The organism is Kitasatospora sp. MAP12-44, assembly GCF_029892095.1.
In the GTDB taxonomy this organism is placed as follows: domain Bacteria; phylum Actinomycetota; class Actinomycetes; order Streptomycetales; family Streptomycetaceae; genus Kitasatospora.
Genome location: NZ_JARZAE010000004.1, coordinates 2,233,810 through 2,291,236, shown reverse-complemented (window position 1 = coordinate 2,291,236; position 57,427 = coordinate 2,233,810). Strand labels below are relative to the sequence as shown.

Below are 57,427 nucleotides of genomic sequence, written 5' to 3'. Positions count from 1 at the left end.
ATCAGCGTGCTCACCGAGCAGCGCCGCTTCGGCGGCTCGCTGGCCGACCTGGACGCCGTCCGGGCGGCGGTGGACACCCCGCTGCTGCGCAAGGACTTCATCGTCACCGCCTACCAGCTCTGGGAGGCCCGCGCGCACGGCGCCGACCTGGCCCTGCTGATCGTCGCGGCGCTCGACCAGCCGGCTCTCGTCTCGCTGATCGAGCGGGCCGAGTCGATCGGGCTCACCCCGCTGGTCGAGGTGCACGACGAGGAGGAGATCGCCCGGGCGGTCGACGCCGGGGCGCGGATCATCGGCGTCAACGCGCGCAACCTGAAGACCCTCGAGGTGGACCGCAACACCTTCGGCAACGTGGTGGACGCCATCCCGGCGCACATCGTCAAGGTCGCCGAGTCCGGCGTGCGCGGCCCGCACGACCTGATCGCGTACGCCAACCTGGGCGCGGACGCCGTCCTGGTCGGCGAGTCGCTGGTGACCGGCAAGGACCCGAAGGCCGCCGTCGCCGACCTGGTCGCGGCCGGCGCCCACCCGGCGCTGCGCAACAACGGGCGGGGCTGACCTCCGCCATGAGTGCCCGCCTCGCCCCCGGCTGCCGCCCGCGCGGCTGCCGCGCGCCCGCACGCCGGGTGCTGGGGCGGCGGGTGCGGTATGTGATCGGCTGCGAGCCGGGTCAGGTGCCGGGCCGTCGATGGCGCAGGACGCACGGCTGAGACCAGCCGTTCCGTCGCTGTTCACCGTTCGCCCGTCATCGATCAAGGATTCCGCATGTCTACCCACGGACAGCCCCAAGTCCCCGACGCCCGGGGTTACTTCGGCGCGTACGGCGGCCGCTTCATCCCGGAGGCGCTGGTCGCCGCCGTCGAGCAGGTCGCCGACGAGTACGAGAAGGCCAAGAACGACCCGGCCTTCACCGCCGAGCTGGACCTGCTGCTCAAGGACTACACCGGCCGCCCCAGCGCGCTCACCGACGTCGAGCGCTTCTCCGCGCAGGCCGGCGGCGCGCGGGTGCTGCTCAAGCGCGAGGACCTCAACCACACCGGCTCGCACAAGATCAACAACGTTCTCGGCCAGGCGCTGCTGACCCGCCGGATGGGCAAGACCCGGATCATCGCGGAGACCGGCGCCGGCCAGCACGGCGTGGCCACCGCCACCGCCTGCGCGCTCTTCGGCTTCGACTGCACGATCTACATGGGCGAGGTCGACACCGAGCGCCAGGCGCTCAACGTGGCCCGGATGCGGATGCTCGGCGCCGAGGTGATCGCCGTCAAGTCCGGCAGCCGCACGCTCAAGGACGCCATCAACGAGGCGTTCCGCGACTGGGTCGCCAACGTCGACAGCACCCACTACCTGTTCGGCACGGTCGCCGGCCCGCACCCCTTCCCGGCGATGGTCCGCGACTTCCACCGGGTGATCGGCATCGAGGCCCGCCGCCAGGTGCTGGAGCGCACCGGCCGGCTGCCGGACGCCGTGGTCGCCTGCGTGGGCGGCGGCTCCAACGCGATCGGCATCTTCCACGAGTTCATCCCGGACGCGGGGGTGCGCCTGATCGGCTGCGAGGCGGCCGGCGAGGGCGTCGAGACCCCGCGCCACGCGGCCACCCTGACCAAGGGCGAGCCCGGCGTCCTGCACGGCGCGCGCAGCTACGTGCTGCAGGACGAGGACGGCCAGACCATCGAGAGCCACTCGATCTCGGCCGGCCTCGACTACCCCGGCATCGGCCCCGAGCACGCCTGGCTGAAGGACACCGGCCGGGCCGAGTACCGCCCGGTCACCGACGACGAGGCGATGCAGGCGCTGCGCCTGCTCTCGCGCACCGAGGGCATCATCCCGGCCATCGAGAGCGCCCACGCGCTGGCCGGCGCGCTGGTGCTGGGCCGCGAGCTCGGCCCGGAGGCGATCCTGCTGGTCAACCTCTCCGGCCGCGGCGACAAGGACATGCACACCGCCGCGCAGTACTTCGGCCTCTACGACAGCGAGGGCAAGTGACCGTGAGCGAGCGAAGCGAGCGAACAATTCAGAAGGCGCGTATGAGCGAAGCGCCTGCCGAGCGAAGCGAGGCGGCCGCATGAGCTCCAACATGAGCTCCAACATGAGCTCCAACATGAGCTCCAAGCTGAGCACCGTGCTGGCCGCCGCCAAGGCCGAGGACCGCGCCGCGCTGATCGGCTACCTGCCGGCCGGCTTCCCGAGCGTCGAGGGCGGGATCAAGGCGGTCCGCGCGTTGATCGAGGGCGGCTGCGACATCGTCGAGGTCGGCCTGCCGCACTCCGACCCGGTGCTTGACGGCCCGACCATCCAGACCGCGGACGACATCGCGCTGCGCGGCGGTGTCCGGATCAAGGACGTGCTGCGCACCGTCCACGAGGTGGCCGCCGACACCGAGGCCGCCGTGCTGGTCATGACGTACTGGAACCCGGTGGACCGCTACGGCGTCGCCCGGTTCGCCGCCGACCTGGCCGCCGCCGGGGGAGCGGGCGTGATCCTGCCGGACCTCCCGGTCGAGGAGTCCGAGGAGTGGCGCAAGGCGGCCGGCGAGCACGGGCTCGACACCGTCTTCGTGGTCGCACCCAGCAGCAAGGACAAGCGGCTGGCCGAGGTCACCGCGGCCGGCAGCGGTTTCGTCTACGCCGCCGCCGTGATGGGCGTGACCGGCAGCCGGGCCCAGGTCGGCAGCATGGCCGAGGACCTGGTGGCCCGCACCCGGGCCACCACGGACCTGCCGGTCTGCGTGGGCCTCGGCGTCTCGACCGCCGCGCAGGCCACCGAGGTGGCCGGCTTCGCGGACGGGGTGATCGTCGGGTCGGCCTTCGTCCAGCGGATCCTGGACGCGGACGGGGACGAGCCGGCCGCGCTGGCCGCGGTCCGCGCGCTCGCGGGCGAGCTCGCCGAGGGCGTCCGCCGCCGCTGAACCCGCACCACGACGGCCCGCCGCCCCCGCGATCTGGGGGTGGCGGGCCGTCGTCGTGCGCCCGCACTCCCCGTACGAGTGAATTCCGGCGCGTGGACGTGTCATCGGCACCAGCGGGGCGTTGGACAGCGCGCGAGTTGGGGATCCCTCCCTGGTGTCACTGTTCGTGCACTTCTCAACAGACTGCTCGGAAGGGATCGCCGTGGCCTGTCTGCAGCGCGCCGTACTTCTACGGGCGGCCGCCGCCGCACTGGTACTGGGTGCGGCGTTCGGGGGTGAGCACGCGGTGGGGCACGCGCTGGCCAGGCGGGGTGCCGAGCAGGCGGCCCGGCAGGCCACCGCGCCGCCCGGCGGCGATCAGGCACGGGTAGCCCACTCCGGCAGTCGGGGCCACCGGACGCAGCTGCCCACCGCCGGTCCGCAGGCGGTCCCCGCCGAGATCGTCAATCCGAGCCGCTAGCGCGACCGCACCCATTCGGGTGAATGGGGCAATGTAGCGGGAATCGGCTGATATCCCCTACGGTTCGTCAGGTAGCTCCGGCGGCAGGCCTGCCCGGGCAGACGGCGTTCCCGAGGGGGTCTTTGTGATGGCCAGTCAGCAGCACAGCCCGCCGAGCCGGGCGGGTGAGCCGCCCGGCTCCGCGAGCGCCGGCCACTCACCGCTGCGCCGGGTTACGGACGGGCCCGCCGCCGAGTGGATCAGCACCGCGGCCCGGCTGGGCCTGGCGGTCGTCTGGGCCTGGGCCGGGTTGGCGAAGGTCTCCGATCCGGCGGTGGCGGCGCAGGCCGTCCGGGCCTACCGGCTGCTGCCGGAGGGGCTGGTCAAGCCGGTCGGCTACGGGCTGCCGTTCGTGGAGATCGCACTGGCCGTGCTGCTGCTGATCGGCCTGGGCGTGCGGATCGCCGCGGTGATCTCCGCGCTGCTGCTGCTGACCTTCATCGCCGGGATCAGCTCGGCGTGGGCCCGCGGGATCTCGATCGACTGCGGCTGCTTCGGCGGCGGCGGCGCCGTGGCCGCCTCGCAGACCGAGTACCTGCAGGAGATCCTGCGCGACATCGGGTTCCTGCTGCTGGCGCTCTGGCTGGTGTTCCGGCCCCGCACCAAGCTGTCCGCCGACCGCTGGCTGTCCGCGTAGCGGCGGGTCCGGCTCCCATCGAGGTCCGACATCGACGTCGGACTGTCCGTCCAGTCTGCTGAGAGCAAATCCCATGAGTGAGAAGAACCGAGATGGCAAGCGTACGGCCCGCGAGCGGATGCTGGAGGATCGGGCCGCGCAGGAGGCCAGGGACAGCCGCAAGAAGAAGATGATCGTCCTGGGCTCGGTGCTCGCGGTGCTGGCGATCGCGGCGGGCATCGGCGTCGTGGTGCAGAACAACCGCTCCAAGCCGGACGTCCCGACCGTCTCGCCGGCCGGCGCGATCGGCAACAAGAACCTGGTGATCCCGGACGGCCCGGCCAACGCACCGGCCACTCTCACCGTCTACGAGGACCCGCGCTGCCCGGCCTGCGGCCAGTTCGAGCGGGAGTTCGCCCCCACCGTCGACCAGTTGCAGGACCAGGGCAAGATCTACGGCAACTACCACCTCGTCTCGTTCATCGACCGGCACGACAGCGGCAAGGGCTCCAAGAACGGCGCCAACGCGCTCGCCTGCGCCCAGGACGCCGGATACTTCCGGGCCTACCACGACGTGCTCTACCGCAACCAGCCGGACGAGACCACCGACGCCTGGGCCGACAAGAGCAAGCTGATCGCGCTCGCCAAGCAGGTCCCGGGCCTGGACTCGCCCACCTTCGAGAGCTGCGTCAACAGCAACAAGTTCGGCGGCTGGGTCTCCTCCGTCGAGCAGGACTTCGACAAGTCCGGCTACACCTCCACGCCGACCATCCTGCTCAACGGCAAGCCGATCTATCCGACCATGGACGGCGAGCAGATCACCCCGGACAACCTGGTGAAGTGGGTGAACGCGGCGATCGCGGGCAAGCCGCTGGGCACCACCGGCTCGGCCTCGGCCAGCCCGGCGCCGAGCAGTACGGCCGCCGAGACCGACCCCAACCAGCCCGCTCCGGCCACCACCGGTTGAGCGCGGAAGGTTAAGACCGACCGGCACGATGGCGCCGCCGCGAGGCCGATCGGCGGCGCTGTATCCGAACCGGTACACCGACCGGTGCCGGATCCAAGGTCACGACACGGTAGCGTCGACCTTGCTATGGAACTCGCTTACATCCCGAGCCCGTCGCGGGGCGTCCTGTATCTGGGACCGATCCCGCTGCGCGCGTACGCCTTCTGCATCATCATCGGTGTCGCCGTGGCCGTCTGGCTCGGCACCAAGCGCTGGCTCGCCCGTGGCGGCGCCAAGCACACGGTGGGTGACATCGCGGTCTGGGCCGTGCCGTTCGGCCTGGTCGGCGGCCGGCTGTACCACGTGATCACCGATCACCAGCTCTACTTCGACCCGGGCATGGACCCCTGGAACGCGCTGCGGATCTGGGAGGGCGGCCTGGGCATCTGGGGCGCCATCGCGCTCGGCGCGGTCGGTGCCTGGATCGGCTGCCGCCGCCGGGGCGTGCCGCTGCCCGCGTACGCGGACGCCATCGCGCCGGGCATCGCGCTCGCGCAGGCGTGCGGTCGCTGGGGCAACTGGTTCAACCAGGAGCTCTACGGCAAGGCGACCACGATGCCCTGGGGCCTGGAGATCCACAAGGTCAACCCCGACGGCACGGTCACCAGCGGCATCTTCCAGCCGACCTTCCTGTACGAGTCGATCTGGTGCGTCGGCGTCGCGATCCTGGTGATCTGGGCCGACCGCCGCTTCACGCTGGGCCACGGCCGGGTCTTCGCGCTGTACGTCGCGGCCTACACGGTGGGCCGGGCCTGGATCGAGTACCTGCGGATCGATGAGGCCCACCACATCCTCGGGCTGCGGCTCAACGACTGGACGTGCATCGTCGTCTTCATCGGCGCCGTCACCTACCTGGTGATCGTCGGTCGCAAGCGCCCCGGCCGGGAGGATCCCAACTCCATCGACCCGGACTCGCGCGTCGACGAGCCGAGCGGCGCCTCCGCCGACACCGACGACGCTGGCGCTGAGGCGATCGCCATCGCCACCGCCACCGCCACCGCCACCGCCACCGCCACCGCCACCGCCGAGTCCACCGACAAGGCAGACGGCAAGGCCAAGGTCAAGGTCAAGGCCAAGGGCGAGGCCATCGAGAAGGCCGCGGAGCCGGCCGTCTCCAAGGACACCGCCACCTCCTGACCCCGTTCACCGCTCACCCCGGACCCCCGCAGCCGCCCCGGCTGCGGGGGTCCGTCGCATCCGCGCGGACCGCCCCGGAGGTAAAACCGCAGGTCAGCGAGGTTAGCCAGGGCTTCCTTGCTGGAAAGTGTCACTCGATCGGGCTAGCTTCATGGCATGAGAGCCCATCGGGCAGCCCGCTTTCTCACGGCGTTTCGCCGTGCCCGGCTGCGCTGAGGGGGGACGCCCGAGGAGGACGCAGCGCCGTGACCGTGACCATCGCAGAACCGCTCATCAGTGGACAGACCCCGGAGCCGCCCGCAGCGGAGGCCCATGAGCACAGCCACCGCGACGTCAACGGCGGCTGGCTGCGCCCCGCCGTCTTCGGCGCGATGGACGGCCTGGTCTCCAACTTCGCCCTGATGACCGGCGTGGTCGGCGGCGCCGCCAGCAGCAGCGTCGTGATCATCACCGGCCTGGCCGGGCTCGCCGCCGGAGCCTGCTCGATGGCGGCCGGCGAGTACACCTCGGTCGCCTCGCAGCGCGAGCTGGTCCAGGCCGAGCTGGAGATCGAGCGGCTGGAGCTGATCCGCAACCCGAACGCCGAGCTCGCCGAGCTGACCAACCTCTACATCGGCCGCGGCGTCGAGCCGGCGCTGGCCCGCGAGGTGGCCAAGCAGCTCTCCGCCGATCCGGTGCAGGCGCTGGAGATCCACGCGCGGGAGGAGCTGGGGATCGACCCGTACGACCTCCCCTCGCCGCTGGTCGCCGCCGTCTCCTCGTTCGGCTGCTTCGCGCTCGGCGCGCTGCTCCCGCTGCTGCCCTACCTGCTGGGCGCCACGACCCTGCTGCCCGCGCTGGTCCTGGCCGTCCTCGGGCTCTTCCTCTGCGGCGCGGTGGTGGCCCGGGTGACGGCGCGCAGCTGGTGGTTCAGCGGGCTGCGCCAGCTGGTGCTGGGCGGCGCCGCGGCCGGGGTGACGTACCTGCTGGGCTCGCTGATCGGCGGCCACCTCGGCTGACGCCCAAAACGACTGCGCCACCCGTACGCACTTGTCCGAAACCACAGCAGCGTGCATGTTTATACCATCCCATGCGTGACGTTCCGCACATAGGGCGAGGTGGTCCGGCCCCTCTACCATCGCCGAGAGGTGCGCCGGACCCGCAGGTCCAGCGCCTTCGGCCGCCCCTGGAGGGCGGAATCGCAGGTGCTCTCGAGAGCCCCGATCGCTTTCGCGTTTCAGCCCTGTTTCGGGCCGCGAACCACCGGGCACACTGGAGGGAGCGTGCGGATGAGGAGTCAACTCTCCGCGATGCCATTACCGGCCGGTAACAGCCTCTGACCTGGGGTTGTGTCCGCCATGTGGACGACAGATTCCACTTTCCGGGATGTGCGGCATCATGTAACCTGCACGAAATCGCAGAGGGCCAACGTCGTCCCTGTTGCACTTATGCACTTTGCCGAAGACGACGACGGGAGAGCCGATGCTGTCTGCATCCATGCACTCCGCCAACGAGCCCGAGCAGGACGGCGCCGCGCGCCGACCGTACGCGCTCGTTCCGGATGCGCGACCTGCTGCTCAGGGCCTTTACGACCCGCGCAACGAACATGACGCCTGCGGCGTCGGCTTCGTCGCCACACTGACCGGTGTCGCCGATCACAAGATCGTCGAGCAGGCACTGACCGTCCTGCGCAACCTGGAGCACCGCGGCGCCACCGGCGCCGAGCCGGACTCCGGTGACGGCGCGGGCATCCTGACGCAGGTCCCGGACGCCTTCCTGCGCGCCCAGGTCGACTTCGAGCTCCCCGACGCCGGCGCCTACGCGGTCGGCATCGCCTTCCTCCCCGACGACAACGCGGCCGACGCCGCCGCGGTCGCGCAGATCGAGGCCATCGCCGCCGACGAGGGCGCGACCGTCCTCGGCTGGCGCGACGTCCCGATCGCCCCCGACCTGCTCGGCGCCACCGCCCGCTCGGTGATGCCGCGCTTCCGCCAGCTCTTCCTCACGCACACCGACCGCACCGGCATCGAGCTGGACCGGATCGGCTTCGTCGTGCGCAAGCGCGCCGAGCGCGAGGCCGGCGTGTACTTCCCGTCGCTCTCCGCCCGGACCATCGTCTACAAGGGCATGCTCACCACCGGGCAGCTGGAGCCCTTCTTCCCCGACCTCTCGGACCGGCTCTACGCCTCCGCGATCGGCCTGATCCACTCCCGCTTCTCCACCAACACCTTCCCGAGCTGGCCGCTGGCCCACCCGTACCGGTTCGTCGCGCACAACGGCGAGATCAACACCGTCAAGGGCAACCGCAACTGGATGACCGCCCGGGAATCCCAGCTCGCCACCGACCTGATCCCCGGCGACCTGTCCCGGATCTTCCCGGTCTGCACCCCGGACCACTCCGACTCGGCCTCCTTCGACGAGGTCCTGGAGCTGCTCCACCTGGGTGGCCGCTCGCTGCCGCACTCGGTGCTGATGATGATCCCGGAGGCCTGGGAGAACCACGCCACCATGGACTCGGCCCGGCGCGCCTTCTACCAATACCACTCCAACCTGATGGAGCCCTGGGACGGCCCGGCCTGCGTCACCTTCACCGACGGCACCCAGATCGGCGCGGTCCTGGACCGCAACGGCCTGCGCCCGGCCCGCTACTGGGTCACCGAGGACGGCCTGGTGGTGCTCTCCTCCGAGGTCGGCGTGCTCGACATCGAGCAGGAGAAGGTCGTCAAGAAGGGCCGCCTGCAGCCCGGCAAGATGTTCCTGATCGACACCGAGCAGCGGCGGATCGTCGAGGACGAGGAGATCAAGTCCGAGCTGGCCGCCGAGTACCCGTACGCGGAGTGGGTGGCCGCCGGTCAGATCCAGCTCTCCAAGCTGCCCGAGCGCGAGCACATCGCGCACACCCACGCCTCGGTGACGCGCCGTCAGCAGACCTTCGGCTACACCGAGGAGGAGCTGCGCGTCATCCTGGCGCCGATGGCCAAGACCGGTGGTGAGGCGCTCGGTTCGATGGGCACCGACTCGCCGATCGCCGCGCTCTCCGAGAAGCCCCGGCTGCTCTTCGACTACTTCATCCAGCTGTTCGCGCAGGTCACCAACCCGCCGCTGGACGCCATCCGCGAGGAGCTCGTCACCTCGCTGCTGAGCAACCTCGGCCCCGAGGGCAACCTGCTGGCCGCCGAGTCGGCCGCCTGCCGCTCGGTGGGCATGCCGTTCCCGGTGATCGACAACGACGAGCTCGCCAAGCTCATCCACATCAACGCCGACGGCGACCAGCCCGGCCTGAAGGCCGTCACGCTCTCCGGCCTCTACCGGGTCTCCGGCGGCGGCGACGCGCTGGCCGCCCGGCTGAAGGCCATAGCGGACGAGGCGGACGCCGCGATCGCCGACGGCGCGCGGATCATCGTCCTGTCCGACCGCCACTCGGACGCCGAGCACGCGCCGATCCCCTCGCTGCTGCTCACCTCCGCCGTGCACCACCACCTGATCCGCACCAAGCAGCGCACCAAGGTCTCGCTGCTGGTCGAGGCCGGTGACGTCCGCGAGGTCCACCACGTGGCCCTGCTGGTCGGCTACGGCGCCAGCGCGATCAACCCGTACCTGGCGATGGAGACGGTCGAGGACCTGGTCGCCCAGGGCACCTTCCTGACCGGCATCGACGCGCAGAAGGCGATCCGCAACCTGATCAAGGCGCTCGGCAAGGGCGTCCTGAAGGTGATGTCCAAGATGGGCATCTCCACCGTCGCCTCCTACCGCGGCGCCCAGGTCTTCGAGGTCATCGGCCTCTCCCAGGAGACCGTGGACAGCTACTTCGCCGGCACCACCACCAAGCTCGGCGGCATCGGCCTGGCGGAGATCGCCAAGGAGGTCGCCGCCCGGCACGCCAAGGCCTACCCGGCCTCCGGCATCTCCGCCGCGCACCGCGCGCTGGACATCGGCGGCGAGTACCAGTGGCGCCGTGAGGGCGAGCCGCACCTGTTCGACCCGGACACCGTCTTCCGTCTCCAGCACTCCACCCGCACCCGGCGCTACGACATCTTCAAGCAGTACACCGAGCGGGTGAACGAGCAGTCCGAGCGGCTGATGACGCTGCGCGGCCTGTTCAAGCTGGACGCCGGCGCCCGCCCCCCGATCTCCGTCGACGAGGTCGAGCCGGTCTCCGAGATCGTCAAGCGCTTCTCCACTGGCGCGATGTCCTACGGCTCCATCTCGATGGAGGCGCACGAGACGCTGGCCATCGCGATGAACCGCCTGGGCGGCAAGTCCAACACCGGTGAGGGCGGCGAGGACCCGGAGCGCCTGTACGACCCCGAGCGCCGCTCGGCGATCAAGCAGGTCGCCTCCGGCCGCTTCGGCGTCACCTCCGAGTACCTGGTCAATGCGGACGACATCCAGATCAAGATGGCGCAGGGCGCCAAGCCCGGCGAGGGCGGCCAGCTGCCCGGCCACAAGGTCTACCCGTGGGTCGCCAAGACCCGGCACTCCACCCCGGGCGTCGGCCTGATCTCCCCGCCGCCGCACCACGACATCTACTCCATCGAGGACCTGGCTCAGCTGATCCACGACCTCAAGAACGCCAACCCGGCGGCCCGCATCCACGTGAAGCTGGTCTCCGAGGTCGGCGTGGGCACGGTCGCGGCCGGCGTCTCCAAGGCGCACGCGGACGTGGTGCTGGTCTCCGGCCACGACGGCGGCACCGGCGCCTCGCCGCTGACCTCGCTCAAGCACGCGGGCGGCCCCTGGGAGCTCGGTCTCGCCGAGACCCAGCAGACCCTGCTGCTCAACGGCCTGCGCGACCGGATCGTGGTGCAGACCGACGGCCAGCTCAAGACCGGCCGCGACGTGGTGATCGCAGCCCTGCTGGGCGCCGAGGAGTTCGGTTTCGCCACCGCGCCGCTGGTGGTCTCCGGCTGCATCATGATGCGGGTCTGCCACCTGGACACCTGCCCGGTCGGCGTCGCCACCCAGAACCCGGTGCTGCGCGAGCGCTTCTCCGGCAAGCCCGAATTCGTGGTGAACTTCTTCGAGTTCATCGCCGAGGAGGTCCGCGAGATCCTCGCCGAGCTGGGCTTCCGCTCCATCGAGGAGGCCGTCGGGCACGCCGAGCACATCGACGCGGCCGCCGCCATCTCGCACTGGAAGGCCGCCGGTCTCGACCTGGCCCCGCTGCTGCACGTCCCGGCGCTGCCCGAGGGCGCCGCCCTGCACAACACCACCGTCCAGGACCACTCGCTGGACAAGGCGCTCGACAACCAGCTGATCGAGCTGGCCGAGGACGCCCTGGAGCGCGGCGACGCGGTCCGCATCCAGCTGCCGATCCGCAACGTCAACCGCACGGTCGGCACCATGCTCGGCCACCAGGTGACCAAGCGCTACCGCGGCGAGGGCCTGCCCGAGGGCACCATCGACGTCACCTTCACCGGCTCGGCGGGCCAGTCCTTCGGCGCCTTCGTGCCCAGCGGCATCACGCTGCGCCTGGAGGGCGACGCCAACGACTATGTGGGCAAGGGCCTTTCGGGCGGCGTGATCGTGGTCCGCCCGGCCCGGGACGCGGCCGCCATCGGCGCCGACGCGCAAGCCCACGTGATCGCCGGCAACACCATCGGCTACGGCGCCACCAGCGGCCGGATCCACCTGCGCGGCAAGGCCGGTGAGCGCTTCGCCGTCCGCAACTCCGGGGCGACCCTGGTCGTCGAGGGCGTGGGCGACCACGGCCTGGAGTACATGACCGGCGGACGAGTCGTGGTGCTCGGCGAGACCGGCCGCAACCTGGCCGCGGGCATGTCCGGCGGTATCGCGTACGTGCTGGACCTGCGTCCGGCCAACGTCAACGACGGCATGGTGGGCATCGAGGCCCCGACCGCCGCCGATCGCGACTGGCTGCGCGAGACCGTCCAGCAGCACTACGAGGAGACCGGCTCCACCGTCGCCGCCGAGCTCCTGGCCGACTGGGGCAGCGGGGTCTCCCGCTTCTCCAAGATCATGCCGACCGACTACAAGGCCGTGCTCGCCGCCAAGGACGCCGCTGAGCGAGACGGACTCTCCGAGTCCGAGACCACCCGCAAGATGATGGAGGCGGCACATGGCTGACCCCAAGGGCTTCCTGACGACCCCCAAGCAGCTGGCCGAGCGCCGGCCCGTCGACGTCCGACTGCGGGACTGGAACGAGGTCTACGTCGAGCGCAGCCTGCTGCCGATCATCACCAAGCAGGCCGGCCGCTGCATGGACTGCGGCATCCCGTTCTGCCACAACGGCTGCCCGCTGGGGAACCTGATCCCCGAGTGGAACGACCTCTCCTACCGGGAGGACTGGACCGGGGCGATCGAGCGGCTGCACGCGACCAACAACTTCCCGGAGTTCACCGGCCGCCTGTGCCCGGCTCCCTGCGAGTCGGCCTGCGTGCTGGGGATCAACCAGGACGCGGTGACCATCAAGAACGTCGAGGTCACCATCATCGACAAGGCCTGGGACAACGGCGGGGTCACCCCGCAGGTCCCGGAGCGGCTGTCGGGCAAGACGGTCGCCGTGGTCGGCTCCGGGCCGGCCGGGCTCGCGGTCGCCCAGCAGCTCACCCGGGCCGGGCACACCGTGGTGGTGTACGAGCGCGCCGACCGGATCGGCGGGCTGCTGCGCTACGGCATCCCCGAGTTCAAGATGGAGAAGCGCCACATCAACCGCCGCATCGAGCAGATGCGCGCGGAGGGCACCCGGTTCCGCACCGGGGTCAGCGTCGGCGAGGACATCACCGGCCAGCAGTTGCGCGAGCGCTTCGACGCCGTGGTGGTCGCCGCCGGTGCCACCACCGCCCGCGACCTGCCCGTCCCCGGACGGGAGTTGAAGGGCATCCACCAGGCGATGGAGTACCTCCCGCTGGCCAACAAGGTGCAGGAGGGCGACTTCGTCGAGCCGCCGATCAGCGCCAAGGGCAAGCACGTCATCGTGATCGGCGGCGGCGACACCGGCGCGGACTGCCTGGGCACCGCCCTGCGGCAGGGCGCGGCCTCGGTCACCCAGCTGGAGATCATGCCCCGCCCGGCCGACGACCGCCCGACCGGCCAGCCCTGGCCGACCATGCCGATGGTCTACAAGGTCACCTCCGCCCACGAGGAGGGCGGTGACCGCGTGTACAGCGTGAACACCACCCACTTCAGCGGCGACGCCGACGGCAACGTCGCCGAGCTCCACCTGGTGGAGGTCGAGTTCAAGGACGGCCGGTTCCAGCCGATCGAAGGCACCGAGCGTTCGATCCCGGCGCAGCTGGTCACCCTGGCGATGGGCTTCACCGGCACCGACACCGCCAACGGCCTGGTGGAGCAGCTCGGCGTCGAGCTCGACGCCCGCGGCAACATCAACCGCGACGGCGTTTTCGCGACCAACGTGCCGGGAGTGTACGTTTGTGGTGACGCCGGACGCGGCCAGTCCCTGATTGTCTGGGCCATCGCGGAAGGCCGTTCGGCCGCCGCGGCGGTCGATACCTACCTGGGCGGCAAGACCGCGCTGCCCTCCCCGATCCGTCCGACCGACCGCCCCCTGGTGGTCTGAAAAAACCCTCCCGCACACCGCTCGGCTCCGGCCGGGCTGCACCACCGCCGTCCGTCAGAGCCGCCGGACGACGTTTATACGGCGCCTGCCCCCTCCCCGACCAAGCTGGGGGCAGGTGCCGTTCCTTTTTGTTCGAAGGTTGGTCAGCAGTGGCTCGTTGCTCAGGCTGACGTGACAGACTTCCGCCCGGGGGAGAGCGCCGGCGGAGGAGCGCGCGATGAGTGTGGTGCAGACGGGGAGCGGTGCAACGGTGCGTCGGCTGCTGGGGTCCCAGCTGCGTCGGCTGCGCGAGGCGGTGGGGGTCTCCCGGGAGGACGCGGGGTACGAGATCCGGGCCTCGGAGTCGAAGATCGGGCGGATGGAGGCGGGCCGGGTCAGCTTCAAGGACCGTGACGTGGCCGACCTGCTGACCCTGTACGGCGTGCGGGACGAGGCCGAGCGGGCGGCGGTGCTGGGGCTGGTGCGGGAGGCCAACGCCACCCCCTGGTGGCATGGTTACGGCGATGTGGTGCCGGGCTGGTTCCAGACCTACCTGGGTTTCGAGGAAGCCGCCTGCACGCTCGGCTCCTACGAGGTGCAGCACGTCCCGGGCCTGCTGCAGACCGAGGACTACGCGCGCGCCGTGGTCCGGCTCGGCTTCAACTCCGCACCGCAGCAGGAGATCGAGCGCCGGGTCGAGGTGCGGATGCGCCGCCAGCGGCGGCTGCTCGAGGGCGGCGGGCTGCAACTGCTGGCCATCGTGGACGAGGTGGCGCTGCGCCGGCCGTGCGGCGGACCGCAGGTGATGCACGGCCAGTTGACCCGGCTCCTCGAGCTGGCGCAGCAGTCCAATGTGGTGCTGCAGGTGATGCCGCTGGGCTTCGACGGGCTGTCGGCCGAGAGTGGTGCCTTCTCGGTGCTGAGCTTCCCCGAGCCGGGCCTGGCGGACGTCGTCTACCTGGAGCAGTTCACCACGGCGCTCTACCTGGACCGGCCCCGCGAGGTCGCCGAGTACGTCGCCACGTTGGAGCGGCTGCGGGTCGACAGCCTGTCCCCGGAGGAAAGCTGGGAGCTTCTCGATGGTTTGCTCCAAGAAGCCTGACAAGTCAGTACGATGATATTTAGTCAGATTCGTGCGAAGGGGTGTCAGGTGTCCTATTTTTCAGAACTCGCGCTGCAGTACATCGACGGCCAGTGGCGTCCGGGCAGCGGTTCCTGGGACGTAGTCGACATCAACCCCTACAACGGTGAGAAGCTCGCGGCGATCACCGTCGCGACCGTCGCCGAGGTCGACCAGGCCTACCGGGCGGCCGAGCGCGCGCAGAAGCCCTGGGCGCAGCTCAACCCGTACACCCGCCGGCTGGTCTTCGAGCGCGCGCTGCGGGTGATCGAGGAGCGCGAGCAGGAGATCACCGAGCTCATCGTCGCCGAACTGGGCGGCACCCACCTCAAGGCCGGCTTCGAACTCTCGCTCTCCAAGGACATGCTGCGCGAGTGCCTGCAGCTGTCGCTGCGCGCCGAGGGCCGGATCCTGCCCTCGCCGGTGGACGGCAAGGAGAACCGCCTCTACCGCCTGCCGGTCGGCGTGGTCGGCGTGATCAGCCCCTTCAACTTCCCGCTCTTCCTGTCACTGAAGGCGGTCGCACCCGCCCTGGCGCTGGGCAACGCCGTGGTCCTCAAGCCGCACCAGGACGCCCCGATCGCCGGCGGCACGCTGATCGCCAAGATCTTCGAGGAGGCCGGCCTGCCGCCGGGCCTGCTCAATGTGCTGGTCACCGACATCGCCGAGATCGGCGACGCGCTGATCGAGCACCCCGTCCCCAAGGTGATCGCCTTCACCGGTTCGGACAAGGTCGGCCGGCACGTGGCGACCGTGGCCGCCTCGCACTTCAAGCGCTCGATCCTCGAACTGGGCGGCAACAGCGCGCTGATCGTGCTGGACGACGCCGACCTCGACTACGCGGTCGACGCCGCGGTCTTCAGCCGCTTCGCCCACCAGGGCCAGGTCTGCATGGCCGCCAACCGGGTCCTGGTGGACCGCAGCGTGCTCGCGGACTTCACCGAGCGCTTCGTCCGCAAGATCAGCTCGCTCAAGGTCGGCGACCCCAGCGACCCGCGGACCCAGATCGGCCCGCTGATCAACACCACCCAGGCCGACTCGATCACCGCCCAGGTCGACCAGGCCGTCGCGGACGGCGCGACCGTGCTGCTGCGCGGGACCACCGTGGGCACCCTGATGGAGCCCGTGGTGCTGACCGACGTACGCAGCGACGCGCCGATCCTGCAGCGCGAACTCTTCGGCCCGGTCGTCCTGGTGGTCCCCTTCGACGGGGAGGAGGAGGCGGTGGCGCTCGCCAACGACACCCCGTTCGGCCTCAGCGGCGCCGTGCACACCGCCGACGTCGAGCGTGGCGTGCGGATCGCGCAGCGGATCGAGACCGGCATGATCCACGTCAACGACGGGACCATCCACGACGAGGCGATCGTGCCCTTCGGTGGCGAGAAGAACTCCGGGCTCGGCCGACTCAACGGCGAGTCCACGGTGGACGCCTTCACCACGCTGAAGTGGATCTCCATCCAGCACGGGCGCAGCCGCTTCCCGTTCTGAGGACGTGAGGGCTGAGCACGTGAACTGCTGCGAATCTGGACATACCATCGCTTAAGGACGTCGATGGGAGGCCAGGAATGACCAAGCGACCGACGGCAAAGATGACCAAGCTCCGCCGCGGCACCCATGAGCTGCTGGAGCGCCGCGGCATGATGGCCGCGCCAAGGGGAGGCAAAGCAGGCCAGTTCGGGCCGATGCTGCACGGCGGCCCGCAGGCCACCGGCAACGGCGCGACCTACGGCGGCTACGCGGCGCTGGCCCCCGGGGGCGCCTTCAGCCACGGCGGCCGGCGGCTGCCCGCCGAACCCGCCCTGACGGGCGCGCTGCCCGCCCACGCCGAGCTCAAGGGCCACCGCCACCGCGGCGCCGAGCACCACTCCGCGCACTGAGAGAGCGCACGGCCCGGACCGCCTTTCGGCGGTCCGGGCCGCTGCCCGCTGCCCGCTGCCCGCTGCCGTCAGGGCAGCTTCTCCAGTACCAGGCGGACCCGCTCGGCGAACTCCGCACCCGGCGGGGCATCGCTGGGCTCCAGGCGCTGCCACGAGCTGCCGCGCTCGTAGCGGTCCAGCTCCGCCGGGACCACCGAGCCCACCACCGCCCGCAGCCGCACCGCGCTCGCAGGGGAGATCCGGTCGGCCACCCCGTGCACCAGCCGGCGGGCCGTCCGCGCGTCCGGCTCCGGCCAGCCGGCCTGCGCCACCCGGTCGTGCTGCTCCGCCAGCTCCTCATGCAGCTGCGCCACCAGGTCGAGCTCCGGCTCCGGCTCGCTCTCCGCCCTGGTCTCCGTCTCGGGCCCGGGTGGCAGCGGCGGCGGTGGCGGCGGGAACGCCAGCCCCAGTACCGCGCCCGCCCCGTACAGCGCCGTGACCACCGCCGGACCCCAGCCACCGGTGTGCGCGAACAGCGCCACCACCAGACCCACGCCGCCGCCCCCGCTGCCCAGCAGATGCGCCCGCGAGCCGAAGTACGCCGGCCAGCGCGATCTACTGGTAGCCACGGATCTCCTCGAACACACTGCTCAGGTCACCCGTCGCCCCGTCGAAGAGCTGGCCCCCCGTGGTGTCCGCGATGCCCTGCAACTGCTGCTTGGCGCCCTCGCCGAAGAGGATCGGGAAGACCGGCACCGCCTGCCCCGAGGCCGGCAGCGCCTTGTAGAACGCCGCGAAGTCCGCCGCCGAGGCCCCCTCGTTGCTCTCCCCGTCCGTCATCAGCACGATCGACGTGAAGCGGTCGTCCTGCGCGGCGGCCTGCTGCTGCGCCACCACCTTGTACGCCTCCTCCAGGGTGCTGTAGATCGCGGTGCCACCCCCGGCGCTCAGACTCTGCACATCCGAGCGGATCGCCGCCAGCGCCGCGTCCGGTGCCTGATCCGGCACCGCGTGCGTATGCTCCCACTTCACCGAGTCCGCGAACGAGATCAGCGTGACCTCCTCCCGGTCGCGGAAGCGCACCACCGACCCCGAGTCGTCCGACCCGGTCAGCCGGATCAGCGCCGCCTGCAGCGAACTCAGCCGCTGACCGGCCATCGACCCCGAGGTGTCCAGCACGTAGACCGTCCGCGACGGGCGCCGCAGCTGGTTCTGGTACGCCGACAGCAACGCGTCGGCCACCACCCGGCTGCCCGGGAACGGCAGCTCCGGGCGGACGTCACTCGGCAGCCCCGCACCCAGCGGGACCCCCGCCACCACCGGGCGCCGCGCGGTCACGTCCGAGATCTTGCGCTGCACCTCGGGACGGAGCAGATACGCGGCCAACCGCTGGAAACCGTCCTGCGCCGGGCCCTTGGCCGAACTCAGCAGCGTCAGCGGGTAGTCGGCCGACACCACGCCGTCCAGCGGCCTGATCACCGTCAACTGGGCGGCCGCCGGCAGCGTCCGGTTCAGCGACAGCAGCACCGACTCGTAGTTCACCAGCGCGCCCACCTGCACCCCCGAACCGCCCTGCGCCGAACGCTGGTAGGCCTGCGCCAGAAAACCCGAGGAACTCGACGTCAGCTTCTGGCCGGTGAAGAACTGCCGCAGCGCCGGCGAGGCCTTCGCCACGTCGTCCTGGGTCAGCGCCGACTGCGCCCCCGAGAACGCCGACGCCACCCCCACCAGCGCCGACAGGCCCGAGTTGGAGCGCGACGGATCCGACATCCCGAACGTCAACTTCTGCGCCGCCACCGCCTGGCCGATCTGCGACCAGGTCACCTTGGCGGGATCCCAGCCCAGCGCGGCCAGTTGCGAGGAGCGCACCCCGATCGCCACCGGCGAGACCATCACCGGCGTCTCCGAGAGCAACTTGCCCGCCCCCGCCGGATCCAGGCGCAGATAGCGGTTGGAGGGGAACCAGAGCGCGTCGTACGCGCCGTCCGCCTTGCCCGAGGTGACCGTGTCGGCGCCGTCCAGCGTGCCGGTGTAGGTGAACTGCACACTCACCCCGGTCGCCTTGCGCGCATCGTCCAGGATCGGCGCCATGTCCTGCAGCTCGCTGCCCGCCAGCACCCGCAGCGTCACTGGCGCGCCACTGGCAGGCGGCGCGGTGGAAACGCCGTTCGAGCCCCCGTTCGAGGCCCCGCCCGACGGACCCGGCGAGGGCTTCGGCCCTGTCGAGGAACACCCCGCCACCGCGGCCAGCAGCACCGCCAGCGCGCCGATCAGCCCCCGCCGCCACGGCCCGCCGTGCCCTGCCGCTCCCCGCATCGCCACTCCTTGTGTCACCGTGCCCGCTCCCATCAGCCCGACCCCTCGGCCGCCGCCACCAACTGCCGCATCACCGGCGTCGCGGGGATCGCCACCTGGGCCACCCCGGCCGCCGACAAGTCCGGAGCGAAGCCCTTGGTCTTCGCCGACGCCATCGCCTGGGCGAACGCCTGCGGATTGCCGGCCGGCCGGAACCCCAACCTGGCCTCCAGGCCCTGCAACTTCGGGTCGTCCCGCAGCGCGACCGCCAGCGCCGACGCCCCGGGCGTCAACTCGACCACCGTGTGGTCACTCAGGAAGGTGGTGTCCGGATACAGCAGCACGGTGTCCGCCGGCAGCGTCCCCTTCAACGCCTCCGAGGCCACCTGCGACTCGTACACCCACACCAGCGGATTGCCGACACCCGACACGAAGTTACGGAACGGCCCGTCACTGCTCGGCAGTTGAGCACCCTGCAACTCGGTGACGGAGCGCATCAGCGCACTGCTGCGGGTCACCCCGGCCTGATCCGACACCACCGTGCCGCCGTTCTGCAGATACGACATCACCGCCAGGTAGATCGCCCCCGAGGAGGACGAAGCCGGATCGGTGGTGGTGATGTACAACCGCCCGGTCAGCGCCGGGTCGCTCGAAGCACCCTGCAGGCTCTGCCAGGTCGTCTGCCTGGCCAGCGCCGCCAGATAACCGCTCATCTTGAACGTCCAGACACCCGAAGGCGATTCGGCGGCCAGACCGTTCTGCAGCAGCAGCTGCGCCGTCGAGCTGTGCGCCACGATCACCAGCGGCGAGTAGAACGGCCGCACCGGCACCGGGTTGAGCCCCTTGATGTCGTTGGCCACCACCGAACTCGACGGAAACGCGAAGTCATTGCCCCGCACACTCTGGTCACTCATCTCCAACGACCCGGCCGAGGTCACGTCCACCTTCAACCCCTTGGCGGCCAGGGCCTGCTGAACACCCGGATCGCGGAAGAACTCCGCCTTCTCGGACCCGATCACCCCGTGCAGGGTACTCACCACCGGCGCCGGCCCCCCACCGCCACCCCCGCAGCAACTGCGCCACACCACCACCGCCACGCCGGCGACCAGCACCAGCGCGACGACCACCCCCACCACACGCTTCATGGCACTCTCTTCCACCATCCGGGCCACTGGTCGCAGGCCTGCCGACCGGGCCCCGGAGCCTCCCGGGCGAAGAGCCTCCCGCCATGCCCCGAGCACCGGCTGGCGTAGACATGAACCAGGGGTGAACAAGCCTTCACGGAATCGCATCGGGCGTCGGAACTAATGATCCAACTGGGCCTGACCACAAGAGATGTCACCAGCCGTCAGGAAGTTCAGCCAAGCTTCCGGCAACAGTCATCCCGCCGACCCTGCGGAGGTCGTTGTTACGCGCCGGTAATGCTTACGCTCAGTCCCATGCGCCGAGCAAAAATCGTCTGTACTCTCGGGCCAGCCACCGACTCGTACGACCAGATCAAGGCCCTGGTCGACGCCGGCATGGACATCGCCCGCTTCAATCTCAGCCACGGCTCCCACATCGAGCACGAGGAGCGCTACCGCCGCGTCCGCAAGGCCGCGGACGAGACCGGCCGCAGCGTCGGCATCCTGGTCGACCTCCAAGGCCCGAAGATCCGCCTCGACAAATTCGCCGAGGGGCCCGTACTCCTTGAACGCGGCGACGAGTTCACCATCACGGTGGAGGACGTCCCCGGCGACCGGGAGATCTGCGGCACCACCTACAAGGGGCTCGCCGCCGACGTCTCGCGCGGCGAGCGGATCCTCGTCGACGACGGCCGGGTCTGCCTGGAGGTCACCCACGTCGACGGACCCCGGGTGCACTGCATCGTCATCGAAGGCGGCCTGGTCTCCGACCACAAGGGCCTCAACCTGCCCGGAGTCGCCGTCTCGGTGCCCGCGCTCAGCGACAAAGACGTCGCCGACCTGCGCTGGGCCCTGCGGATCGGCGCCGACCTGATCGCCCTCTCCTTCGTCCGCAGCGGCAAGGACATCGAGGACGTGCACACCGTGATGCGCGAGGAGGAGCGCTTCCTCCCCGTCATCGCCAAGGTGGAGAAGCCGCAGGCGGTCGAGAACCTCGACTCGATCGTCGACGCCTTCGACGGCATCATGGTCGCCCGCGGCGACCTCGGTGTCGAGATGCCGCTGGAGCAGGTCCCGCTGGTCCAGAAGCGCGCCGTGAAGCTGGCCAAGCGCAACGCCAAGCCCGTCATCGTCGCCACCCAGATGCTCGACTCGATGATCAACGCCTCGCGGCCCACCCGCGCCGAGGCCTCCGACGTCGCCAACGCCGTACTGGACGGCACCGACGCGGTGATGCTCTCCGGCGAGACCTCGGTCGGCAAGTACCCCGTCGAGACGGTCAAGACCATGGGCCGGATCATCGAGGCCGCCGAGGAGGACGTCCTGGCGGCCGGCCTGCCGCCGCTCACCGTCCGCAGCAAGCCCCGCACCCAGGGCGGCGCGGTCGCCCGCGCGGCGGCCGAGATCGGCGACTTCCTCAACGCCAAGTACCTGATCGCCTTCACCCAGAGCGGCGACACCGCCCGCCGCCTCACCCGCTACCGCTCGCCGATCCCGGTCCTCGCCTTCACCTACGAGCCGTCGGTGCGCAGCCAGTTGGCACTCACCTGGGGCGTGGAGACCTTCCTCGGCCCGTTCGTGCCCACCACCGACGAGATGGTCGCCCAGGTGGACGCCCAACTGCTCAGCCTGGGCCGCTGCCAGCGCGGCGACATCGTCGTCATCACCGCCGGCTCCCCGCCCGGACTCGCCGGCTCCACCAACCTGGTGCGCGTGCACCACGTCGGCGAACTGGACAACTGACCGGGCCACCTGGCCGGGCCACCACCGCGTCCGTACGGGCGGCGTCCTCCCTCTGCGGGGAGGGCGCCGCCCGTTCGCGTAGGTGTCGCGTAGGCATCCTGTTAAGACTGCATACTGACGCTTGACACTTTGCTTGATTGTCCGGGATGGGGGCAGGCCCGAAACTCTAGGGACACCGGCGGATCTTCGTGCCGGTCGAAGTCTCACCGCTGACACCAGCCGCAATGCCGTCCTGCGCAACGCCGTCCTGCCCCCACAGGCCGATGCCTCGCCCGCACCGCCTCGGCACCGAGGTACCGCGAGCCGATTCCCCCCAGAGGTGACCATTGACCGCCATACCCGTGGACCAGTACGTGAAGCGCGGCCTCGCCCCCAAGCGGGTGCGCCTGATGCCGCTGGTCGCGTTGATCTTCTTCAGCGTCTCCGGAGGCGCTTACGGTATCGAGTCACTCTTCTCCACCTCCGGGCCCGGTATGGCCATTGTGCTGATCATCGTCACGCCACTGATCTACAGCGTGCCGAATTCACTGATCTGCGCCGAACTCGGCACCGCCATTCCCGTCGAGGGCGGCTACTACCACTGGGTGAAGAAAGGCCTCGGAAAGTTCTGGGGCTTCCAGCAGGGAATCCTGCAATGGGTGTGCAGCTTCGTCGACATGGCGCTCTACCCGGTCCTCTTCACCAGCTACCTGCAGAGCCTGGCGTCCGCCGTGGCACCCGGCAAGCACGTGCTGTTCACCGTCGGACACCTCCAGTTCGACCTGAACTGGTTCATCTGCCTCGCGGTCATCGCCGTCTTCACCCTGGTCAACCTGCTCGGCGCCGGCTGGGTCGGTGAGTCCTCGGTCGTCTTCGCCCTGATCTGCCTGACGCCGATGGTCATCCTCACCGTCGTCGGCGTCGCCCACCTGGTCGGCCACGGCATCAACCCGGTCAGCTCGCTGACCAGTTCGTCCGACCAGTCCACCTGGAACGCCTTCGGCTCCGGCCTGTTCATCGTCATGTGGAACTACTCCGGCTGGGACAGCGTCTCCAACGTCGCCGGAGAGATGGAGAACCCCCGCAAGCACCTGCCCAAGGCGCTCGCCATGGCGATGGTGCTGATCATGGTCGGCTACCTGCTGCCCACCCTCGCCTCGCTGGCCACCGGCCCCGACGGCGACGCCGGCTGGAAGAAGTGGCAGGCCGGCTCGTTCTCGGACGTCGCCAAGCAACTGGCCGGCCCGTGGCTGCAGGTGACCGTCACCGTCGGCGGGATGTTCGCAGCCGTCGCGATGTTCTCGGCGCTGCTCGCCTCCAACTCCCGCCTGCCGATGGTCCTCGCCCAGGACGGCTACTTCCCGAAGTGGGTGGCCAAGGAGTCCCGGCGCTACCGGATGCCGATCGTCTCGATCATCGGCTCCTCGACCATCTACGCGCTGTTCTGCCTCAGCAGCTTCACCAACCTGGTCATCTTCGACGTCTTCCTCACCAACATCGGCATCCTGCTGGAGGTCGCCGCGCTGATCGCGCTGCGGATCAAGGAGCCCGAGCTGGAGCGGCCCTACCGGATCCCCGGCGGCTGGTACAGCATCGCCGGCATCGTGCTCTGCCTGGTCAGCGTCTGCGGCTGGGCAGGCTGGGAGCAGTACTCGCAGAACGGCACGCAGGCGGTCACCTACTGCCTCGTCATCGTCGCCGGGTCCTGCCTGCTCTACCTCCCGCTGGAGTGGTGGCGGGCGCGAAAGGCCCGGATCGACCCGACGCTCGACCTCAGCCCCGGAAGCCCGGCGTATACCGCGTGGCTGGCCGAGGCGACCAGTCACGCGGTGGTCGCGCGCACCTGAAATGAACTGGTAGTCGGTGCGGTGGCAACCCGATTTACGGGGTGTCACCGCATTCCGCTTCAACGACACAATCTGCATCCTGCCCAGTTTGATGGCGAGCGGATAGCGTCCTGTTATGACCAACAGTTTCGCTCTGCATATTCCCGACGTCGAGCTGGAGCCCGAGCCGCTGGACCCGTCGAGCATCGTCTCCGGCGACCCCCAGGTCACCGGAAAGGTCCTCTGGGAATCCGAGGACGGTCGGCAGTTGCGCGGAATCTGGCAGATCACCCCGGGCGTGGTGACCGACACCGAAGCCGACGAGCTGTTCGTGGTGATCAGCGGCCGCGCCACCGTCGAGATCGCCGACGGCCCCACGCTGAACGTCGGCCCAGGCGACCTTGCCGTCCTGCACGAAGGCGACCGGACGGTCTGGACCGTGCACGAGACGCTGCGCAAGGCGTACGTCATCACCGTGAGCGAGGACGGCTGACCGTCCTTCCCCCTCCCTTACTGAGACCCCCCACGCTCCCCCCACGCCCCCGCGAAAAAAGGAACGACCCCGTGGATCCCGCCCTCTCCCTCAAGGACGTCAAGCCCACCCCGTTCTGGCTGGACGACCCCGCGCGGCCGCAGGCCGACTCCGCCCTGGTCGGGGACGTCCGCTGCGACCTGCTGGTGGTCGGCGGCGGCTACAGCGGCCTGTGGACCGCGCTGATCGCCAAGGAGCGCGACCCCTCGCTCGACGTGGTCCTGATCGAGGGCAACGAGGTCGGCTGGGCGGCCTCCGGACGCAACGGCGGCTTCTGCGCGGCCAGCCTCACCCACGGCCTCGGCAACGGCCTGGAGCGCTGGCCCAAGGAGCTGGCCCAGCTGGAGAAGCTCGGCGCCCAGAACCTCCAGGCCATCGAGGACAGCGTCCAGCGCTACGGCATCGCCTGCGACTGGGAGCGCACCGGCGAACTCGACGTCGCCACCGAGCCCTACCAGCTCGACGACCTGCGTGAACTCGCCGACCTGGCAGCCAGCTTCGGCGCCGACTGCGAACTGCTGGACACCGACCAGATCCGCGCCCAGGTCAACTCACCGACCTACCTCGGCGCGCTCTGGGAGAAGGACGGCGTCGCGATGGTCAACCCCGGCCAAGCTCGCCTGGGGCCTCAAGCAGGCCTGCCGCGACCAGGGCGTGCGCCTCTACGAGCACACCCGCGCCACCGACCTCGCCGAGTCCGGCACCGGCATGGCCGTCCGCACCCCCTACGGACGGATCTTCGCCGGCCGGGTGGCGCTCGGGACCAACGTCTTCCCCTCGCTGGTCAAGCGGGCCCGCCCGTACACCGTGCCGGTCTACGACTACGCGATGATGACCGAGCCGCTGACCGCCGAGCAGCTCGCCGCGATCGGCTGGCAGAACCGCCAGGGCATCGGCGACAGCGCCAACCAGTTCCACTACTACCGGCTGTCGGCCGACAACCGGATCCTGTGGGGCGGCTACGACGCCATCTACAACTTCGGCGGCAAGCTCCGCGCCGAGTACGACCAGCGCCCGCAGACCTACCGGACGCTGGCCACGCACTTCTTCCAGACCTTCCCCCAGCTGGAAGGCCTGCGCTTCACCCACGCCTGGGGCGGCGCGATCGACACCTGCACGCGCTTCTCCGCCTTCTTCGACACGGCGTACAAGGGCAAGGTCGCCTACGCCGCCGGCTACACCGGCCTCGGCGTCGGCGCCACCCGCTTCGGCGCGGAGGTGATGCTCGACCTGCTGGCCGGGCAGACGACGGAGCGCACCGCCCTGGAGATGGTCCGCCGCAAGCCCCTCCCGTTCCCCCCGGAGCCGGTGCGCTGGGCGGGCATCGAACTGACGAAGTGGTCCCTCGACCGCGCGGACCGCAACGCGGGGCGGCGGAACGTCTGGCTGAAGACGCTGGACCGGCTGGGCCTGGGCTTCGACAGCTGAGCGGTGACCGTTCCCTTCGGCCCCAAGTACGTTAGTACTTGGGGCCGATGTGCTCGTCCATCAGCGCGACGGACGCCTTGCGGGCGACGGAGACGTTGACCCCGCCGTTGGTGCGCCGCGCTGCTTTCCACTCCACGCCCACCGAGTTGAGGGTGTCCGTGAAGATGCGCAGGATGTCGGTGGACGTGTTGGTGAAGAAGTACCGCGGGTACTCATGCCGTCGGACCTCACCGTTGACGGTGCGGGTGGCCCAGTTGACGATCCGACACCCGTCGGAGTGGATCAGCCCGCGGATCAGCTCCCACGGGTGAGCGTCGACGATGACCTGCTGCCAGGGTTCCAGGGCTATCAGGCGTTCGTGCTTCTTGCCGGGGCCGTGCTGAGGAAAGATGCAGGTCAGGTGGGTTGAGTAGACCTTGACGTCGCGACACCCGGTCTTGCGCACGCGGCAGGGCTTGTTGTTCGGCAGGACACGGCGCATGGCGAGCTCGGCGGCGTCCATCAGGCCGGGCCACTTGTCGCCACAGGTGATAGCCAGATTGTGGGTCCGGTGCTGCTTGGGTTGGATGATGTGGCCGTCGCCCAGGTAGAGGCCCAGCAGGTATGCATACGCGGGCTGGTCCAACTCGTCGCCGTAGCAGAATGGGCAGGTCGACAGCTTCCGGCCGGGGAGTTCGCTGTGCTTTGCACGGTCATCGTGCTTCCAGGAGCCAACAGTCCCGATGGGGACGCCAAGTCGGCGTGCTACCTCGGCGTTGGGGACACCGTTCCTCAGTAGGAGAACGGCTTCGTCGCGGGTTGATCGAACGGCCATGCGGCCAGCATCCGTCGTCGGAGTCCAGATGTTGGACGATGCGGCGTTGATCACTCGAAGTGATGAATCTCGCAGCGACGCTTGCGACTTTGAATTCAAAGGTAAATAAGGGTGCCGGGTGCGGGATTCGAACCCGCAAGCCCTTTCAGGCGGAAGCTTTTGAGGCTTCTGTGTATGCCATTCCACCAACCCGGCCTGGGAAGCTTTGAGAAGTATAGCGGGTGTGTGCCCGCACACGGGTCTAGGTACCCTCGTGCATGCAGTACCCCGCCGGAACGAGGAGCCCCGTGAGCACCGCCGACGAGCAGCCCCAGGCGCTTGAGACCGACTTGTCCCAGATCACCCGAATTGTCATCGCCGAGGACGAGGCGCTGATTCGCCTCGACCTCAAGGAGATGCTGGAGGAGGAGGGCTACATCGTTGTCGGTGAGGCCGGTGACGGTGCGACAGCGGTGAAGCTGGTCGAGGAGCTGCGCCCCGACCTCGCCATCCTCGATGTGAAGATGCCGATCCTGGACGGGCTCTCCGCCGCCGAGCAGATCCATGACGCGCACCTGGCGCCGGTGCTGATGCTGACCGCGTTCTCGCAGCGGGAGTTGGTGGACCGGGCGCGGGACGCGGGGGCGATGGCGTACATCGTCAAGCCGTTCTCCAAGAGCGACCTGGTGCCCGCGATCGAGATGGCGGTGTCCCGCTACACCGAGATGCGGACGCTGGAGGAGGAGATCGCCGACCTCACCCAGCGGTTGGAGACGCGCAAGCTGGTGGACCGGGCGAAGAGCGTGCTGCAGACGAAGTTCGGGTTGAACGAGCCGGCGGCCTTCCGCTGGATCCAGAAGACCTCGATGGACCGCCGGATGACCATGGCCGCCGTCGCGGAGGCCGTGATCGAGGAGGGCGTGGCGCAGGACAGCAAGAAGAAGTCCGAGGCCGCCGAGAGCTGAGAGACGCGGAAGGGACCGGCCGCGCGCTGCCGCGCGGCCGGTCCCTTCCGTCTGTCTGTCGCTAGTCCTCGCCGAGGTAGGACTTGCGGACCGACTCGTCCGTCAGCAGTTCGGCGCCCGTGCCGGTCAGCACGATGTGCCCGGTCTGCATCACGTACCCCTGGTCGGAGAGCGACAGCGCCGCCTGGGCGTTCTGCTCGACCAGCAGGATGGTGGTGCCGCTGGCCTTGAGTTCGACGATGGTCGCCATGATCTTCTGCATCATGATCGGCGAGAGGCCCATCGACGGCTCGTCGAGCATCAGCAGCTTGGGCCGTGACATCAGCGCCCGTCCCATCGCGAGCATCTGCTGCTCGCCGCCGGACAGGGTGCCGGCGGCCTGCTTTCGGCGTTCGCCGAGGATCGGGAAGAGCGTGTAGGCGCGCTCGATGTCCTCGGTGATGCCGGGCGCGTCCTTGCGCAGGAACGCGCCGAGCAGCAGGTTCTCCTCGATGGTCATCCGGGGGAAGATGTGCCGGCCCTCGGGGGAGTGGGCCAGGCCCAGCGAGACGATCTTGTGCGCGGGGACGGTGTTGAGCGTCTGGCCGTCGAAGAGGATCGAGCCGGCGGTGGGCTTCAGCAGGCCGGAGAGGGTGCGCAGGGTGGTGGTCTTGCCGGCGCCGTTGGTGCCGATCAGGGTGGTGACCTCGCCCTGGTTGACGGTGAAGCTGATGCCCTTGACGGCCTCGATCTTGCCGTAGGCGACGCGGAGGTCGGTGACCTCCAGGAGTGCGGTGCTCATTCGGTGGTCTCCGTGCTCTGCGCGCTCTCCACGCTGTCCGTGACAGTCTCCAGCGGTTCCCCGAGGTACGCGGTGATCACCCGCTCGTCGCCCTGGACGGTCTCCCGGTCACCCTCGACGATCTTCTGACCCTGCACCAGCACGGCCGTGCGGTCGCAGAGGTTGAAGATGAACCGCATGTCGTGCTCGATGACCAGGATCGCGACGCCCTTGTCCCGGATGGCGAAGACGAGTTCCTCGGCGGCCCGGGTCTCCTGCGGGTTCATGCCCGCCGTCGGCTCGTCGAGCAGCAGCAGGCCGGGTTCGCTGGCCAGCGCCCGGGCGATCTCCAGCTTGCGCTGCTCGCCGTAGGGGAGGTTGCGGGCCAGGTGGTCGGCCTTCTTGTCCAGGCCGGTGAAGGCGAGCAGTTCCATGGCCTTCTCGCGGCTGTCGGCCTCGGCCCGCCGGTAGCCGGGGCCGCGGATCAGCGCGGAGATCAGGCCCTCCTTGGTGCGGCTGTGCCGGCCGACCAGGACGTTCTCCAGAACGGTCATGTTGGCGAACAGCCGGATGTTCTGGAAGGTGCGCGCGATGCCGGCCTGGGTGACCAGGTGGGGCTTGGGCGGCAGGACCTTGTCGCGGTAGCTGACGGTGCCTTCGGTGGGGACGTACAGGCCGGTCAGGCAGTTGAAGAAGGTGGTCTTGCCGGCGCCGTTGGGGCCGATCAGACCGATGATCTCGCCCTCGCTGACCGTCAGGTCGACGTTGTTGACGGCGGTCAGGCCGCCGAAGCGCATGGTGACGCCCCGGGCGTCCAGCAGGGGCGCCGCTGTGGCCGTGGCGGCGGTGGCCGCCTTGGTGATGCTGGTCATGGTCCTCACGCCCCTGCCGTGCTGAGGGTGGTGGTGTCGGTGCCGCCGCCCTGTGCGGGGATGTCGGCCTCGTGGAACTCCAGTTGGCGGCGCCGGTTGGCGACGATGCCCTCGGGCCGGAAGCGCATCAGCAGGATGAGGGCGACGCCGAAGGCGAGCAGCTGGTACTTCTGCAGGAACTCGAGCTTCTCGGGGATCAGGTAGAGCAGCGAGGCGCCGAGCAGCGGGCCGCTGACCGTCCCCATGCCGCCGAGGACGACGGCGGCCAGCAGGAAGGCCGAGTTGGGCGGGGCGGAGCCGGCGAACTGGTACGGGCTGGGCACCACGTTGTAGGTGACGTGGGCGCTGACGGTGCCGGCCAGGCCGGCCAGGGCGGCGCCCAGCGCGAAGGCGGTGAGCTTGACCCGGAAGCCGTTGATGCCCATCGCCTCGGCGGCCGTCTCGTCCTCGCGGATCGCGATCCAGGCGCGCCCGATGCGGGAGTTGCCGGCCCGGCTGAAGACCGCGATGACGATCAGGGTGACGACCAGCATCAGCAGGAAGTAGTTGGCGAAGCGTCCGATGGTGAAGGGGCCGAAGCTGTGGGCGTTGCCGAGGCTGAGGCCGAAGATGCTGATGTCGGGGATGTCGGGGATGCCGTTCGGACCGTTGGTGATCTTGGGGCCGGACGAGCCGTCCAGGTTGTTCACCATGATCCGGAAGATCTCACCGAAGCCGAGCGTGACGATGGCGAGGTAGTCGCCGCGCAGCCGCAGGGTGGGGGCGCCGATGAGCACGCCGAAGACCAGCGAGACCGCGGCCCCGGCCAGCGCGGCGATCCAGAACGGGACCTGGGCGCTGTGGAAGGGCGAGTACGGCGAGCCGGAGATCAGCGCGGCCGTGTAGGCGCCGACGCCGAGGAAGGCGACGTAGCCGAGGTCGAGCAGGCCGGTGAGGCCGACCACGATGTTCAGGCCGAGCGCGACGGTGGCGAAGATCAGGATGTTGACGCCGATGTTCGCGTTGTGGTCGTCGTGCTGGGTGAGCGGGAAGAGCGCGGCGGCCGCGAAGGCGGCAGCCATCGCGAACGGCCGCTGCCGGGCGAGCAGCGCGGAGATCCGCTCGAAGAGGCCGGACCGGACGTGAGCAGCGGCGGTGAAGACGACGGTGACCAGGAAGCCTTCGAAGAGCTCGCCGTAGGAGGTGTCGATGCCGTAGGTGAAGATGCCCAGGCCCAGCGCGGCGATGGCGGTGACCACCAGCCGCTCCTGCCAGGCGGGTGCGGCCTGCGGTTTGCCCGCTGGGTGCTGGTCGGTGGGCAGCGCCAGCGTGCCGTACAGGGCGGGCAGGACGGCGACGCCGGCGATCCAGCCGCCGATGGTGAGGTTGGCCAGGCCGCCGAGTTCGAAGGCGATCGCGCCCAGGGTGAACCAGGTGGTGGCGAGCGCGCCGAGGGCGAGCCAGCGCAGCGGCCGGGTGTGCCCGGTGGGGGCGAGCCAGCACAGGCCGCGCAGGTTGTAGGCGGCGAGCGCCTGGAGCAGGAGCAGCAGGCCGGCGGTGACGGTGAGCCACTGCAGGCCGCCGGGGTAGCCGGCGACGGTGAGGTCGCCGGGGAAGTCGGCGGTCCAGGTCCAGGAGAGGAAGGCCGAGGCGATGGTCAGGACGGCGCCGCCGGCGGTCAGGGCGCGGGCCGCGCCGGGCGGCAGGGTGCCTTCCAGGTTGGCGAGTCGGCCGCCGGCTGCGGTGCGCAGGCGGGGGATGAACTGGCTGGTGTCCATGGTGGTGTCCTCCTCCGCCCTCAGGCCCGGTCCGCTACGCGTTCGCCGAGTAGCCCTTGTGGTCGCAGCAGCAGGACCAGGATCAGCAGGACGAAGGCCCAGACCGGGGACCAGGCCTGCCCGCCGAGCTGGTGCATGCCGGGGATGTCGGCGATGTAGGCGGTGGCGAGGGCTTCGGCGAGGCCGAGGACCAGTCCGCCGAGCATCGCGCCGTAGATGTTGCCGATACCGCCGAGGACGGCCGCGGTGAACGCCTTGAGGCCGGCTTCGAAGCCCATGTCGTAGCTGACCTGGCCGTAGCGCAGGCCGTAGCAGATGGCGGCGACGGCGGCGAAGACGGCGCCGATGGCGAAGGCGGTGGCGATGATCCGGTTGGTGTCGATGCCCATCAGCTGGGCGGTGTCCGAGTCCTGGGCGGTGGCCTGCATGGCGCGGCCGGTGCGGGACTTGCGGACGAACAGGGCCAGCACGACCATGCAGATCGGTGCGGCGATGACGGTGAAGAGGTCGCCGGACTGGATGTCGACGCCGCCCAGGTGCCAGGGACCGCTGGGGATCTGCGGGAAGACCCGGGCGCTGGTGGCCTGCGGGTAGAGGTTGTGCACGGCCTGCTGGAGGGCGAGCGAGAGGCCGATGGCCGCGATCAGCGGGGCGAGCCGGGGTGCGCCGCGCAGCGGCCGGTAGGCGAACCGTTCGGCGCCCAGGGCTATCAGCACCGAGGTGGCGGCGCCGCCGACGAGCATCAGCGGCAGGGCGAGCCAGAGCGAGGTGCCGTGCGGGAGGACCAGGTAGACGGTGAGAGCGCCGAATCCTCCGGTCATGAAGATCTCGCCGTGGGCGAAGTTGATGAGCTGCACGATGCCGTACACCATCGTGTAGCCGATGGCGATCAGGCCGTAAGTCGAGCCTAGGAACAGCCCGTTGGCGAGTTGTTGCGGCAGGGTGTGCACCGCAAGCCTCCATGTCGCTGTGGAGAGGTCGCTGTGGAGAGCGTGGCGTCTCGTGGGGTGGGGGGACGAGGGGGCCGCGCGGCTCTGGTGTGCGCGCGCGGCCCGGGGTCGTGAGGTGGGGCTGGGTCGTGAGGTGGGGCTGGGTCAGCCGTTGAAGGCGCCGGTCTTGACGGAGACCCACTTGCCGCCGGTGACCTGGTAGACGGTCAGCTGCTTGTTGGTGGTGTCGCCGAAGGCGTCGAAGGAGACGTGGCCGGCGATGCCGTCGAAGTCGCTCTTCTGCACGCCGTCGACGACCTTGGCGCGGGCGTCGGAGGGGATCTTGCCGCCGTTGGCGGCGGCCACGCTGCCGACGGCCTTGATGATGGCGGTGGCGGCGTCGTAGGAGTAGCCGCCGTAGGTGCCGTAGTCGCCGGGGTACTTGGCGGCCTTGTACTTGGCGATGAAGTCCTGGGCGGTGGCCAGGCCGTCGACCGGGGAGCCGACCGAGGTGGCGAGGTCGCCCTCGGTGCCGGCGCCGCCGACCGAGATGTAGGTGGCGGAGAAGATGCCGTCGCCGCCCATCAGCGGGATGGCGTCGCCGGCGGCCTTGAGCTGCTTGGAGAGCAGCGAGGCCTCGTCGTACTGGCCGCCGTAGTAGAGCATGTCGGCGCCGGACGCCTTGATCTTGGTGACCAGGGTGGAGAAGTCCTTGTCACCGGTGGAGACGTGGTCGGTGCCGGCGATGGCGCCGCCGTCCTTGGTGAAGGAGTCCTTGAAGATCCCGGCCAGGCCGGCGCCGTAGGTCTGCTTGTCGTCGACGACGAAGGCGTTCTTCTTCTTGGCGGTGCCCGACGCGTACTGGGCGGCGTAGGCGCCCTGCAGGGCGTCGGTGGTGGCGGTGCGGAAGTAGGTCTTGTAGCCGCGGACCTTGGTGCCGGCCGCCCAGTTGGGGCCCTGGGTGAGCGCGGGGTTGGTGTTGGAGGGCGAGATCTCGACCAGGTTGGCGGTCTCGAAGACCTGCTGCATCGACTGCGCGACACCGGAGTTGAGCGGGCCGACGACGCCGAGGACGCTGCTGTCGGCGACCAGGGAGGTGGCGTTCTGCTGGCCGGTGGCGGGCTGCGCCTGGTCGTCCAGGGCCTTGACCTTGAAGGTGACGCCGGGGACGGTCTTGTTCTTGTTGGCGTCGTCGACGGCGATCTGCACGCCGTACTGGATGCCGAGGCCGGTGGCCGAGTTCTCGCCGGAGAGCGGGGCGTCGACGCCGATGGTGACGGTGGTGCCGGCCGCGCTGTCGCCGCCGGACTTGCTGGCGCCGCGGGAGCCGCAGGCGGTCACGGTGAGCGCTCCGGTGAGGGCGATGCTCAGGACGAGCAGTGAACGATGACGCACGAGGGTCCCCTTCTGGTCAGGAAGCGCCGGGTCGGGGTCGACTCGGTGCCGGGTCGCGCGCTGGGGCATGCCCGAACTGGATGAGCCCGATCCGGTGGCGCGGTGACTGGCCGTGACTCTAGAGCGCGCGGGGCGGCTCTGGCAGGGGTGTGGGTGTCCTGTGATTCTCTTGTTATGAGCACTGGCATGCCGTGTCTCATATGTTGGACTTCGCGGGTGCGAAATTCCGGGCGGTACTGGGCCGGTGGTGGCGATAGGGGTCAAAACCGGCTGGGTGAAAGGGTGGTGGCCGATGCGTCCGATAATCGATCAGGAGTGTCCGAGGGGGGTTGGCCGGTCGCACGCGTCCGGATAACGGATTCCGGGGTCGACCGAAGGGCGCCGGTCGCCTGCGGGCGGTCGAAACGGACCGCCCGCTCGCCGTGCCGTCGCCCGGTTCGATTGTTACGCAGTGTTACGGTCGAGTAAAAGCGCCCGGCTCCCGCACGCTTGCCCCGGACTTGCCTCGGACATGCGAAAGCCCCCTTGTCGGCGAGGATCTGCCCAGGCGGGGCAGGGGCCAAACAAGGGGGCGCAGCAGAGCTTTTGACGGATGGTCAGGCGAGGTCAGGCGGGGTCGGAAAGGCTTACAGGTCGCGCAGGGCGCAGGTCAGGCGGCAGCTGGTGATCCGCCGGCCGGTGTCGTCGGTGATGGCGATCTCGTACGTCGCGGCGGTGCGGCCCTTGAACACGGCCGTCGCGACCGCGGTCACCAGGCCCGAGGTGGCCGAGCGGTGGTGGGTGACGTTGAGGTCCACGCCGACCGCGTAGCGGCCCGGGCCCGCGTGCAGCATCGCGCCCACCGAGCCGAGCGTCTCGGCCAGCGCGGCCGAGGCGCCGCCGTGCAGCAGGCCGTACGGCTGCTGGTTGCCCTCCACCGGCATGGTGCCGACCACTCGGTCGCCGGACGCCTCGACGATCCGGATGCCCAGCTTCTCGCCGAGCGCTCCCCCGGAGAAGGTGGACGGCTCGACGCCCAGCTTGGCGAAGTGGTCGAGGACGTCCTGCGGCACGTCGAGCTTGGGGGTCGCCTCGGTCATGCTGTCTCTCCTACCGGTTGACGGACGGCCGCGGGGTGTGGCCTTGCGCGATCGTACGACCGGCGCGCGCCAAGGTGGGGCGGGGGAGGGCGGGGGAACTGCGTCGCGGCGTCCGTTGTCGGTGCCGGGCTCTAGGATTCAGTGACGGGCAGTGGAGTCGGCAGGAACGGACGTTGACGTGGCTACGCAGAGTGCGGTACAGGGTGCGGCGAGTGGCGATCGGCCGGGGGCGCGGCCCCGGTTGATGCTGCTCGACGGCCATTCGCTGGCGTACCGGGCGTTCTACGCCCTGCCCGTGGAGAACTTCAGCACCTCCACCGGCCAGTCGACCAACGCGGTCTACGGCTTCGCCTCGATGGTCGCCAACACCGTGCGCGACGAGGCGCCCACCCACCTCGCGGTGGCCTTCGACCTCTCCCGCAAGACCTTCCGCTCGGCGGAGTTCCCCGACTACAAGGCCAACCGTGCCAAGACGCCCGACGAGTTCAAGAGCCAGATCGGCCTGATCGGCGAACTGCTGGACGCGATGACCGTGCCGCGGATGGCGCTGGAGGGCTTCGAGGCCGACGACATCATCGCCACCCTGGCCACCGCCGCCGAGGCGGCCGGCTTCGACGTGCTGATCGTCACCGGCGACCGCGACGCGCTCCAGCTGGTCACCGACCACGTCACCGTCCTCTACCCCACCAAGGGCGTCTCCGAGCTGACCCGCTACACCCCCGAGAAGGTCGCCGAGAAGTACGGCGTGACGCCCCGCCAGTACCCGGACTTGGCCGCGCTGCGCGGCGACCCGTCCGACAACCTCCCCGGTATCCCCGGCGTCGGCGAGAAGACCGCCGCCAAGTGGGTCAACCAGTTCGGCTCCTTCGACGAGTTGGTCTCCCGGGCCGACGAGGTCAAGGGCAAGATCGGCGAGAAGCTGCGCGAGCACCTCGACTCGGTCAAGCGCAACCGGGTGCTCACCGAGCTGGTGCGCGACGTCGAACTGCCGCTGGGCGTCGAGGACCTGGTCCGCACCGCCTTCGACCGGGAGGCCGTCGGGACGCTGATGGAGTCGCTGGAGTTCCGCAACTCCAACTTCCGCGACCGGGTCTTCGGGCTCGACCCGGGCGGCGTGGTGGAGGCCGCCGAGGTGGCCGCCGCGCCCGGCATCGAGGTCGAGGGCGAACTGCTCACCGAGCCCGGCGCGTTGGCGGCCTGGCTGGCCGCGGCCACCGGCACGGTCGCGGTCGCCGCCGTCTACACCTGGGCACTGGGCAGCGGCAGCGTGCAGGAGGTCGCGCTGGCCGACGCCGACACCGCCGTCTGGTTCGACCCGTCCCAGCTCGCCGAGCAGGACGACCGCGCGTTCGCCCAGTGGCTGGCCGACCCGGAGCGTCCCAAGGCGCTGCACATCGCCAAGCAGGTGATGCGGGCCTTCGCCGAGCAGGGCTGGCAGATCGCCGGGGTGCGCGCCGACACCGCGCTCGCCGCCTACCTGGAGAAGCCCGGCCGGCGCACCTTCACCCTGGAGGTGCTCGCCGAGGAGTACCTGGGCCGCTCGCTCGCCCCGGCCCCGGTCGCCGAGAGCGGCCAACTGGCCTTCGGCGCCGAGGAGGAGGACGACACCTCGGGCGCCCGGGCGCTGATGGTGCAGGCCCGCACGGTGCTCGACCTCGCCGAGCTCTTCGAGACCCGGCTGGCCGAGGTCGGCGCCGTCGAGCTGCTGCACGACATGGAGTTGCCGATCGCGGCGCTGCTGGCCCGGATGGAGCGCACCGGCATCGCCGCCGACCGTGCCCATCTCACCGCGCTGGAGAACCAGTTCGCGGTGGAGATCCAGCGGGTGGTGGAGGAGGCGCACGCCGCCGCCGGCCACGCCTTCAACCTCGGCTCGCCCAAGCAGCTCCAGGAGATCCTCTTCGGCGAGCTCAACCTGCCCAAGACCAAGAAGATCAAGACCGGCTTCACCACCGACGCCGACGCGCTGACCTGGCTGGCCACCCAGACCGACAACGAGCTGCCGGTCATCCTGCTGCGCCACCGCGACCAGGCCAAGCTGCGCACCACCGTGGAGGGCCTGCTCAAGACGGTCTCGCCGCAGGGGCGGATCCACACCACCTTCAACCAGATGGTCGCCGCCACCGGCCGGCTCTCCTCGCAGGACCCGAACCTGCAGAACATCCCCGTGCGCACCGAGGAGGGCCGGCTGATCCGCCGCGCCTTCGTGGTCGGCGAGGGGTACGAGTCGCTGCTGACGGCCGACTACTCGCAGATCGAGCTGCGGATCATGGCCCACCTCTCCGAGGACGAGGCGCTGATCGAGGCCTTCGCCAGCGGCGAGGACCTGCACACCACCGTCGCGTCGTCGGTCTTCGGCGTGGAGCGCGACGCGGTGGACGCCGAGATGCGCCGCAAGATCAAGGCGATGTCCTACGGCCTGGCGTACGGGCTCTCCGCCTTCGGCCTCTCCCAGCAGCTGAACATCAAGCCGGCCGAGGCGCAGGGCCTGATGGACACCTACTTCGAGCGCTTCGGCGGCATCCGCGAGTACCTGCACCGGGTGGTCGAGGAGGCCCGCGCCACCGGGTACACGGAGACCCTGCTCGGTCGCCGCCGCTACCTGCCCGACCTCACCAGCGACAACCGCCAGCGCCGCGAGATGGCCGAGCGGATGGCCCTGAACGCCCCCGTCCAGGGCTCGGCCGCCGACATCGTCAAGATCGCCATGCTGCGGGTGGACGCCGAACTCACCAAGGCGGGCCTGACCACCCGGATGCTGCTCCAGGTGCACGACGAAATCGTGCTGGAACTCGCCCCGGGCGAGCGCGAGCAGGTCGAGTCCATCGTCCGCGAGCAGATGGCCGGCGCCTACGCCCTACGCGCCCCCCTCGACGTCTCGGTCGGCATCGGCCCCAACTGGGAAGCCGCCGCCCACTGACCCACCCTCAGCCGGTGAGACAGGCCAGCTGCCGACCAAGCCGGTCGGCGCTGGGCCTGCGGTCGGGATCGGCGGCCAACGCGGCTACGAGGACGCCCCGAAGGTCGGGCCACAGCCGCGGATACAGGCGCAGCGGAACGCGGCCGGAGCCGATGGCCGCGCGCAACTGCCAGGTGGTGGCCTCGTCCTCGTCCAGGCCGTGCGCGTCGTAAGCGAGCGGCCACTCACCGCTGGCGCACGCCCAGAGACTTCCCGCGATCGCATACACGTCACTCGCGGCGGTGGTCACGGGCACCGCGCGGCCCTGGACGAGGGCACGGGCGAGCTCTGGTGCTTCGAGGTGGATGAGCGCCGCTCCCTCCCGTCGGTCGTCATCGGGCAACCCAGGGCCGTGGGCGTTGCAGAGGTCGATCAGACGGGGGCCGTTGCCGGTGTGGATGCAGTGGGCTGCCTGGAGGTCACCATGGACCCACCCTGCCTCGTGGAGGGCGGCGACGGTTTCGCACAGCTCGACGGCGGCTCGGACGGCGGCGCGGCGCTCCGCGTCGTGGTAGGTGCCGTCCCGCACTGGCTGCCACAAGTCCCAAGTGGACGGGCCGTCGTACCAGGGCGCGACAGTGAAGGGACCAGTCGCGGCGATACCAGCCCAGGCAGGCTTCCAGCCGCCGCCGAAGTGTTCCCGCAGGGCGTTCATCACCGCGTACTCGCGAGCCGGCAGTTGGCCCGCTGATGGATAGCCGGGGCACGGCACCACGACCTTGACGGCCAACCGTTGGCCGACGCTCACGGCATCGCTACCCGCCGCGGTCACCCGCCAGACCTGAACGCCACGCCGCTCCGTGATCAGCAGCCGATCCGTCACTGCGCCCGCCGTTAACGCAATGACGTCGAACACGTCGCCGGTCACGGTGCGATTCCCAGACGGGACGCCAGACCGACGAGTTCGGGGTTTGAGCGGCGGTGCAGCGCGAGCAGGACGCGGGCGACCTCGCGAGCCATCGGGTGAACACGGGTCATCTGCGGTGCCGTCCTCTCGGCGGTTCGAAGCGAGCGCAGGGAGGCGTCGCGGTCGCCCACAGCGAGGTGGGCTCGAGCGGTGTCCAGGTGGAAGTGCCCGACGCGTGTCGGGGTCAGCCCAGCACCAGGTGTGTACCCGTCCGCGAGCGAGGCGGCCTTCTGCGGCTGGTCGAGTTCGACGTGCGCGGCCAGGACATGCAGATGGGTATTGCCTGCCCCGAACGTGAGATTGTGCGCCAGGACATCCCCGATGGGCAGCACTTCGGCCAACCGGTGAGCGTACGCGGTGTGCTCGGCCGTGGCACTCGCGTCCTTGGCACGGGAGGCGAGCGTGATGGCCCGCAGATGCAGAGCCCCGAGTGCGACAACTGCCGACGGCTGGTCAGCCTGGACGGCGCCGTAGCGGCTGATCGCCTCCTCGACCACGGCCATCCCGCCGTCGTAGTCACCGGCGGACTGGAAGGTCCCCGCACGGGTCCATGCTGCTCCTGCCGACGCCACCGGATTCTGGGCCCGTTCCGCTGCCCACGCCTGGCGTCCCACCACGATCTCGGCAAGGTCGGGCTGCCCGAGCCGGTGCGCCAGGGTGTAGGCGCAGGCGTAGGCATCCGCGAGCATCCCCCACCTGGCCGGGTCATGAACGGCGTGTGCGTGGGCGGTCAGGTCGTCGATCAGGGCGGGAAGCTCCAGCGCCAGGGCGTCGTAACGGGTGGCGGCACGCAGGGTGGTGGCCGTGGCGAGGCGCTCCGAGAGGGTCTCGGGAGCCGGAAGTGGCCGGTCATGCGGAAGGTCGTAGCGCCGGACCGCTGATCGCACCGCGTCGATGTTCGGCCCGCTATTGCGCGTCTGCACCTGCCCGTTGAGCTGAGCCATGGTGACGCCGAGGGCGCGGGCTACTGATGCGGCGACCGCTGGCGTGCAGGGACGGTCTCCGATCTCGATCTTCGAGAGGAGGGACATCGAGATGCCCGCACGAAGGCGGAGCGCGTTCTGCGACAGCCCGGCGGCTTTGCGCAAGGTGGCGATGTTCTCGCCGATCGAGGGGGCGGGCGTTGCGGGGACGTGCGGGTCTGTCATGGCTTTGAGTCTCCCGAGGCGGACGGGCAGCGTTTACCGATTCTGGGGCGTGCTGACGGACTGTGCATAGGTTGTGCAAGTTCGGGCCCTGCGCATCTCGTTAACTCAGTGTCAGCCTATGAACACGGAACGCACGGGCGGTTTCGAGCAGGCGGCAGTGCCTCAACTGAGCACTGGCCTCGATCGAATCGCGTCTTCGTAGGCCTCGGGCGACATCCGACATCCCGCTGCGCGGATGACAGCCGGGGCCTGACCGACCGCTCGATCACTGAGGAGACACTCCGATGCCCACTGCTGAGCAGGCGTTTGGCGCTGGTCTGACGCACCGGGTTGCTGGCGCAACGGGCTGCCGCAGGGAGTGCCGAGCAGAGGCCGTGACAGCGACTGCGCAGCGTGACATACCGTGCGCACCGGAGTCAGCGAGGGCCAGCCGCCGGTTCGTCGCAGAGTGGCTTACTGCGTGGGGGCTTGTTGAAGTGGTCGACGTCGCTGAGCTGCTGGTTTCAGAGCTGGTCGGGAACGCGGCCCGGTACACCGGTTGTACCCGCCTGCGCGTCCACGTCGCTCTGCAGGGTCCTGTCGTTCGCGTCGGCGTTCGGGACTCCTCAGCAGCACTGCCCGTGCTGCTCGTCGCGTGCGACGACGCCGAGAACGGTCGAGGGCTCGGCCTGATCGCTGCGCTCTCGCACCGGTTCGGGGTGACTCCCGAGCAGCCTGGCAAGACGGTGTGGTTCGAGCTTCGCACGGATAGCCAGCGCTGTTAGCGCACGGACCTGCGCCGTTCGGCGCGCACGCTCGGCCGCCCGGTCGAGCGACGAACCATCAACATCTAGGAGGAGCACATGAACACCGTCACCGAGGTCAACTTGGAGCTGTTCGAGTTGGGCAAGTTCTTCACCATCACCGGCCGCCGTCTCGCCGGTGGGCAGTCCGCCCCGGAGATGTTCTCCGCCGCGATCGACGCCGCCTGGCACAGGCTCGCCGAGGACCCCATCGTGCACAGCGAGTTCGCCAAGGCCCACGCCGGACGTGACCTCACGCACGCGGAGACGGGCGGACGCGGGGTTATCGAGTGGGTGACGGCGTACGAGGCGGCGTACGGGCCGCTCCCGGTGATCTGGTTCACGAACAGCGATGGCGTGGTGGACAGCGCCACCCTCGCCCGCTATCGCGAGACCGGCGTGGTGGTGGCCGAGTGGAACTGCTCGCCCGCGCCGGGCGACGGTGACGCGGTGCCGGAGAACACTGTCCGGTGATCACCGGACGAATCGGCGGAGCGTCCCGGCCGATTGCCGGGGCGCTCCGCCTCATCGAAGCTCGAACCACGCACCCGACTGCGGTGGACGTGTCCGCCTACGTCACCGCCATGGAGCAGCACTGTCCGTTCCTCGCGCCCTCCATCGGGCGGGGAATGACCGGCTGGACGGTGTACGAGATCGCCCTCGCTTCTCGGCGCGATGCTGTCGAGGCAGACCTGTTCCGGGCAGGGGTGCAGGCCGCCGAATGGGTAAGGCCACTGACCAACCGCCCGCACGGCGCGTTCGTCTGCGAGAACGTCGTCCTCCTCGGCGAGGCTGCGGATGCGGGGCACCGTGAGTTGATGGCCTGGCCGCACTGGGCGCTGAAACACCTGTATGGGCCGGTGGGGGTGATGTTCGGGAAGTTCGTCCGCGACACGGACGAACTGGACAGGTTCGGCCAGCGCATCCCACCGCCGCCGTTCTCGTTCCTCCCGGTACGGGCCGCCGTTCGGGCCCGCGACCCCCGATTCCTCGCGGACACACCCGGGTTGGCTGCGGAGCTGGCCGTTGCCTCTGATGATGGCCGCGACGTGTTCGAGCACATCCCCGACGACTGGAAGGCGGTACGGGCATGGGCGAGTTCCCTCCCTGCCCCAGAGAAGCCGTGAGCATGGCCGAGTACCGGTGCGGTCCGGTCGAGTTGAAGGAGATCACCTACCGGCGCGGTTCGGCGGTCTGGAAGGCCACTGGTCCCGTCGCTACCGTCGCCATCAAGAGTGGCTATGGCGAGGGTGCCGAGATCACCGTGCGGGAGGCGGCCGTGCTCGACGCCCTGGCCGGCTGTTCCGCAACTGCTGGCAGCAATTGGTACGTCACCGACTGGGTCGATGGGCCGTCCACCTGGGAGGTGTTCCGGTCCGCACGCGAATCCGCCGACGACGGCGGCCGCGTGCAGGCTCTCGGTGGGGCGATCGAACTGTGCCGGGCTGTCGCTGCTCTCCATGCCGAGGGCTGGGTGCACAGTGATCTCCAGCCTTCCCACGGTATCCACGCCACGGCCGGTGTACGGCTGATCGACTTCGCCTGGGCGTGGCACCCCGGCTTCGAGCAGCACCCCGCTTTCCGTGGCGGCATCACCCACCTGGTCGCTCCGGAGCTTGCCGCCTCCATCGCCGCAGGTGTTCGGCCGGTGAGACCGAGCGTCCAGGCCGAGGTGTACGCGCTCGCCGGTGTCCTGTGGACCTGTGTCACCGGTGCGTGGCCGTTGGACTATGTGGCGGCGGGGATCGACTGGAACGCCACGACTCCCGACGAGTTGAGAGCCGCCATCGCCACGGCGGAGATCCCACTCGCGGCCGCTCGTCCGTGGGCGGAGGTGCAGTCTGTTCTCGCTGATGTTCTGTCCGCTGGGCCGCAGAAGCGGCCGACGGCTGTTGAGCTCGCCAACGTTCTGACTGAGGTGGTCCCTTGAGTGTTCGTCGTGCCACAAGTGCCGATAGTGGTGAGCTTGCTCGTATGCACGCCGAAATGGTCGGTACGGATCTTGACGGTGCGTGGAAAGTCGGCCTGGCTGACTTCTTGGAATGCCACCTGGTGAGAGATCGAGTCGCCGCGTTCGTCGTCGATGATCCGGGAGGGGGATTAGCCTCCTGCGCCTTGGGAGTGGTGCACCGGGGGTTGCCCGGACCTGACCACGAGGGCGTGTTCGGGGTGATCCACACCGTCGTGACTGCACCGGAGTTCCGGCGCCGGGGGTACGGGCGGGCGGTGACTGAGGCTCTGGTGGCGTGGCTGACCGGGCGGGGGTGCACGTTGCTGAACCTCAATGCGAGTGACGACGGTGCGCCGTTGTACGCGTCGCTCGGATTCCGTGTGAATCCGCGGGCGATGCGGCTGGTCGGGAGGCCGTATCACCGGGTGTGAGCGCGGCGGGTGGCGGGTGTGGGGGCGCCGCAGTAGCCGCCGATTCCCTGAAGAAAATGCGTTGCGGTCGGCTCCGGCGCGGGCACATGCTGCCGGGCATGGTGAAGCTGGAGCGGCTGCGGGCCGACCATGAGGGTGACCTGCTGGAGTTCGAGCGGGCGAATCGCGAGTACTTCAAGCGGTTCATCTCGGATCGTGGGGACGAGTTCTTCGTCGAGTACGCCGCCTGGCACCGTGCTCGGCTCGCCGAGCAGGACACGGGCCTGTGCCACTTCCACGTCGTCCTGGACGACCAGGGGGACTTGGTCGGCCGGGTGAATCTCGTGGACGTGCAGGACGCGGTCGCTGAGCTCGGCTACCGGATCGGTGAGCGAGCCGCGGGACGGGGCGTGGCCACGGCCGCGGTCGAGGAGGTCTGCCGCCTGGCTGCCGCGGCGTACGGGCTGAGCGCGCTCACCGCGAGGACCACGCTCGACAACCTGGCGTCCCGGGCGGTGCTCACCCGCACCGGGTTCACCGCCGGCGGGGACGTCAGCATCGTCGGGCGCCCCGGTGTGCGGTACAGGCGCGCACTCACGTCCTAGCGGCGGGGGTTGAGGCGGCGGGTGGGTTCGGCGGTGCTGGGGTCCTCGGGCCAGGGGTGGCGGGGGTAGCGGCCGCGGAGGTCGGCGCGGACGGCGCGGTAGCCCTCGCGCCAGAAGGAGGCGAGGTCGCCGGTGATCGCGGCCGGGCGGCCGGCGGGGGAGAGCAGGTGGATGGTGAGCGGGACCCGGCCGCCGGCCAGGGTGGGAGTGGCGGCCCAGCCGAAGAGTTCCTGCAGTTTGACGGCGAGGAAGGGCCGCTCGGTGGAGTAGTCGACGCGGATCCGTGAGCCGCTGGGGACGGTGATCCGCTCGGGCGCGAGTTCGTCCAGGCGGCCGGCCTGGCCGCTCGCCCAGGGGAGCAGGCGTTGCAGCGCGGCGGTGGTGTCCACGCGCTCCAGGTCGGTGCGGCGCCGGGCGCGGGAGAGCTCGGGCTCCAGCCACTGCTCGGCCGCGTCCAGCAGGGCCGGGTCGCTGACGTCGGGCCAGGGCGCGCCGAGTGCGTGGTGCAGGAAGGCCAGCCGGGCCCGTAGCGAGCTCGCGTTCTCCGACCAGCGCAGCAGCTCGCCGACGCCCTCGCGGGCCAGGCCCTCGAGCAGGGCGGCGCGCACCAGGGCGCGGTCGGGGGAGCGGAGCGGGACGGCGTCGAGTTCGAGGGCGCCGAGGGCCTCGACGCGGCGGGCGGCCACCTCGCCGCGCCGGCTGCCGGGTGGGATGGCCCAGTGCACCTCGTCGCGGGTGGTGAGCAGGTGCGCCGCAGCAGTGCGAGCAGTGCTCTCGTCGATGAGCACTGCTCTGCGAATGCGCGCCGAGGCCGCCCCCGTCGGCCGGTCGGCGACCGCGACCGCCAGCCACTCGGCGCTGGACAGGGCCGAGCCGGCGGCGGACTCGGCGGCCGTCCCGGAGACCATCAGAAAGGAGGCCGCCGCGCCCAGCTCCACCGTGGCTTCGCGGGCCCGGGCGATCCGCTCCGGGTGCGCGAGCGCGACCACCAGCCCCGCCGCCCCCGCGTCCGGCAGGCCGGTGGCCGGAGCGTCCACGTGCGCCCGCAGCCGCCGCGTCTCGTCGCGCCAGCGCCCCGCGTACGCGTCGGAGCCCGAGGACCCGCCGCGCACCGCCCGCCACACCGCCGACAGGTCGTCCCCCAGCGCCCGCGGAGGCTCCTCCGAGAGCAGCGCGACGAGCTCCGCCGCCCGCCGCGCCCCCACCGCCGGCGCGCCGTCCAGCAGCGCCCGCGCCAGCCGCGGATGCAGCCCCGTCCGCGCCAGCCGCACGCCGCGCGCGGTGGCCCGCCCCGCGCCGTCCACCGCGCCCAGCGCCGTCAGCGTCCGCCGAGCCGCCGCCATCGCGCCTGCCGGAGGCGCGTCCGGCAGCGCGAGCGAGCTGGCCTGCGGGTCGCCCCAGCACGCCACCTGCAGCGCGAACGGCGTCAGGTCCGCCAGCGCGATCTCGGGCGCGGGAAAGCGCGGCGCCCGGGCGTCCTCGACCTCTGCCCAGCAGCGGTAGGCCGCGCCCGGCGCCTCACGCCCGGCCCGTCCGGCGCGCTGGCGCCCGGCGGCCAGCGAGGCGCGCACCGTCACCAGTCCGGCCAGCCCCCGCGCGTGGTCGGTGCGCGGCTCGCGGGCCAGCCCGCAGTCCACCACGATCCGCACCCCGGGCACGGTCAGCGAGGACTCGGCCACCGAGGTCGACAGGATCACCCGCCGCCGCTGCCCCGCCGTGAGCGCCGCGTCCTGCACGGCGGCGGCCGCCTGCCCGTGCAGCTGCAGCACATCCACCCCCTCCGGCGCCCCGAGCAGCCCGGCCACCCGGGCGATCTCGCCGACACCCGGCAGGAAGCAGAGCAGATCCCCCTCGCGCTCGGCCAGCGCCCGCCGCACCACACTCGCCACGTGTTCGAGCAGCGCCGGATCGATGCGCGTCCCCTGCGGGGGGCGTACGGCGCGCGGCGGGGGCGCCCAGACGATCTCGACGGGGTGCGCGGTGCCGTGCGCTTCGACCACCTCGGCCGGTCCGTCCTCGGCGCAGCCCAGTAGCGACGCCCAGGCGGCGGTGTCCGAGGTGGCCGAGGCGCAGAGCACCTGCAGCTCGGGGCGCAGCGCGCCGCGTACGTCCAGCAGGAAGGCGAGCGCGGTGTCGGCGTCCAGGTGCCGTTCGTGGCACTCGTCCAGCAGCACGGCGTCCACGCCCGGCAGCTCCTGGTCGCGCTGCAGCCGTTGCAGCAGCACGCCGGTGGTGACCACCTCGACCACGGTGTCAGGACCGACCACCCGCTCGCCGCGCACGGTGTGCCCGATCCGCCCGCCCGGCTTCTCGCCGAGCAGCCAGGACATCCGCCGCGACGCCGCCCGCACGGCGAGGCGCCGCGGCTCGGCCACCAGCACCCGCCGGGCGGGACCACCCTCGACGAGCCCGGCCAGTGCCAGCGGCACCAGCGTGGTCTTCCCGGTGCCGGGCGGCGCCGCGAGCACCGCGACGCCGCGCGCGTCGAGCGCGCGCCGCAGGGCGGGCAGCGCGGAGCGGACCGGGAGGTCGAGCCAGGCAGGGTTCACCCGAGGATTATCAGCCCCGCCGCGCGACGAAGATCGCCGTCCCCGGCAGGTGCCGGCCGCGCAGCGGGCTCCAGCCGCCCCACTCCTGCTCAAGGCCCTCGGGCCACTCCGGCTCCACCAGGTCAAGCAGCTGGAAGCCGGCGCCGGCCAGCTCGCGCACCCGGTCGCCGAGGGTGCGGTGGTGTTCGACGTAGGTCGCCTGCCCCTGCTCGTCCTGCTCGACGTAGGGTGTGCGGTCGAAGTAGGAGGCGGTGGCGGTCAGGCCCTCCACGCCGGGCTCGTCGGGGAAGGCCCAGCGGATCGGGTGGGTGACCGAGAAGACCCAGCGCCCGCCCGGCCGCAGCACCCGGTGCACCTCGCGCATCAGCTCGGCGGTGTCGGCGCTGAACGGCACCGCGCCGTACGCCGAGCAGGCCAGGTCGAAGGAGCCGTCCGCGAACGGCAGTATCGCCGCGTCGGCCTGCACCACGGGGATCAGCGGTCCGCCGCGGTCCAGGTCGATCCGCCGCGAGTGCTGCAGCTGGCGCAGCGAGATGTCCAGGGCGACCGGGCGGGCGCCGCGGGCGGCCAGCCAGCGCGAGCACTGGGCGGCGCCGGCCCCGATCTCCAGGACGTCGCGGCCCTTGAGTTCGGCCGGTTCCCCCAGCAGTCGGGCGTCCGCCTCGTCCAGGCCCTCGGGGCACCAGGTGAAGCGGTCGTCGCCGAGGAACTCGCCGTGCTCGTCCTGGTATTCGTCGGCGTTGCGGTCCCACCAGTGCCGGCTGGCCCGGCTGCTCTCCTCCGCCGCGGCCTCCCGGCGCAGCGCCTGGTCGTCGTCCTCCTCCGGTGACTGGCCAGGGGGGGTGTCCGGAGTCATAATGCGCCTCGCGTAAGGTAGGGGGTGCGGAAAGCGCCGCTGCTTGGACCAGCCCCTCCCCGGGGCGGGATCAGGCGGTGGCATCCGGGGAGCCTGGCCCCTCGTGACTGCCAGCTCTCATGGTGACCTGCCGGTCGCATGAGGCGCGCAGTTGGAGGATATGGCCTGATCCATACCGGCCTGGACGGTCTCGTCGCCTTCGGCGTTGACCGTGCCTGGCTGTCCCCGTATGCTACAAGTTGCGCTGCGGGCCTGCGCGCCTCGGACGGAGCAGGTCGCGCTCGCATCTGTCGAAGACCCCACGGTCGCAAGACGGACACCGGATCTCGTTGTTCACGGGAACCCTGGTGCGCCGTGTTCTTGGCTGTCCGGCTTTCGGTGGGCGCGATACGGGCCCCCGCGTGGCATTACCTACGACTTCATGTCCGTACCGGAGCCCTTTTCCTAATGACGAGCCCCACCGACACCTCTGTCAGCACCACCCCGCAGGTTGCGGTCAACGACATCGGCGACGCGGAAGCATTCCTCGCGGCGATCGACGAGACCATCAAGTACTTCAACGATGGCGACATCGTTGAGGGCATCATCGTGAAGGTCGACCGTGACGAGGTGCTCCTCGACATCGGTTACAAGACCGAGGGTGTCATCCCCTCCCGCGAGCTCTCGATCAAGCACGACGTTGACCCGCACGAGGTCGTCAAGGTCGGCGACGAGATCGAGGCCCTGGTTCTCCAGAAGGAGGACAAGGAGGGTCGTCTGATCCTGTCCAAGAAGCGCGCGCAGTACGAGCGCGCCTGGGGCACGATCGAGAAGATCAAGGAAGAGGACGGGATCGTCACCGGTACCGTCATCGAGGTCGTCAAGGGTGGTCTCATCCTCGACATCGGCCTCCGTGGCTTCCTGCCGGCTTCGCTGGTCGAGATGCGCCGCGTCCGCGACCTCCAGCCCTACGTGGGCAAGGAGCTCGAGGCCAAGATCATCGAGCTGGACAAGAACCGCAACAACGTGGTCCTGTCCCGCCGTGCCTGGCTGGAGCAGACCCAGAGCGAGGTCCGCCAGACCTTCCTCACCACCCTGCAGAAGGGTCAGGTGCGCTCCGGCGTCGTCTCCTCCATCGTCAACTTCGGTGCCTTCGTGGACCTGGGTGGCGTGGACGGCCTCGTGCACGTCTCCGAGCTGTCCTGGAAGCACATCGACCACCCGTCCGAGGTTGTCGAGGTCGGCCAGGAGGTCACCGTCGAGGTTCTCGACGTTGACATGGACCGCGAGCGCGTCTCCCTGTCGCTGAAGGCGACCCAGGAGGACCCGTGGCAGCAGTTCGCCCGGACGCACCAGATCGGCCAGGTCGTTCCCGGTAAGGTCACCAAGCTCGTTCCGTTCGGTGCGTTCGTGCGCGTCGACGAGGGCATCGAGGGCCTGGTCCACATCTCCGAGCTGGCCGAGCGCCACGTGGAGATCCCGGAGCAGGTCGTCCAGGTCGGCGACGAGATCTTCGTCAAGGTCATCGACATCGACCTCGAGCGCCGCCGCATCAGCCTCTCGCTGAAGCAGGCCAACGAGTCCCTCGGTGCCGACCCGGCGACGGTCGAGTTCGACCCGACCCTGTACGGCATGGCTGCCTCGTACGACGACGCCGGCAACTACATCTACCCGGAGGGCTTCGACCCCGAGGCGAACGACTGGCTGCCCGGCTTCGAGAAGCAGCGTGAGGAGTGGGAGCGCCAGTACGCCGAGGCGCAGACCCGCTTCGAGCAGCACCAGGCCCAGGTCATCAAGAGCCGTGAGGCCGACGCCGAGGCCGCTGCCGAGGGTGGCGACGCTGTTGCCGCCGCCGCCGGTGGCTCGTACTCCTCCAGCAGCGACGAGGGCTCCGGCGCTCTCGCTTCGGACGAGGCGCTCGCCGCCCTGCGCGAGAAGCTGGCCGGCGGCCAGAGCTGATCGCAGCAGAGCTGAGCTCGTTCTGAGCTGATCTCACAGTGGGCCCCCACCCCGGGTAACCGGGTGGGGGCCCACTGCTTTTGGTTCCCCATACGGTGTGATAAGGCGCTCATCCGCTATCTATGGGTCTTTTCGGACACAACGCCTAGCTTGGGATGAGTTGCCCGAAGGGCCCAGGCCCCGAACGCTAGGCAGAGTCCCGCTTCATGCGCCACACCGCCGCTGTGCCCTCCTCGCTCGACGCCGTCGTTCCCGGCCGACTTGCCGCCCTTGGGCGTGCCTGCTTCCGCCACCGGCGCTGGGTGCTGGCGCTGTGGGTCGCGGTGCTGGCGGTCGGTGTGCTGATCGGCGGCCGGGTCTTCGACAGCACCGTCGCCGGTACCTCCTCCGGCAGCTACGAGTCCGACCGGGGCACCTCGGTGGTCGCGGCCGCCGACCCCTCGCTCGGCACCGTCACCGCGGTGGTGGACGGCAAGCCGGTCGACACCCCCGCCGTACGGGACGCGGTGAGCGCCGCCGCCGGCGACCTCGCCAAGCTGCCCGGCGTGCTCTCCGTCTCGGACGCCTACCAGAGCTCCGGCCAGCCGCTGCGCTCGACCGACAGCACGGCGAGCCTGGTCAGCGTCAAGCTGGCCGAGAGCACCACCAGCAGCCAGCAGGCCGCGGTCACCCAGCGGCTGGCCGCGATCGACGCGCCCGGCACCCATGTCACCGTCGGCGGCGACCTGGTGCTCCAGCAGGAGGTCAAGAGCCAGACCCAGGCGGACACCAAGTTCGGCGAGATCGTCACCCTGCCGCTCACCCTGATCGTGATGGTGCTGGTCTTCGGCGGCCTGGCGGCGGCGAGCCTGCCGGTGATCGGGGCGATCGCCTCGATCGGCGGCGCGCTGCTGGCGATGTTCGGCTTCAGCCAGATCATGGACATCGACACCAGCGTCCTGCCGATCGCCACCGTGCTGGGCCTCGGCCTGTCGATTGACTACGCGCTGCTGATGGTCAACCGCTTCCGCGAGGAACGCGGCCTGGGCGCGGGCATCGCCGCGGCCGTGGAGCGCACCTCCGCGACGGCCGGGCGGACGGTGGCCTTCTCGGGCCTGACGGTCGCGGTCGCGCTCTCCGGGCTCTTCGTCTTCACCAGCCCCGTGCTGCGGGCGGTCGCGGCGGCCGGCGTCAGCGTGGTGGTGATCGCGGTGGCCGCCGCGCTGACCCTGGTGCCCGCGCTGCTGGGCTTCGCCGGGAAGCGGATCAAGCCACCGAAGAAGGCCGAGTCGGACGAGGGCTTCTTCGCCCGGACGGTACGCCGGGTGCAGCGCCGGGCCGTGCCGGTGGCGCTGATCTGCGTCGCCCTGCTGGTCGCGGCCGGCGCGCCGTTCCTCGGCGCCCAGATGCGCGACTCGGGCGCCTCGGTGCTGCCGACCTCCTCGGCCGGGCGCCAGGTCTCCGACACCATCGACCACCGCTTCCCGCAGCTGGCCCCCGCGCCGGTGACCGTCGTGGTGCAGGGCTCGACGCAGACCGCCACGACGTACGCGGACACCGTGGTGGCCAAGCTGCCGGGCGTCGCCGGGGTACGCGCGGTGCAGCCGGCGGGACCGGGCGTCAGCACCATCGACGTCCTGGTCCAGGGCGATCCGCAGGGCAGCGGGGCCAAGCACGTGGTGGACGAGCTGCGCGCCGACCGCGGCGGCCTGACCACCTACGTCACCGGCGGCGCGGCGAGCGTGGTGGACTTCCAGCACGAACTGGGCAGCCGAGGGCCGTGGGCGCTGGGGCTGGTGGCGGTCGGCACGCTGATCCTGCTCTTCCTGATGACCGGCTCGGTGGTGATGCCGATCAAGGCGCTGCTGATGAACCTGCTGTCGCTGGGGTGTTCACTGGGCGCGCTGACCATGGTCTTCCAGCACGGCTGGTTCAGCGGGCTGCTCGGTTTCACGCCGACCGGCGGCCTGGAGACCTTCATCCCCGTGCTGGTCTTCGCCTTCGCGTTCGGTCTGTCGATGGACTACGAGGTCTTCCTGCTGGCGCGGATCAAGGAGCTGCGCGACCAGGGGTACGGCTGCAAGGAGGCCGTGCAGCTCGGGCTGCAGCGCAGCGGTCGGATCATCACCTCGGCCGCCCTGCTGATGGTGATCGTCTTCGCCGGGTTCGCGGCCGGCCAGATGCTGATGGTCAAGCAGATGGGGATCGCGCTGGCGGTCGCCGTCGCAGTGGACGCCACCCTGGTGCGCTGTCTGCTGGTGCCGGCCGCGATGTCGCTCTTCGGTGAGTTCAACTGGTGGGCCCCGGCGCCGCTGCGCCGGCTGCACGCGAGGTTCGGGCTGCGCGAGCACGTGGCGCTGCCGCCGCTGGACATCGCGACGTCCGTCCCGGCCCAGCGCAGCCCGTCCGTCCCGGAACAGGAACCGGAACCTACTCGCCGTTGACGCAGGCGTTGCCGAAGCCGGAGTTGCCGACGCCGACCAGGTTGGCCGAGTCGCAGGCCGCAGCGGCGCCCGCCCCGGCCATCAGCAGGGTGCAGAGGGTGGCGGCGACGACGAGGGTGTTGCGCAGGGAGGTCACGCTGGGTCCTTTGGTTGGACGGGACAGTGCGCCCTGCACAACGCGCGAGGTGGGGCAAAGGGCACTCGCCGCTAGCTGAGGCGGCGCAGAAGGTCGACGGCCTCGCGCAGGGTGCGCTGCTCCTGCGGGGTCAGCGCGCGTTCGATGGCGGCGGCGATCCGGTCCTCGCGGCTGCGGCGCTGGGCCAGCAGCGCCTGCGTGCCGGCCTCGGTGGCGGTCAGCACGAGCTTGCGGCCGTCGCTGGGGTGGCGCTCCTGGCGGACCAGGCCGGTCTCGACGAGCAGCGCGACCGTGCGGGCCATCGATTGGTGGCGCACCCGCTGGCGCTCGGCCAGCTCGCTGGTGGTGTGCGCGCCCTCCCGGACCAGCAGGCCCAGCACGCCGGCCTGGTTCTGCGGCAGCTCGTCCTCGGTGCGCAGGTGGCGCACCAGCTCGCCGATGCTCACGCGCAGCTCGGCCGCGAGCTGCTGGGCGTCGACGGGCTCGGCATCCTGGGTCATGGGTCCATCCTATCGGGAAACTCCTCAGCAGAGGTGTACAGTCTTGCTGTAGATATTCCGCCGAAGGGAGCAGCGCCATGCGTCTGACCAAGCTGGGACACGCCTGCGTACGGATCGAGCAGGGCGACACCACGGTGGTGATCGACCCGGGCATGTTCACCGAACCGGAGGCCTTCCAGGGCGCCGACGCCGTCCTGATCACCCACGAGCACTTCGACCACTTCGCCGAGGACCGGCTGCGGGCCGCCGTCGCCGCCGATCCCGGCCTGCGGATCTGGACCAACCGCGCGGTCGCCGCCCAGCTTGACGGCATCGGCGCCAACGTCCGGGTGGTCGGCGAGGGTGACGCGTTCGAAGTCGGCGGGATCGACGTCTCGGTGCACGGCGAGTGGCATGCCGTCATCCACCCCGACATCCCGCAGGTCGGCAACATCGGCTTCCTGCTGGACGGCCGGCTCTTCCACCCCGGCGACGCGCTCACCGTGCCCCCGCAGCCGGTCGAGACCCTGCTGCTGCCGGTCGCCGGCCCGTGGAGCAAGCTCGGCGAGCTGATCGACTACGTCCGCGAGGTCAAGCCGCAGCGCGCGCTGGGGATCCACGAGGTGCTGCTGAGCGAGCCGGGCATGATGGTGGCGACCCGGATGCTGGGCGAGGGCGGCCCGGGGACGGGTGCCCCGTTCGAGCAGCTGACCACCGGTGGACAGCTGGAGCTCGACGCTCGATAGCCTGGCGCCATGCAGAAGATCGGACTGACCGGTGGGATCGGCGCGGGCAAGAGCTCGGTGTCCAGGCTGCTCGTCTCCTATGGAGCGGTGCTGGTGGACTCGGACCTGATCGCGCGCGAGGTGGTGGCCCCGGGCACGCCCGGGCTGGCGGCGGTGGTGGCCGAGTTCGGTCCCGCCGTGCTGGACGCGGACGGCGCGCTGGACCGCCCGGCACTCGGCGCGGTGGTCTTCGCCGATCCCGAGCGGCTCCAGGCGCTGAACGCCATCGTCCACCCGCTGGTGCGCGCCCGCTCCGCCGAGCTGGAGGCCGCCGCCGGGCCGGACGACGTGGTGGTGCACGACGTGCCGCTGCTCGCCGAGAACGGCCTCGCCCCGCTCTTCGACCAGGTCCTCGTGGTGGACGCCGCCGACGAGGTCCGGGTCGAGCGGCTGGTCCGCCTGCGCGGCATGGCCGAGGCCGAGGCCCGCTCCCGGATGGCCGCCCAGGCCACCCGCGAGCAGCGCCTGGCCGTCGCCGACCTGGTGATCGACAACAACGGCACCCCGGCCGAGCTGGAGGCCCAGGTCAAGCAGGTCTGGGACCGGCTCACACAGTAATCAGGGCTTGCGGCCGACGGCGGCCCAGATGGCGACCTGGGCGTCGGTGTCCTCGGCGGGCTGGTCGGGGCGCCACTGGGGGGCGGTGACCAGGCCGGGCTCCAGCAGCTCCAGGCCGTCGAAGAAACGGGCCACCTCCGCCTTGGTGCGCATGGTCAGCTGAGCGGAGGCGCTGCGGTAGACGGACGGGCCCTTGGCGGCGTCGGCCTCGGTGGCGAAGTCGCCGGTGGCGTGCGAGAGCGCCAGGTAGCTGCCGGAGGGCAGCGCGTCGACGAGCGTGCGCACGATGGTGTGCGGGTCGTCCGCCTCGTCGATGAAGTGCAGCACCGCGAACAGCAGCAGCGCCACCGGCTTGCCCAGGTCGAGCAGTTGGCGCACCTGCGGGTCCGCCAGGATGGCGGCGGGATCGCGCAGGTCGGCCTGCAGCACGGTGGCGGTGCCCTGGCTGGCGGCGGCCAGCAGCGCGCGGCTGTGCACCAGCACGATCGGGTCGTTGTCGAGGTAGGCGACCCTGGCCGAGGGGTTCACCCGCTGGGCGACCTCGTGGGTGTTCCCGGCGGTCGGTATGCCGGTGCCGATGTCGAGGAACTGGTCGATCCCCAGTTCCGCCAGGTGTCCGACGGCTCTCTGCAGGAAGGCCCGGTTGGCCAGCGCGCTGATCCGCACCAACGGCCCGAAGGAGAGTACTTTCTCCGCCGCTGCCCGGTCCGCCGGGAAGTTGTCCTTACCGCCGAGGTAGTAGTCGTACATCCGCGCGGGGTGCGGGATCTCGGGGTGCAGGTCGGCGGGCGGGGGTGTGTCGTCGTCGGCCCAGGACATCCAACTCTTATTGGTGGTCATTTCCCCTACCCAGGCTGCGATTGACAGATCATCGGGCAGCTTAAGGCTTCGTCTGGGTGCGCGGTAGGAGCGAACGGGCACCGGGCCCTTCGGCGCCCAGGGCGTCGCCCGGGTTGTAGAGGGCGCAGCGCGTCAACGAGAGGCAGCCGCAGCCGATGCAGCCGGTCAGTTTCTTCTTCAGTCGCTGCAACTCCTCGATCTGCTCGTCGATCCGGTGCTGCCAGGAGGCGGCGACGGTGTTCCACTCCTCGGCGCCCGGTGCGCGGTCGGTGGGCAGCCGGCTCAGCGCGGCGTGCGCCTCGTCCAGCGACAGGCCCACCCGCTGGGCGGCTCGGACGAAGGCCACCCGGCGCAACTCGCTGCGGGCGAAGCGGCGTTGGCCGCCCGCCGTGCGCTCGGAGTGGATCAGCCCGAGCTCCTCGTAGTAGCGCAGCGCGGAGGTGGCCAGGCCGCTGCGGGCGGAGAGCTCACCGATGGTCAGCCGGTCGTGGCGCGAGAGTCCCATGGGAGGTGATTCTAGGGCTTGACCTCAAGTCGACTTGAAGTTGCAGGATTCTCGCATGAAGACCACCGAGATCCACTCCTACGGCTTCCAGGACCTGCCGGCCCTGATGGCCCTGATGACCGGGGACGAGAAGCACGGCCCCGCCGCGACCTCCACGCTGGACGCGCTGTGGGTGCTCTACGACCGGGTGCTGCGGGTCGGCCCGGACACCGTGGACGCCCAGGACCGCGACCGCTTCCTGCTCTCCAAGGGCCATGGCCCGATGGCCTACTACGCGGTGCTGGCCGCCAAGGGCTACCTGCCGGTCGAGCTGCTGGCCGGCTTCGGCGGCTACGACTCGCCGCTCGGCCACCACCCGGACCGCCTGCTGATCCCCGGCGTCGAGATCGGCTCCGGCTCGCTCGGCCACGGCCTGCCGCTGGCGGTCGGCACCGCGCTCGGCCTGCGCGCCCAGGGGCTCACCGACCCCGCCGTCTGGACGCTGATCGGCGACGCCGAGTTCGACGAGGGCAGCAACCACGAGGCGCTGGCCTTCGCCGGCGCGGCCGGCCTGGAGCGGCTGCATGTGGTGGCGATCGACAACTCCTCGGCCACGCACGGCTGGTCGGGCGGCATCGCGGCCCGCTTCGAGGCCGCCGGCTGGTCGGCGACCACGGTGGACGGCCGCGACCACGACGCGCTCCACGCTGCGTTCACCGCACCGCACCCCGGCCGGCCGCACGCGGTGGTCGCCCGGGTCGAACCCAAGAACTGACTGTCCCAGAGGGGGATTTCGAGATGGACACCATGCGCGAGCGCTTTGCCACCGTCACCAGCGACCTGCTGGTCCACGACCCGAGGGTCGCCGTCGTCCTCGCCGACATCGGCGCCGCCGGCTTCGCCGAGGCGGCGCAGCAGTACCCGGACCGGGTGGTCAACGTCGGCATCCGCGAGCAGCTGCTGATCGGGACGGCCGCCGGGATGGCGCTGACCGGGCTGCGGCCCTTCGCCCACACCTTCGCCAGCTTCCTGATCGAGCGCCCCTTCGAGCAGGTCAAACTGGACCTCGGCCACCAGGGCGTGGGCGCCGTGCTGGTCAGCGCGGGCGGATCGTACGACTGGCCGGCCGGCGGCCGTACCCATATGGCGCCGGGGGACGTCGCGCTGCTTGACACCCTGCCCGACTGGACAGTGCGGGTGCCCGGTCACCCCGACGAGGCCGAGACGCTGCTGCGGCACGCCGCCGCCGACGGCGACGCCAACGTCTACGTCCGCCTGTCGGCGCACCAGAACGCCGCCGCCCGGCCGATCACACCGGGCCGGTTCCTGACGGTCCGCCGTGGCACGGGCGCCGTGGTGCTGGCGGTCGGCCCGATGCTGGACGCGGTGCTGGCGGCCACCGAGGGGCTGGACGTCACCGTGCTGTACGCCGCCTCGATCCGGCCCTTCGATGCCCGAGCCCTGCGCGCCGCGCTCGGCGAGCGCGCGGACGTGGTGCTGGTCGAGCCCTACCTCGCCGGCACCTCCAACAACGAGGCGCACCAGGCGCTGGCCGACCTCCCGCACCGGGTGCTGGGCCTGGGCGTGCCGCGCGAGGAGCACCGGCACTACGGCTCCATCGACGAGCACCTGGCCGCCTACGGTCTGGACGCCGCCGGCCTGCGCGCGAGCATCAGCGCGTTCGTCCGAACCCCGCTTGTCCGATAACCGCGCAACTGCCCGGCCCCAAGCGCCCGCTCGCCAGAGCACCGTACGAGGCGAGCAGCACCCCGCCCGGTAGCTCGCAGGGCTTCTCGCCGAGGTTGACGCAGATCCGCAAGGAGCCCCGGTGGACGGTCAGCCAGCGCTCCTGCTCGTCGAACTCCACCCGCACCCCGCCAAGAGTGGGATCGCAGAGGGCCGGATCGGCCCGCCGCAGTCGGATCAACTCCCGGTACCAGGCCAGCAGTTCGGCGTGCACCGGCTGCCGTGGCTCGCTCCAGTCCAGGGTGCTGGCGAGCACCGTGCCCGGCGCCTGCGGGTCCGGGATCTGCTGCTCGGTCCAGCCGTGCTCGGCGAACTCGCGCCGCCGGCCCTGTCGGACGGCCTCGGCGAGGTCGGGATCGGTGTGATCGGTGAAGTACTGCCAGGGGGTGCTCGCACCCCACTCCTCGCCCATGAAGAGCATCGGGGTGAACGGCGAGGTCAGCACCAGCGCGGCGCTGACGGCCAGCGCGGCGGGGGGCAGCCGGTCGCCCAGCGCCCGGTTGCCGATCTGGTCGTGGGTCTGGACGTACCCGAGCAGCCGCTCGCCGGAGCCCCCCGCGAACGGCCGGCCGTGCCGGCGGCCGCGGAACGAGGACCAGCTGCCGTCGTGGAACCAGCCCTGCGTCAGCACCTTGGCGACGGCCGCCAGCGGCGCCTGGGCGAAGTCGGCGTAGTAGCCCTGCGATTCGCCGGTCAGCGCGGCGTGCAGCGCGTGGTGCAGGTCGTCGCTCCACTGCGCGTGCAGGCCGAGGCCCCCGGCCTCGCGCGAGGCGGTCAGCCGGGGGTCGTTGAGGTCGGACTCGCCGATCAGGAACAGCGGGCGGCCCACCGCTACGGCCAAGGTGTCGACGGCGGTGGACAGTTCCTCCAGGAAGTGGACGGCCCGGTCGTCCGCCAGGGCGTGCACCGCGTCCAGCCGCAGCCCGTCGATCCGGTAGTCGCGCAGCCAGGCCAGCGCGCTGCCGATCAGGTAGTCGCGGACCTCGTCGGAGCCGGGCGCGTCCAGGTTGACCGCCGAGCCCCAGGGGGTGCGGTGGCGCTCGGTGAAGTACGGGCCGAAGGCGGGCAGGTAGTTCCCGGACGGGCCCAGGTGGTTGTGCACCACGTCCAGGATCACGCCGAGGCCCTTGCGGTGGGCCGCGTCGACGAAGCGCTTGAGCCCCTCAGGGCCGCCGTAGGGCTCGTGCACGGCCCACAGCGAGACCCCGTCGTACCCCCAGCCGTGCCGCCCGGGGAACGGGCAGACGGGCATCAGCTCGACGAAGTCGACGCCCAACTCGACCAGGTGGTCCAGGTGCTGCTCGGCCCCGGCGAAGGTGCCGGCCGGGGTGAAGGTGCCGATGTGCAGCTCGTAGAGGACCGAGCCGGCCAGCGGCCGCCCGTGCCACGGCGTGTCGGACCACGGGAAGGCGGCGTGGTCCACGTGCCGGCTCAGCCCGTCGGGCCCGTACGGCTGGCGGGCCGAGCGCGGGTCGGGCAGCGGCGGGCCGCCGTCCAGCCGGAAGCCGTAGTCCTGCCCGGCCGGGGCCTCGCCCCGCCACCAGCCGCCGCTGTGCGCCGCCAGCGGGCTGCGGGCGCCGTCCACCTCGACCTCGACCAGCCGGGCGGCGGGCGCCCAGAGCTCGTACCTCACGATGACTCCCGGGTCAGCAGGGTGACGGTCTCCACGACGCCTTCGTGCTCGCGGCCGGTCAGCAGGTCCGTCCAGTCGCCCGGCAGCTCCAGGACCGCCCGCTCGCCGCTGCGCGCCAGCG

At 70.7% G+C, this 57,427-nt stretch carries 50 protein-coding genes, 1 tRNA gene and 1 pseudogene (2 of these 52 running past the window's edge); 31 read left to right on the top strand and 21 right to left on the bottom strand.

Annotated features, from left to right (window positions below):
* The 13 genes from trpC to P3T34_RS10715 all read left to right on the top strand — a co-directional run.
* On the top strand, positions 1-558 hold the 3' portion of the coding sequence (gene trpC, locus P3T34_RS10775; RefSeq protein WP_280665800.1) for an indole-3-glycerol phosphate synthase TrpC. The gene continues 255 nt to the left of window position 1, outside the view; the window shows 558 of its 813 coding nt (coding positions 256-813); the start codon falls outside the window, past its left edge; the stop codon is at positions 556-558.
* Between the two features lie 207 nt (positions 559-765).
* Positions 766-1,986: a tryptophan synthase subunit beta gene (gene trpB / locus P3T34_RS10770; protein ID WP_280665799.1), complete on the top strand. Its 1,221-nt coding sequence runs from the start codon at positions 766-768 to the stop codon at positions 1,984-1,986.
* Between the two features lie 103 nt (positions 1,987-2,089).
* Positions 2,090-2,908: a tryptophan synthase subunit alpha gene (gene trpA, locus P3T34_RS10765; protein ID WP_280671968.1), complete on the top strand. Its 819-nt coding sequence runs from the start codon at positions 2,090-2,092 to the stop codon at positions 2,906-2,908.
* Positions 2,909-3,110: 202 nt separating this feature from the next.
* Entirely contained in the window at positions 3,111-3,368 is a 258-nt protein-coding gene (locus P3T34_RS10760; protein ID WP_280665798.1) for a hypothetical protein, read from the top strand.
* Positions 3,369-3,495: 127 nt separating this feature from the next.
* A complete protein-coding gene (locus P3T34_RS10755; protein ID WP_280665797.1) occupies positions 3,496-4,044 on the top strand; it encodes a MauE/DoxX family redox-associated membrane protein in 549 nt (182 codons plus the stop codon).
* 73 nt (positions 4,045-4,117) lie between these two features.
* The gene (locus P3T34_RS10750; RefSeq protein WP_280665796.1) at positions 4,118-4,990 is read left to right on the top strand and encodes a thioredoxin domain-containing protein; all 873 of its coding nucleotides are present in this window, start codon (positions 4,118-4,120) and stop codon (positions 4,988-4,990) included.
* 126 nt (positions 4,991-5,116) lie between these two features.
* Positions 5,117-6,166 carry a prolipoprotein diacylglyceryl transferase gene (gene lgt / locus P3T34_RS10745; protein ID WP_280665795.1) on the top strand — a complete coding sequence of 350 codons (1,050 nt, stop codon included), beginning with the start codon at positions 5,117-5,119 and terminating at the stop codon, positions 6,164-6,166.
* A gap of 272 nt (positions 6,167-6,438) precedes the next feature.
* Positions 6,439-7,164, top strand: a complete 726-nt coding sequence (locus P3T34_RS10740) for a VIT1/CCC1 transporter family protein (RefSeq protein WP_280671956.1) — start codon at positions 6,439-6,441, stop codon at positions 7,162-7,164.
* 478 nt (positions 7,165-7,642) lie between these two features.
* Positions 7,643-12,232, top strand: a complete 4,590-nt coding sequence (gene gltB / locus P3T34_RS10735; RefSeq protein ID WP_280671950.1) for a glutamate synthase large subunit — start codon at positions 7,643-7,645, stop codon at positions 12,230-12,232.
* Complete coding sequence (locus P3T34_RS10730) at positions 12,225-13,685, top strand: glutamate synthase subunit beta (RefSeq protein WP_280665794.1); 1,461 nt, start codon at positions 12,225-12,227, stop codon at positions 13,683-13,685. The genes gltB and P3T34_RS10730 overlap by 8 nt, the downstream gene beginning before the upstream one ends.
* A 217-nt stretch (positions 13,686-13,902) precedes the next feature.
* Positions 13,903-14,766 carry a helix-turn-helix transcriptional regulator gene (locus tag P3T34_RS10725; protein WP_280665793.1) on the top strand — a complete coding sequence of 288 codons (864 nt, stop codon included), beginning with the start codon at positions 13,903-13,905 and terminating at the stop codon, positions 14,764-14,766.
* 48 nt (positions 14,767-14,814) lie between these two features.
* Entirely contained in the window at positions 14,815-16,272 is a 1,458-nt protein-coding gene (locus P3T34_RS10720) for an aldehyde dehydrogenase family protein (protein WP_280665792.1), read from the top strand.
* Between the two features lie 77 nt (positions 16,273-16,349).
* Positions 16,350-16,661, top strand: coding sequence for a hypothetical protein (locus P3T34_RS10715; RefSeq protein ID WP_280665791.1), 312 nt, complete (start codon positions 16,350-16,352; stop codon positions 16,659-16,661).
* Between the two features lie 68 nt (positions 16,662-16,729).
* Here the strand turns inward: P3T34_RS10715 and P3T34_RS10710 are convergent, their stop codons facing one another.
* From P3T34_RS10710 to P3T34_RS10700, 3 genes are read right to left on the bottom strand one after another with little or no spacing between them, the layout of a single operon-like run.
* Entirely contained in the window at positions 16,730-17,269 is a 540-nt protein-coding gene (locus tag P3T34_RS10710) for a hypothetical protein (protein WP_280665790.1), read from the bottom strand.
* A complete protein-coding gene (locus P3T34_RS10705) occupies positions 17,256-18,956 on the bottom strand; it encodes a VWA domain-containing protein (RefSeq protein ID WP_280665789.1) in 1,701 nt (566 codons plus the stop codon). The genes P3T34_RS10710 and P3T34_RS10705 overlap by 14 nt, the downstream gene beginning before the upstream one ends.
* A gap of 32 nt (positions 18,957-18,988) precedes the next feature.
* On the bottom strand, positions 18,989-20,080 hold the full coding sequence (locus tag P3T34_RS10700) for a hypothetical protein (protein ID WP_280665788.1): 1,092 nt from the start codon (positions 20,078-20,080) through the stop codon (positions 18,989-18,991).
* A gap of 294 nt (positions 20,081-20,374) precedes the next feature.
* Here P3T34_RS10700 and pyk point away from each other — a divergent pair, with 294 nt between their 5' ends.
* From pyk to P3T34_RS10680, 4 genes and pseudogenes are all read left to right on the top strand, one after another.
* A complete protein-coding gene (pyk, locus tag P3T34_RS10695; protein ID WP_280665787.1) occupies positions 20,375-21,802 on the top strand; it encodes a pyruvate kinase in 1,428 nt (475 codons plus the stop codon).
* A 326-nt stretch (positions 21,803-22,128) separates the two neighbouring features.
* Positions 22,129-23,628, top strand: a complete 1,500-nt coding sequence (locus P3T34_RS10690) for an APC family permease (protein WP_280665786.1) — start codon at positions 22,129-22,131, stop codon at positions 23,626-23,628.
* A gap of 115 nt (positions 23,629-23,743) precedes the next feature.
* Positions 23,744-24,100 carry a cupin domain-containing protein gene (locus P3T34_RS10685; RefSeq protein WP_280665785.1) on the top strand — a complete coding sequence of 119 codons (357 nt, stop codon included), beginning with the start codon at positions 23,744-23,746 and terminating at the stop codon, positions 24,098-24,100.
* Positions 24,101-24,171: 71 nt separating this feature from the next.
* Positions 24,172-25,567: pseudogene (locus P3T34_RS10680) on the top strand (FAD-dependent oxidoreductase).
* Between the two features lie 31 nt (positions 25,568-25,598).
* Here P3T34_RS10680 and P3T34_RS10675 read toward each other — a convergent pair.
* Together P3T34_RS10675 and P3T34_RS10670 are read right to left on the bottom strand one after the other, a co-directional pair.
* Positions 25,599-26,381, bottom strand: a complete 783-nt coding sequence (locus P3T34_RS10675) for a sigma-70 region 4 domain-containing protein (protein ID WP_280665784.1) — start codon at positions 26,379-26,381, stop codon at positions 25,599-25,601.
* Positions 26,382-26,493: 112 nt separating this feature from the next.
* Positions 26,494-26,576, bottom strand: a tRNA-Leu gene (locus P3T34_RS10670).
* Positions 26,577-26,668: 92 nt separating this feature from the next.
* On the opposite strand from P3T34_RS10670, the gene P3T34_RS10665 reads away from it, so the two are divergent.
* Complete coding sequence (locus P3T34_RS10665; protein ID WP_280665783.1) at positions 26,669-27,325, top strand: response regulator; 657 nt, start codon at positions 26,669-26,671, stop codon at positions 27,323-27,325.
* A gap of 61 nt (positions 27,326-27,386) precedes the next feature.
* Here the strand turns inward: P3T34_RS10665 and P3T34_RS10660 are convergent, their stop codons facing one another.
* From P3T34_RS10660 to P3T34_RS10635, 6 genes are all read right to left on the bottom strand, one after another.
* On the bottom strand, positions 27,387-28,106 hold the full coding sequence (locus P3T34_RS10660; protein ID WP_280665782.1) for an ABC transporter ATP-binding protein: 720 nt from the start codon (positions 28,104-28,106) through the stop codon (positions 27,387-27,389).
* Entirely contained in the window at positions 28,103-28,957 is an 855-nt protein-coding gene (locus P3T34_RS10655) for an ABC transporter ATP-binding protein (protein ID WP_280665781.1), read from the bottom strand. The genes P3T34_RS10660 and P3T34_RS10655 overlap by 4 nt, the downstream gene beginning before the upstream one ends.
* 5 nt (positions 28,958-28,962) lie before the next feature.
* Entirely contained in the window at positions 28,963-30,714 is a 1,752-nt protein-coding gene (locus tag P3T34_RS10650; protein WP_280665780.1) for a branched-chain amino acid ABC transporter permease, read from the bottom strand.
* A gap of 20 nt (positions 30,715-30,734) precedes the next feature.
* Positions 30,735-31,664 carry a branched-chain amino acid ABC transporter permease gene (locus P3T34_RS10645; RefSeq protein WP_280665779.1) on the bottom strand — a complete coding sequence of 310 codons (930 nt, stop codon included), beginning with the start codon at positions 31,662-31,664 and terminating at the stop codon, positions 30,735-30,737.
* Between the two features lie 144 nt (positions 31,665-31,808).
* Positions 31,809-33,038, bottom strand: coding sequence for a branched-chain amino acid ABC transporter substrate-binding protein (locus P3T34_RS10640; RefSeq protein WP_280665778.1), 1,230 nt, complete (start codon positions 33,036-33,038; stop codon positions 31,809-31,811).
* A 626-nt stretch (positions 33,039-33,664) separates the two neighbouring features.
* Complete coding sequence (locus tag P3T34_RS10635) at positions 33,665-34,117, bottom strand: hotdog fold thioesterase (RefSeq protein WP_280665777.1); 453 nt, start codon at positions 34,115-34,117, stop codon at positions 33,665-33,667.
* A 244-nt stretch (positions 34,118-34,361) separates the two neighbouring features.
* On the opposite strand from P3T34_RS10635, the gene polA reads away from it, so the two are divergent.
* Positions 34,362-37,037, top strand: coding sequence for a DNA polymerase I (gene polA, locus P3T34_RS10630; protein ID WP_280671948.1), 2,676 nt, complete (start codon positions 34,362-34,364; stop codon positions 37,035-37,037).
* Positions 37,038-37,044: 7 nt separating this feature from the next.
* Here polA and P3T34_RS10625 read toward each other — a convergent pair whose 3' ends face one another.
* A complete protein-coding gene (locus P3T34_RS10625; RefSeq protein WP_280665776.1) occupies positions 37,045-37,944 on the bottom strand; it encodes a hypothetical protein in 900 nt (299 codons plus the stop codon).
* Positions 37,941-39,131 carry a helix-turn-helix transcriptional regulator gene (locus P3T34_RS10620; RefSeq protein WP_280665775.1) on the bottom strand — a complete coding sequence of 397 codons (1,191 nt, stop codon included), beginning with the start codon at positions 39,129-39,131 and terminating at the stop codon, positions 37,941-37,943. Before P3T34_RS10620 ends, P3T34_RS10625 begins: the two co-directional genes overlap by 4 nt.
* 284 nt (positions 39,132-39,415) lie before the next feature.
* Between P3T34_RS10620 and P3T34_RS10615 the strand changes: the two genes are divergently transcribed.
* The 6 genes from P3T34_RS10615 to P3T34_RS10590 all read left to right on the top strand — a co-directional run bounded on the left by P3T34_RS10615 (position 39,416) and on the right by P3T34_RS10590 (position 42,879).
* Positions 39,416-39,895 (top strand): ATP-binding protein, encoded by a 480-nt coding sequence (locus P3T34_RS10615; protein WP_280665774.1) that lies wholly within the window; start codon positions 39,416-39,418, stop codon positions 39,893-39,895.
* A gap of 78 nt (positions 39,896-39,973) precedes the next feature.
* Complete coding sequence (locus tag P3T34_RS10610; RefSeq protein WP_280665773.1) at positions 39,974-40,387, top strand: hypothetical protein; 414 nt, start codon at positions 39,974-39,976, stop codon at positions 40,385-40,387.
* Positions 40,384-41,040 (top strand): hypothetical protein, encoded by a 657-nt coding sequence (locus P3T34_RS10605; protein ID WP_280665772.1) that lies wholly within the window; start codon positions 40,384-40,386, stop codon positions 41,038-41,040. The genes P3T34_RS10610 and P3T34_RS10605 overlap by 4 nt, the downstream gene beginning before the upstream one ends.
* A 2-nt stretch (positions 41,041-41,042) precedes the next feature.
* Complete coding sequence (locus tag P3T34_RS10600) at positions 41,043-41,843, top strand: hypothetical protein (RefSeq protein WP_280665771.1); 801 nt, start codon at positions 41,043-41,045, stop codon at positions 41,841-41,843.
* Between the two features lie 44 nt (positions 41,844-41,887).
* Positions 41,888-42,295: a GNAT family N-acetyltransferase gene (locus P3T34_RS10595; protein ID WP_280665770.1), complete on the top strand. Its 408-nt coding sequence runs from the start codon at positions 41,888-41,890 to the stop codon at positions 42,293-42,295.
* A gap of 98 nt (positions 42,296-42,393) precedes the next feature.
* Positions 42,394-42,879, top strand: coding sequence for a GNAT family N-acetyltransferase (locus P3T34_RS10590; protein WP_280665769.1), 486 nt, complete (start codon positions 42,394-42,396; stop codon positions 42,877-42,879).
* On the opposite strand, the gene hrpB is transcribed toward P3T34_RS10590, so the two are convergent.
* Both hrpB and P3T34_RS10580 read right to left on the bottom strand, forming a co-directional pair.
* Positions 42,876-45,428 carry an ATP-dependent helicase HrpB gene (hrpB, locus tag P3T34_RS10585; RefSeq protein WP_280665768.1) on the bottom strand — a complete coding sequence of 851 codons (2,553 nt, stop codon included), beginning with the start codon at positions 45,426-45,428 and terminating at the stop codon, positions 42,876-42,878. The genes P3T34_RS10590 and hrpB overlap by 4 nt on opposite strands.
* A 10-nt stretch (positions 45,429-45,438) precedes the next feature.
* Positions 45,439-46,284, bottom strand: a complete 846-nt coding sequence (locus P3T34_RS10580) for a class I SAM-dependent methyltransferase (RefSeq protein WP_280665767.1) — start codon at positions 46,282-46,284, stop codon at positions 45,439-45,441.
* Between the two features lie 447 nt (positions 46,285-46,731).
* Between P3T34_RS10580 and rpsA the strand changes: the two genes are divergently transcribed.
* Entirely contained in the window at positions 46,732-48,222 is a 1,491-nt protein-coding gene (gene rpsA, locus P3T34_RS10575) for a 30S ribosomal protein S1 (RefSeq protein WP_280665766.1), read from the top strand.
* A gap of 206 nt (positions 48,223-48,428) precedes the next feature.
* Positions 48,429-50,645: an MMPL family transporter gene (locus P3T34_RS10570; RefSeq protein ID WP_280665765.1), complete on the top strand. Its 2,217-nt coding sequence runs from the start codon at positions 48,429-48,431 to the stop codon at positions 50,643-50,645.
* Here the strand turns inward: P3T34_RS10570 and P3T34_RS10565 are convergent.
* Positions 50,632-50,781: a hypothetical protein gene (locus P3T34_RS10565; RefSeq protein WP_280665764.1), complete on the bottom strand. Its 150-nt coding sequence runs from the start codon at positions 50,779-50,781 to the stop codon at positions 50,632-50,634. The genes P3T34_RS10570 and P3T34_RS10565 overlap by 14 nt on opposite strands.
* Positions 50,782-50,852: 71 nt before the next feature.
* Positions 50,853-51,281: a MarR family transcriptional regulator gene (locus P3T34_RS10560; RefSeq protein WP_280665763.1), complete on the bottom strand. Its 429-nt coding sequence runs from the start codon at positions 51,279-51,281 to the stop codon at positions 50,853-50,855.
* A 77-nt stretch (positions 51,282-51,358) separates the two neighbouring features.
* Here P3T34_RS10560 and P3T34_RS10555 point away from each other — a divergent pair, with 77 nt between their 5' ends.
* Positions 51,359-52,006: an MBL fold metallo-hydrolase gene (locus tag P3T34_RS10555; protein WP_280665762.1), complete on the top strand. Its 648-nt coding sequence runs from the start codon at positions 51,359-51,361 to the stop codon at positions 52,004-52,006.
* 9 nt (positions 52,007-52,015) lie between these two features.
* Positions 52,016-52,603, top strand: coding sequence for a dephospho-CoA kinase (gene coaE, locus P3T34_RS10550; RefSeq protein WP_280665761.1), 588 nt, complete (start codon positions 52,016-52,018; stop codon positions 52,601-52,603).
* On the opposite strand, the gene P3T34_RS10545 is transcribed toward coaE, so the two are convergent.
* Both P3T34_RS10545 and soxR read right to left on the bottom strand, forming a co-directional pair.
* A complete protein-coding gene (locus P3T34_RS10545; RefSeq protein ID WP_280671946.1) occupies positions 52,604-53,422 on the bottom strand; it encodes an SAM-dependent methyltransferase in 819 nt (272 codons plus the stop codon).
* A gap of 61 nt (positions 53,423-53,483) precedes the next feature.
* On the bottom strand, positions 53,484-53,948 hold the full coding sequence (soxR, locus tag P3T34_RS10540) for a redox-sensitive transcriptional activator SoxR (RefSeq protein WP_280665760.1): 465 nt from the start codon (positions 53,946-53,948) through the stop codon (positions 53,484-53,486).
* Between the two features lie 55 nt (positions 53,949-54,003).
* Here soxR and P3T34_RS10535 point away from each other — a divergent pair, with 55 nt between their 5' ends.
* Positions 54,004-54,702, top strand: coding sequence for a transketolase (locus P3T34_RS10535; RefSeq protein ID WP_280665759.1), 699 nt, complete (start codon positions 54,004-54,006; stop codon positions 54,700-54,702).
* A gap of 23 nt (positions 54,703-54,725) precedes the next feature.
* Positions 54,726-55,634, top strand: a complete 909-nt coding sequence (locus P3T34_RS10530; RefSeq protein ID WP_280665758.1) for a transketolase C-terminal domain-containing protein — start codon at positions 54,726-54,728, stop codon at positions 55,632-55,634.
* Here P3T34_RS10530 and treZ read toward each other — a convergent pair.
* Together treZ and treY are read right to left on the bottom strand one after the other, a co-directional pair.
* Complete coding sequence (treZ, locus tag P3T34_RS10525) at positions 55,600-57,306, bottom strand: malto-oligosyltrehalose trehalohydrolase (RefSeq protein WP_280665757.1); 1,707 nt, start codon at positions 57,304-57,306, stop codon at positions 55,600-55,602. The genes P3T34_RS10530 and treZ overlap by 35 nt on opposite strands.
* A protein-coding gene (gene treY, locus P3T34_RS10520; RefSeq protein ID WP_280665756.1) for a malto-oligosyltrehalose synthase crosses the window boundary here: on the bottom strand, positions 57,303-57,427 show its final stretch. 2,113 nt of this gene lie beyond the right edge of the window; only the last 125 of its 2,238 coding nucleotides appear in the window; its start codon lies off the right edge, out of view; it ends in the stop codon at positions 57,303-57,305. The genes treZ and treY overlap by 4 nt, the downstream gene beginning before the upstream one ends.

Bases quoted from the DNA above. Each gene is read 5' to 3' on its own strand.
- trpB (WP_280665799.1), top strand. From the start codon at position 766: ATGTCTACCCACGGACAGCCCCAAGTCCCCGACGCCCGGGGTTACTTC.
- trpA (WP_280671968.1), top strand. From the start codon at position 2,090: ATGAGCTCCAACATGAGCTCCAAGCTGAGCACCGTGCTGGCCGCCGCC.
- P3T34_RS10755 (WP_280665797.1), top strand. From the start codon at position 3,496: ATGGCCAGTCAGCAGCACAGCCCGCCGAGCCGGGCGGGTGAGCCGCCC.
- P3T34_RS10750 (WP_280665796.1), top strand. From the start codon at position 4,118: ATGAGTGAGAAGAACCGAGATGGCAAGCGTACGGCCCGCGAGCGGATG.
- lgt (WP_280665795.1), top strand. From the start codon at position 5,117: ATGGAACTCGCTTACATCCCGAGCCCGTCGCGGGGCGTCCTGTATCTG.
- gltB (WP_280671950.1), top strand. From the start codon at position 7,643: ATGCACTCCGCCAACGAGCCCGAGCAGGACGGCGCCGCGCGCCGACCG.
- P3T34_RS10730 (WP_280665794.1), top strand. From the start codon at position 12,225: ATGGCTGACCCCAAGGGCTTCCTGACGACCCCCAAGCAGCTGGCCGAG.
- P3T34_RS10725 (WP_280665793.1), top strand. From the start codon at position 13,903: ATGAGTGTGGTGCAGACGGGGAGCGGTGCAACGGTGCGTCGGCTGCTG.
- P3T34_RS10715 (WP_280665791.1), top strand. From the start codon at position 16,350: ATGACCAAGCGACCGACGGCAAAGATGACCAAGCTCCGCCGCGGCACC.
- P3T34_RS10705 (WP_280665789.1), bottom strand. From the start codon at position 18,956: ATGCGGGGAGCGGCAGGGCACGGCGGGCCGTGGCGGCGGGGGCTGATC.
- P3T34_RS10700 (WP_280665788.1), bottom strand. From the start codon at position 20,080: ATGAAGCGTGTGGTGGGGGTGGTCGTCGCGCTGGTGCTGGTCGCCGGC.
- pyk (WP_280665787.1), top strand. From the start codon at position 20,375: ATGCGCCGAGCAAAAATCGTCTGTACTCTCGGGCCAGCCACCGACTCG.
- P3T34_RS10685 (WP_280665785.1), top strand. From the start codon at position 23,744: ATGACCAACAGTTTCGCTCTGCATATTCCCGACGTCGAGCTGGAGCCC.
- P3T34_RS10675 (WP_280665784.1), bottom strand. From the start codon at position 26,381: ATGGCCGTTCGATCAACCCGCGACGAAGCCGTTCTCCTACTGAGGAAC.
- P3T34_RS10660 (WP_280665782.1), bottom strand. From the start codon at position 28,106: ATGAGCACCGCACTCCTGGAGGTCACCGACCTCCGCGTCGCCTACGGC.
- P3T34_RS10655 (WP_280665781.1), bottom strand. From the start codon at position 28,957: ATGACCAGCATCACCAAGGCGGCCACCGCCGCCACGGCCACAGCGGCG.
- P3T34_RS10650 (WP_280665780.1), bottom strand. From the start codon at position 30,714: ATGGACACCAGCCAGTTCATCCCCCGCCTGCGCACCGCAGCCGGCGGC.
- P3T34_RS10635 (WP_280665777.1), bottom strand. From the start codon at position 34,117: ATGACCGAGGCGACCCCCAAGCTCGACGTGCCGCAGGACGTCCTCGAC.
- polA (WP_280671948.1), top strand. From the start codon at position 34,362: ATGCTGCTCGACGGCCATTCGCTGGCGTACCGGGCGTTCTACGCCCTG.
- P3T34_RS10620 (WP_280665775.1), bottom strand. From the start codon at position 39,131: ATGACAGACCCGCACGTCCCCGCAACGCCCGCCCCCTCGATCGGCGAG.
- P3T34_RS10615 (WP_280665774.1), top strand. From the start codon at position 39,416: ATGCCCACTGCTGAGCAGGCGTTTGGCGCTGGTCTGACGCACCGGGTT.
- P3T34_RS10610 (WP_280665773.1), top strand. From the start codon at position 39,974: ATGAACACCGTCACCGAGGTCAACTTGGAGCTGTTCGAGTTGGGCAAG.
- P3T34_RS10600 (WP_280665771.1), top strand. From the start codon at position 41,043: ATGGCCGAGTACCGGTGCGGTCCGGTCGAGTTGAAGGAGATCACCTAC.
- P3T34_RS10595 (WP_280665770.1), top strand. From the start codon at position 41,888: ATGCACGCCGAAATGGTCGGTACGGATCTTGACGGTGCGTGGAAAGTC.
- P3T34_RS10590 (WP_280665769.1), top strand. From the start codon at position 42,394: ATGGTGAAGCTGGAGCGGCTGCGGGCCGACCATGAGGGTGACCTGCTG.
- P3T34_RS10580 (WP_280665767.1), bottom strand. From the start codon at position 46,284: ATGACTCCGGACACCCCCCCTGGCCAGTCACCGGAGGAGGACGACGAC.
- rpsA (WP_280665766.1), top strand. From the start codon at position 46,732: ATGACGAGCCCCACCGACACCTCTGTCAGCACCACCCCGCAGGTTGCG.
- P3T34_RS10570 (WP_280665765.1), top strand. From the start codon at position 48,429: ATGCGCCACACCGCCGCTGTGCCCTCCTCGCTCGACGCCGTCGTTCCC.
- P3T34_RS10560 (WP_280665763.1), bottom strand. From the start codon at position 51,281: ATGACCCAGGATGCCGAGCCCGTCGACGCCCAGCAGCTCGCGGCCGAG.
- P3T34_RS10555 (WP_280665762.1), top strand. From the start codon at position 51,359: ATGCGTCTGACCAAGCTGGGACACGCCTGCGTACGGATCGAGCAGGGC.
- coaE (WP_280665761.1), top strand. From the start codon at position 52,016: ATGCAGAAGATCGGACTGACCGGTGGGATCGGCGCGGGCAAGAGCTCG.
- P3T34_RS10545 (WP_280671946.1), bottom strand. From the start codon at position 53,422: ATGTCCTGGGCCGACGACGACACACCCCCGCCCGCCGACCTGCACCCC.
- soxR (WP_280665760.1), bottom strand. From the start codon at position 53,948: ATGGGACTCTCGCGCCACGACCGGCTGACCATCGGTGAGCTCTCCGCC.
- P3T34_RS10535 (WP_280665759.1), top strand. From the start codon at position 54,004: ATGAAGACCACCGAGATCCACTCCTACGGCTTCCAGGACCTGCCGGCC.
- P3T34_RS10530 (WP_280665758.1), top strand. From the start codon at position 54,726: ATGGACACCATGCGCGAGCGCTTTGCCACCGTCACCAGCGACCTGCTG.